52 protein-coding genes, 2 tRNA genes and 1 pseudogene (2 of these 55 cut by a window edge) are annotated in these 56,134 nt (G+C 73.1%); 31 read left to right on the forward strand and 24 right to left on the reverse strand.

The window, feature by feature from the left end:
- Positions 1-255, reverse strand: the beginning of a protein-coding gene (locus tag H5V45_RS18710) for a sugar O-acetyltransferase (protein ID WP_185254330.1). 375 nt of this gene lie to the left of the window's left edge; only the first 255 of its 630 coding nucleotides appear in the window; its start codon is at positions 253-255; its stop codon lies beyond the left edge, outside the window.
- A 44-nt stretch (positions 256-299) separates the two neighbouring features.
- Entirely contained in the window at positions 300-1,409 is a 1,110-nt protein-coding gene (locus H5V45_RS18715) for a YihY/virulence factor BrkB family protein (protein WP_221634052.1), read from the reverse strand.
- A gap of 109 nt (positions 1,410-1,518) precedes the next feature.
- Between H5V45_RS18715 and H5V45_RS18720 the strand changes: the two genes are divergently transcribed.
- From H5V45_RS18720 to H5V45_RS18730, 3 genes are read left to right on the forward strand one after another with little or no spacing between them, the layout of a single operon-like run.
- On the forward strand, positions 1,519-1,959 hold the full coding sequence (locus tag H5V45_RS18720) for a GAF domain-containing protein (RefSeq protein WP_185254331.1): 441 nt from the start codon (positions 1,519-1,521) through the stop codon (positions 1,957-1,959).
- 45 nt (positions 1,960-2,004) lie between these two features.
- Positions 2,005-2,439 (forward strand): SRPBCC family protein, encoded by a 435-nt coding sequence (locus H5V45_RS18725; protein WP_185254332.1) that lies wholly within the window; start codon positions 2,005-2,007, stop codon positions 2,437-2,439.
- A 22-nt stretch (positions 2,440-2,461) separates the two neighbouring features.
- On the forward strand, positions 2,462-4,063 hold the full coding sequence (locus tag H5V45_RS18730) for a phytoene desaturase family protein (RefSeq protein WP_185254333.1): 1,602 nt from the start codon (positions 2,462-2,464) through the stop codon (positions 4,061-4,063).
- Here the strand turns inward: H5V45_RS18730 and H5V45_RS18735 are convergent.
- Positions 4,045-5,040 (reverse strand): GNAT family N-acetyltransferase, encoded by a 996-nt coding sequence (locus tag H5V45_RS18735; protein WP_185254334.1) that lies wholly within the window; start codon positions 5,038-5,040, stop codon positions 4,045-4,047. The two genes, H5V45_RS18730 and H5V45_RS18735, sit on opposite strands and share 19 nt — an antisense overlap.
- Positions 5,041-5,222: 182 nt before the next feature.
- Between H5V45_RS18735 and leuA the strand changes: the two genes are divergently transcribed.
- Positions 5,223-6,941: a 2-isopropylmalate synthase gene (leuA, locus tag H5V45_RS18740; RefSeq protein WP_246415926.1), complete on the forward strand. Its 1,719-nt coding sequence runs from the start codon at positions 5,223-5,225 to the stop codon at positions 6,939-6,941.
- A gap of 82 nt (positions 6,942-7,023) precedes the next feature.
- Positions 7,024-7,641 carry a GDSL-type esterase/lipase family protein gene (locus H5V45_RS18745; RefSeq protein WP_185254335.1) on the forward strand — a complete coding sequence of 206 codons (618 nt, stop codon included), beginning with the start codon at positions 7,024-7,026 and terminating at the stop codon, positions 7,639-7,641.
- 136 nt (positions 7,642-7,777) lie between these two features.
- Here H5V45_RS18745 and H5V45_RS18750 read toward each other — a convergent pair whose 3' ends face one another.
- Positions 7,778-8,314: a hypothetical protein gene (locus tag H5V45_RS18750; protein WP_185254336.1), complete on the reverse strand. Its 537-nt coding sequence runs from the start codon at positions 8,312-8,314 to the stop codon at positions 7,778-7,780.
- A gap of 97 nt (positions 8,315-8,411) precedes the next feature.
- Between H5V45_RS18750 and H5V45_RS18755 the strand changes: the two genes are divergently transcribed.
- Positions 8,412-11,141, forward strand: coding sequence for a penicillin acylase family protein (locus H5V45_RS18755; RefSeq protein ID WP_185254337.1), 2,730 nt, complete (start codon positions 8,412-8,414; stop codon positions 11,139-11,141).
- A gap of 28 nt (positions 11,142-11,169) precedes the next feature.
- On the opposite strand, the gene H5V45_RS18760 is transcribed toward H5V45_RS18755, so the two are convergent.
- Together H5V45_RS18760 and H5V45_RS18765 are read right to left on the reverse strand one after the other, a co-directional pair.
- Positions 11,170-13,956, reverse strand: a complete 2,787-nt coding sequence (locus tag H5V45_RS18760; protein WP_185254338.1) for an ATP-binding protein — start codon at positions 13,954-13,956, stop codon at positions 11,170-11,172.
- 57 nt (positions 13,957-14,013) lie between these two features.
- Positions 14,014-14,784, reverse strand: a complete 771-nt coding sequence (locus H5V45_RS18765) for a GNAT family N-acetyltransferase (protein WP_185254339.1) — start codon at positions 14,782-14,784, stop codon at positions 14,014-14,016.
- A 49-nt stretch (positions 14,785-14,833) separates the two neighbouring features.
- Between H5V45_RS18765 and H5V45_RS18770 the strand changes: the two genes are divergently transcribed.
- The 3 genes from H5V45_RS18770 (at position 14,834) to H5V45_RS18780 (ending at position 17,545) form a co-directional block, all read left to right on the forward strand.
- The gene (locus H5V45_RS18770; RefSeq protein WP_185254340.1) at positions 14,834-15,694 is read left to right on the forward strand and encodes an alpha/beta fold hydrolase; all 861 of its coding nucleotides are present in this window, start codon (positions 14,834-14,836) and stop codon (positions 15,692-15,694) included.
- 183 nt (positions 15,695-15,877) lie between these two features.
- Complete coding sequence (recO, locus tag H5V45_RS18775; protein ID WP_185254341.1) at positions 15,878-16,618, forward strand: DNA repair protein RecO; 741 nt, start codon at positions 15,878-15,880, stop codon at positions 16,616-16,618.
- A 117-nt stretch (positions 16,619-16,735) separates the two neighbouring features.
- Positions 16,736-17,545: an isoprenyl transferase gene (locus tag H5V45_RS18780; RefSeq protein WP_185254342.1), complete on the forward strand. Its 810-nt coding sequence runs from the start codon at positions 16,736-16,738 to the stop codon at positions 17,543-17,545.
- Here H5V45_RS18780 and H5V45_RS18785 read toward each other — a convergent pair.
- Together H5V45_RS18785 and H5V45_RS18790 are read right to left on the reverse strand one after the other, a co-directional pair.
- Complete coding sequence (locus H5V45_RS18785) at positions 17,542-18,651, reverse strand: hypothetical protein (protein WP_185254343.1); 1,110 nt, start codon at positions 18,649-18,651, stop codon at positions 17,542-17,544. The two genes, H5V45_RS18780 and H5V45_RS18785, sit on opposite strands and share 4 nt — an antisense overlap.
- Positions 18,648-19,121: an RNA polymerase sigma factor gene (locus H5V45_RS18790; RefSeq protein WP_221634053.1), complete on the reverse strand. Its 474-nt coding sequence runs from the start codon at positions 19,119-19,121 to the stop codon at positions 18,648-18,650. Before H5V45_RS18790 ends, H5V45_RS18785 begins: the two co-directional genes overlap by 4 nt.
- Positions 19,122-19,286: 165 nt before the next feature.
- Here H5V45_RS18790 and H5V45_RS18795 point away from each other — a divergent pair, with 165 nt between their 5' ends.
- Positions 19,287-20,924, forward strand: coding sequence for a sensor histidine kinase (locus H5V45_RS18795; protein ID WP_185254345.1), 1,638 nt, complete (start codon positions 19,287-19,289; stop codon positions 20,922-20,924).
- Positions 20,925-20,956: 32 nt separating this feature from the next.
- Here the strand turns inward: H5V45_RS18795 and H5V45_RS18800 are convergent, their stop codons facing one another.
- Genes H5V45_RS18800 through H5V45_RS18815 form a run of 4 tightly spaced genes read right to left on the reverse strand, consistent with a single transcriptional unit; the run spans position 20,957 to position 24,084 of the window.
- Positions 20,957-21,367, reverse strand: a complete 411-nt coding sequence (locus tag H5V45_RS18800) for a Fur family transcriptional regulator (RefSeq protein WP_185254346.1) — start codon at positions 21,365-21,367, stop codon at positions 20,957-20,959.
- Entirely contained in the window at positions 21,354-22,361 is a 1,008-nt protein-coding gene (locus H5V45_RS18805) for a metal ABC transporter permease (RefSeq protein ID WP_185254347.1), read from the reverse strand. Before H5V45_RS18805 ends, H5V45_RS18800 begins: the two co-directional genes overlap by 14 nt.
- Positions 22,361-23,209, reverse strand: a complete 849-nt coding sequence (locus H5V45_RS18810; protein ID WP_185254348.1) for an ATP-binding cassette domain-containing protein — start codon at positions 23,207-23,209, stop codon at positions 22,361-22,363. Before H5V45_RS18810 ends, H5V45_RS18805 begins: the two co-directional genes overlap by 1 nt.
- Positions 23,206-24,084 carry a metal ABC transporter substrate-binding protein gene (locus H5V45_RS18815; RefSeq protein ID WP_185254349.1) on the reverse strand — a complete coding sequence of 293 codons (879 nt, stop codon included), beginning with the start codon at positions 24,082-24,084 and terminating at the stop codon, positions 23,206-23,208. Before H5V45_RS18815 ends, H5V45_RS18810 begins: the two co-directional genes overlap by 4 nt.
- A gap of 141 nt (positions 24,085-24,225) precedes the next feature.
- On the opposite strand from H5V45_RS18815, the gene H5V45_RS18820 reads away from it, so the two are divergent.
- The 5 genes from H5V45_RS18820 to H5V45_RS18840 all read left to right on the forward strand — a co-directional run bounded on the left by H5V45_RS18820 (position 24,226) and on the right by H5V45_RS18840 (position 28,999).
- The gene (locus tag H5V45_RS18820) at positions 24,226-24,546 is read left to right on the forward strand and encodes an antibiotic biosynthesis monooxygenase family protein (protein ID WP_185254350.1); all 321 of its coding nucleotides are present in this window, start codon (positions 24,226-24,228) and stop codon (positions 24,544-24,546) included.
- A 51-nt stretch (positions 24,547-24,597) separates the two neighbouring features.
- Positions 24,598-25,995, forward strand: a complete 1,398-nt coding sequence (locus tag H5V45_RS18825) for a glycine--tRNA ligase (protein WP_185254351.1) — start codon at positions 24,598-24,600, stop codon at positions 25,993-25,995.
- A 26-nt stretch (positions 25,996-26,021) separates the two neighbouring features.
- Positions 26,022-26,705 (forward strand): hypothetical protein, encoded by a 684-nt coding sequence (locus tag H5V45_RS18830; RefSeq protein WP_185254352.1) that lies wholly within the window; start codon positions 26,022-26,024, stop codon positions 26,703-26,705.
- A 55-nt stretch (positions 26,706-26,760) separates the two neighbouring features.
- Positions 26,761-27,897 (forward strand): tRNA dihydrouridine synthase DusB, encoded by a 1,137-nt coding sequence (gene dusB, locus H5V45_RS18835; RefSeq protein WP_185254353.1) that lies wholly within the window; start codon positions 26,761-26,763, stop codon positions 27,895-27,897.
- Positions 27,898-28,117: 220 nt separating this feature from the next.
- Positions 28,118-28,999, forward strand: a complete 882-nt coding sequence (locus tag H5V45_RS18840) for a VldE C-terminal domain-containing protein (RefSeq protein ID WP_185254354.1) — start codon at positions 28,118-28,120, stop codon at positions 28,997-28,999.
- A gap of 13 nt (positions 29,000-29,012) precedes the next feature.
- Here H5V45_RS18840 and H5V45_RS18845 read toward each other — a convergent pair whose 3' ends face one another.
- Positions 29,013-30,218: a PASTA domain-containing protein gene (locus tag H5V45_RS18845; protein WP_185254355.1), complete on the reverse strand. Its 1,206-nt coding sequence runs from the start codon at positions 30,216-30,218 to the stop codon at positions 29,013-29,015.
- A complete protein-coding gene (locus H5V45_RS18850) occupies positions 30,215-30,724 on the reverse strand; it encodes a SigE family RNA polymerase sigma factor (protein WP_185254356.1) in 510 nt (169 codons plus the stop codon). The genes H5V45_RS18845 and H5V45_RS18850 overlap by 4 nt, the downstream gene beginning before the upstream one ends.
- Positions 30,725-30,860: 136 nt before the next feature.
- On the opposite strand from H5V45_RS18850, the gene H5V45_RS18855 reads away from it, so the two are divergent.
- From H5V45_RS18855 to H5V45_RS18875, 6 genes and pseudogenes are all read left to right on the forward strand, one after another.
- Complete coding sequence (locus H5V45_RS18855) at positions 30,861-32,138, forward strand: deoxyguanosinetriphosphate triphosphohydrolase (protein ID WP_185254357.1); 1,278 nt, start codon at positions 30,861-30,863, stop codon at positions 32,136-32,138.
- The gene (locus tag H5V45_RS18860) at positions 32,135-33,049 is read left to right on the forward strand and encodes an NAD(P)-dependent oxidoreductase (protein WP_185254358.1); all 915 of its coding nucleotides are present in this window, start codon (positions 32,135-32,137) and stop codon (positions 33,047-33,049) included. The genes H5V45_RS18855 and H5V45_RS18860 overlap by 4 nt, the downstream gene beginning before the upstream one ends.
- A 227-nt stretch (positions 33,050-33,276) precedes the next feature.
- Positions 33,277-33,462, forward strand: a pseudogene (locus H5V45_RS22915) (CHC2 zinc finger domain-containing protein); the annotation flags it as partial.
- A gap of 417 nt (positions 33,463-33,879) precedes the next feature.
- A complete protein-coding gene (gene dnaG, locus H5V45_RS18865; RefSeq protein WP_246416596.1) occupies positions 33,880-36,132 on the forward strand; it encodes a DNA primase in 2,253 nt (750 codons plus the stop codon).
- Complete coding sequence (locus H5V45_RS18870; RefSeq protein ID WP_185254360.1) at positions 36,129-36,617, forward strand: hypothetical protein; 489 nt, start codon at positions 36,129-36,131, stop codon at positions 36,615-36,617. Before dnaG ends, H5V45_RS18870 begins: the two co-directional genes overlap by 4 nt.
- A gap of 88 nt (positions 36,618-36,705) precedes the next feature.
- Positions 36,706-36,781: transfer RNA gene (locus H5V45_RS18875), tRNA-Asn, on the forward strand.
- A gap of 138 nt (positions 36,782-36,919) precedes the next feature.
- Here the strand turns inward: H5V45_RS18875 and H5V45_RS18880 are convergent.
- Positions 36,920-37,492: a hypothetical protein gene (locus H5V45_RS18880; protein ID WP_185254361.1), complete on the reverse strand. Its 573-nt coding sequence runs from the start codon at positions 37,490-37,492 to the stop codon at positions 36,920-36,922.
- A gap of 19 nt (positions 37,493-37,511) precedes the next feature.
- Positions 37,512-38,915: a tannase/feruloyl esterase family alpha/beta hydrolase gene (locus tag H5V45_RS18885; protein ID WP_185254362.1), complete on the reverse strand. Its 1,404-nt coding sequence runs from the start codon at positions 38,913-38,915 to the stop codon at positions 37,512-37,514.
- 132 nt (positions 38,916-39,047) lie between these two features.
- Here H5V45_RS18885 and H5V45_RS18890 point away from each other — a divergent pair, with 132 nt between their 5' ends.
- Genes H5V45_RS18890 through H5V45_RS18900 form a run of 3 tightly spaced genes read left to right on the forward strand, consistent with a single transcriptional unit; the run spans position 39,048 to position 41,501 of the window.
- Entirely contained in the window at positions 39,048-40,067 is a 1,020-nt protein-coding gene (locus H5V45_RS18890; RefSeq protein ID WP_185254363.1) for a GNAT family N-acetyltransferase, read from the forward strand.
- Entirely contained in the window at positions 40,064-41,098 is a 1,035-nt protein-coding gene (locus H5V45_RS18895) for a protein kinase family protein (RefSeq protein ID WP_185254364.1), read from the forward strand. Before H5V45_RS18890 ends, H5V45_RS18895 begins: the two co-directional genes overlap by 4 nt.
- Before the next feature lie 34 nt (positions 41,099-41,132).
- Positions 41,133-41,501 carry a hypothetical protein gene (locus H5V45_RS18900; protein WP_185254365.1) on the forward strand — a complete coding sequence of 123 codons (369 nt, stop codon included), beginning with the start codon at positions 41,133-41,135 and terminating at the stop codon, positions 41,499-41,501.
- A 1-nt stretch (position 41,502) separates the two neighbouring features.
- On the opposite strand, the gene H5V45_RS18905 is transcribed toward H5V45_RS18900, so the two are convergent.
- Positions 41,503-42,324 carry an FAD:protein FMN transferase gene (locus H5V45_RS18905; RefSeq protein ID WP_343061625.1) on the reverse strand — a complete coding sequence of 274 codons (822 nt, stop codon included), beginning with the start codon at positions 42,322-42,324 and terminating at the stop codon, positions 41,503-41,505.
- Positions 42,321-42,587, reverse strand: coding sequence for an FMN-binding protein (locus H5V45_RS22765; protein ID WP_343061626.1), 267 nt, complete (start codon positions 42,585-42,587; stop codon positions 42,321-42,323). The genes H5V45_RS18905 and H5V45_RS22765 overlap by 4 nt, the downstream gene beginning before the upstream one ends.
- On the opposite strand from H5V45_RS22765, the gene H5V45_RS22770 reads away from it, so the two are divergent.
- Positions 42,574-42,837 carry a hypothetical protein gene (locus H5V45_RS22770; protein WP_343061627.1) on the forward strand — a complete coding sequence of 88 codons (264 nt, stop codon included), beginning with the start codon at positions 42,574-42,576 and terminating at the stop codon, positions 42,835-42,837. The two genes, H5V45_RS22765 and H5V45_RS22770, sit on opposite strands and share 14 nt — an antisense overlap.
- Positions 42,838-42,903: 66 nt before the next feature.
- Here H5V45_RS22770 and H5V45_RS18915 read toward each other — a convergent pair whose 3' ends face one another.
- On the reverse strand, positions 42,904-44,316 hold the full coding sequence (locus H5V45_RS18915; protein WP_343061628.1) for a ferredoxin reductase family protein: 1,413 nt from the start codon (positions 44,314-44,316) through the stop codon (positions 42,904-42,906).
- A gap of 155 nt (positions 44,317-44,471) precedes the next feature.
- Between H5V45_RS18915 and H5V45_RS18920 the strand changes: the two genes are divergently transcribed.
- Positions 44,472-44,545 (forward strand) — tRNA-Ile (locus H5V45_RS18920).
- Between the two features lie 13 nt (positions 44,546-44,558).
- On the opposite strand, the gene H5V45_RS22470 is transcribed toward H5V45_RS18920, so the two are convergent.
- Complete coding sequence (locus H5V45_RS22470) at positions 44,559-45,005, reverse strand: MarR family winged helix-turn-helix transcriptional regulator (protein WP_185254368.1); 447 nt, start codon at positions 45,003-45,005, stop codon at positions 44,559-44,561.
- A gap of 103 nt (positions 45,006-45,108) precedes the next feature.
- On the opposite strand from H5V45_RS22470, the gene H5V45_RS18930 reads away from it, so the two are divergent.
- A complete protein-coding gene (locus H5V45_RS18930; protein ID WP_185254369.1) occupies positions 45,109-45,687 on the forward strand; it encodes a sigma-70 family RNA polymerase sigma factor in 579 nt (192 codons plus the stop codon).
- A 90-nt stretch (positions 45,688-45,777) separates the two neighbouring features.
- On the forward strand, positions 45,778-46,074 hold the full coding sequence (locus tag H5V45_RS18935) for an SHOCT domain-containing protein (RefSeq protein WP_185254370.1): 297 nt from the start codon (positions 45,778-45,780) through the stop codon (positions 46,072-46,074).
- Positions 46,075-46,110: 36 nt separating this feature from the next.
- Here H5V45_RS18935 and H5V45_RS18940 read toward each other — a convergent pair whose 3' ends face one another.
- The 3 genes from H5V45_RS18940 to H5V45_RS18950 form a co-directional block, all read right to left on the reverse strand.
- On the reverse strand, positions 46,111-47,748 hold the full coding sequence (locus tag H5V45_RS18940) for a PKD domain-containing protein (RefSeq protein WP_185254371.1): 1,638 nt from the start codon (positions 47,746-47,748) through the stop codon (positions 46,111-46,113).
- A gap of 108 nt (positions 47,749-47,856) precedes the next feature.
- Positions 47,857-48,060 (reverse strand): hypothetical protein, encoded by a 204-nt coding sequence (locus H5V45_RS18945; RefSeq protein ID WP_185254372.1) that lies wholly within the window; start codon positions 48,058-48,060, stop codon positions 47,857-47,859.
- Positions 48,061-48,141: 81 nt separating this feature from the next.
- The gene (locus H5V45_RS18950) at positions 48,142-51,360 is read right to left on the reverse strand and encodes a response regulator (protein WP_185254373.1); all 3,219 of its coding nucleotides are present in this window, start codon (positions 51,358-51,360) and stop codon (positions 48,142-48,144) included.
- A gap of 113 nt (positions 51,361-51,473) precedes the next feature.
- Here H5V45_RS18950 and H5V45_RS18955 point away from each other — a divergent pair, with 113 nt between their 5' ends.
- Positions 51,474-52,673, forward strand: a complete 1,200-nt coding sequence (locus H5V45_RS18955) for a cytochrome P450 (protein ID WP_185254374.1) — start codon at positions 51,474-51,476, stop codon at positions 52,671-52,673.
- On the opposite strand, the gene H5V45_RS18960 is transcribed toward H5V45_RS18955, so the two are convergent.
- Positions 52,649-54,193 carry a protein kinase domain-containing protein gene (locus H5V45_RS18960; protein WP_185254375.1) on the reverse strand — a complete coding sequence of 515 codons (1,545 nt, stop codon included), beginning with the start codon at positions 54,191-54,193 and terminating at the stop codon, positions 52,649-52,651. The genes H5V45_RS18955 and H5V45_RS18960 overlap by 25 nt on opposite strands.
- 131 nt (positions 54,194-54,324) lie before the next feature.
- Between H5V45_RS18960 and tyrS the strand changes: the two genes are divergently transcribed.
- Both tyrS and H5V45_RS18970 read left to right on the forward strand, forming a co-directional pair.
- Positions 54,325-55,596 (forward strand): tyrosine--tRNA ligase, encoded by a 1,272-nt coding sequence (gene tyrS, locus H5V45_RS18965; RefSeq protein WP_185254376.1) that lies wholly within the window; start codon positions 54,325-54,327, stop codon positions 55,594-55,596.
- Positions 55,593-56,134 carry the 5' portion of an alpha-hydroxy acid oxidase gene (locus tag H5V45_RS18970; RefSeq protein WP_343061629.1) on the forward strand. It continues 514 nt past the right edge of the window, so 542 of the gene's 1,056 nt are visible here — the first part of the coding sequence; the start codon lies at positions 55,593-55,595; its stop codon lies beyond the right edge, outside the window. Before tyrS ends, H5V45_RS18970 begins: the two co-directional genes overlap by 4 nt.

Genomic DNA, 56,134 nt, shown 5'->3' on the forward strand with positions numbered 1-56,134 from the left:
GGTGTGCGCGCCGATCGTGGTCTGGTAGCCGTAGTCGCAGTGGAACGGCGCCCGGATCTCCGTGTCGTCTCCGACCGAGCCGAGCAGCTCGCGGAAGAGGTCGCGACGGGTCTGCTTGTCGCTCGGCACCAGCTGGTTGATCCGGTGGCACAGGTCCCGGGCGGCCAGGCTCTCGCGCTCGAGGTCGGGGTCGTCGGCGATGTAGGGCTCGCCGGCGAGCATCCGCTCGCGCATGGTGCGGGTGTCGTCGCTCATGGCGACGATCGTCGCACCGCGCGGTGCCCGGCCGGCACCGAGGGTCACCGGTCGGCCGGGTCCTCGCGGACCTCGTCGCCGTCCGGCCCGACGTGGCGGTGGGCGAGACGGTGGTTGCGCACCCGCAGCTCGCGCCCACGGCGTACGTCGTCGAGCTCCTTCTTCTTCGCCTTCTCGATGTTCCGGGTGTCGCGCGGCGGCAGCTGGATCGACTCCTCGGCGGCGATGCCCGACTGCAGCTCGCGGCCGCGCTCGAGCTCGGCGTCCAGCTCGGCGCCGAAGAGCAGCGCGAGGTTGGTGAGCCACAGCCACAGCAGGAAGGCGATGACCCCGCCGAGCGAGCCGTAGGTCTTGTCGTAGGAGGAGAAGTTCGCGACGTAGAAGCCGAAGGCGACCGACAGCAGGATCCAGGTGACGATCGCCAGGACCGCGCCGACGCTGACCCAGCGGAACTTCGGCTGCTTCACGTTGGGGGTCGCGTAGTAGAGGAGCGCGACGATCAGCACGACGACGCCCAGCAGCACCGGCCACTTCACGATGTTCCACACCAGGACGACGGTGGAGCCGAGGCCGATGGCGTCGCCGACCGCCGTCGCCACCGGCCCGGTGACGACCAGGGCAAGCAGTACGGCGGCGGTGAGGACGACCAGCACGAGGGTCAGCACGAGCTGGACCGGGCGCAGCTTCCACACCGGTCGGCCCTCGTCGATCTCGTAGACCCGGTTCATCGCGCGCCCGAAGGCGCCGACGTACCCGCTCGCGGACCACAGCGCGCCGGCCAGCCCGAGCACCAGCGCGAGCCCCGCCGACGGCGAGTCCGCCATCGACACGAGGGTCGGCCGGATGCTGTCGACCAGCGAGCCGCCGCCGAGCCGGTCGATGACGCGCAGCACCTCCTTGACGGCCTGCGGACCCTGCCCGACGACCCCGAGGATCGAGGTGAGCGCGATCGCGGCGGGGAACAGCGCCAGCACGGAGTAGTAGGTGAGGGCGGCGGCGAGGTCCGTGCACTGGTCCTTGGAGAACTCCCGGACCGTCTTGCGCAGGACGTAGCGGCGCGAGTGGGAGTCCAGATCGGTGGGGGAGTCCACCTTGTCCCCGGCCTCGGGGTCCGCGTGCTCGGACGGCTTCTGGTCGCTCTTCGTCGTGTCCATGCCGAGGCCGTACCCGCGTCCGATCGCCCTACGCGCTCGCGACGCCGTGACCACCTGCACGCAGGCTGACTGCCGCGCGCGGCAGTCTGGACGGATGCAGACTGGTCGGATGGAGTCCTACCGCGCCCCGATGCGTTCGCGACGCGACGACGTCGAGGCGTCCCTCGCGGTCGAACGCGCCCTGGCGCTCGGCCTCTGCGGGATCGGCGGGCGCCTCGAGCGGATCCCGCGCGACCTGCGCGACGCGCTCGACCTGACCGCCCGGGAGCACGACGAACGGACGGCCCGTCGACTGGAACGGTTCGCCGCCGTGCCCGAGGGCTCCACCGTGTGGACGCGGGACCCGGACGGGCGCTTCGTCGCCGGCACACTGAGCGGGCCGTGGCGCTACGACACCGAGCCGGCGGCGTACGCCGCAGACCTCGTCCACGTCCGCGCCTGCGCCTGGGGCGAGCCTCGTGAGGAGCACCGCACTCCGGCGGCAGTCGTCGCGACGTTTCGCCGGGGTGGACGCAACTTCCAGCGGATCACGGCGCTGGACGTCGTGTGACCGCACGAACGGCGTACTTCGTCGACCGGTGGGCACGGAGATCGCATGAGCACCAACACCCGCGTCATGCATGCCACCCCCGAGCAGGTCTGGGAGGTGCTCGCCGACGGCTGGCTCTACCCCTTGTGGGTGGTCGGGGCCTCCCGGATGCGCGAGGTCGACGAGGACTGGCCGGCCGTCGGCAGCCGGATCCACCACTCGGTCGGGGCCTGGCCGCTGCTGATCGACGACCACACCGAGGTCCTCGACGCCACCCCCGGCGCGATGCTGAAGCTCAAGGCCAAGGCGTGGCCGACGGGCGCGGCGGAGGTCACTCTCCACCTGCGCGCCCGCGGCGCCGAGACCGAGGTCGTCATCGAGGAGCAGGCCGTCGACGGCCCTGCCGCGCTCCTGCCCAAGCCCCTGCAGGACCCCCCGCTGCGCTGGCGCAATGTCGAGGCGCTGCGGCGCCTCGCCTACGTGTGCGAGCGCCGGCCTTGAGGGCACCGGTGAGACTGGCGCCATGACCACCCGCTCGTACGACGTCGTGGTGATCGGGGCCGGACCCAACGGCCTGGTCGCGGCCAACCACCTGGCCGACGCCGGCTGGTCGGTGCTGGTGCTCGAGGCCCAGCCCGACGTCGGCGGCGCGGTGCGCAGCGCCCGCGACGTCGACCCCGACTTCGTGCACGACACCTTCAGCGCGTTCTACCCGCTGTCGGCCGCCTCGCCGTTCCTGCGGGCCATGCGGCTCGAGGAGCACGGTCTCACCTGGGCGCACGCACCGGCCGTCCTCGGCCACCCGACGCCGGACGGCGGCTGGGCGCTGCTGCACCGCGACCGCGCGGTGACCGCAGCCGGCTTCGACGCCGCGCACCCGGGGGACGGCGAGGCCTGGCTGGCCCTGTGCGCCGAGTGGGACCGGATCGGCCCCGCGCTGGTCGGGGGACTGCTCACGCCGTTCCCCCCGGTGCGTGCGGGCCTGCGCGGGCTCGCGGCGCTGCCGTCGGTCGGCGGGCTGTCGTTCGTCCGCACCCTGCTCACCCCGGCTGCCGAGCTCGGCCGCTCCCGCTTCGGCGGTGTCGGACCGGCGCTGCTGCTGGCCGGCAACGCCGGGCACGCGGACATCCCGCTCGACGCCACCGGCTCCGGCCTGATGGGCCTGCTGATGACGATGCTCGGCCAGACCGTCGGCTTCCCGGTGCCGGTCGGGGGCGCCGGCCGGCTCACCGAGGCGCTCGCGTCCCGGCTGCGCTCGCTCGGCGGGGAGGTCGAGTGCTCGACCCCGGTGACCCGGGTCGACGTCGAGGGCGGGCGCGCCACCGGTGTCCGCACGGCCGACGGCGAGCGCATCACGGCGAGGCGGGCGGTCGTGGCCGACGTGGTCGCGCCGAGGTTGTACGGCGGGCTGGTGCCGACCGAGGACCTGCCCGCACGCGTCGTCAAGGGGATGCGGGCCTTCCAGCTCGACCCCTCGACGGTCAAGGTCGACTGGGCGCTGGACGGGCCGGTGCCGTGGGCCTCGGAGCCGGCGTACGCGCCCGGCACGGTGCACGTCGGCGACTCCGTGGAGAAGATGTCCGAGGCCTTCAGCCAGGTCGCCGCACGCGCGGTGCCGGCGGAGCCGATGCTGCTCGCCGGCCAGATGACCACCACGGACCCCACCCGCTCGCCCGCGGGCACGGAGTCCTTCTGGGCCTACACGCACGTCCCGCAGGACGTCCGCACGGACGCCGGGGAGGGCGGCATCCGGGGCGTCTGGGACCGCGACGACTGCGAGCGCTTCGCCGACCGGATGCAGGCGCGGCTCGAGCGGCTGGCCCCGGGCTTCGGTTCACGGGTCCGGACCCGGCGGGTGCTCGGCCCGCGCGAGCTCGAGGCCCGCAACGCCAACCTCGTCGGCGGCTCGATCGGCGGTGGGACGGCCCAGCTGCACCAGGAGCTGGTGTTCCGCCCGGTGCCCGGGCTGGGGCGCGCCGAGACCGGCATCGCCGGGCTCTACCTCGGGTCGTCGTCCGCGCACCCCGGCGGCGGCGTGCACGGGGCCCCGGGGATGAACGCCGCCCGCGCCGCGCTCGCGCACGCCCGGCTGGCGCGGCTGAACCCTCAGACCTGGCGGCGGTAGCCCACGTGCGTCGCGATCACCCGGCAGCCCAGCCGCTCGTTGACCGCGATCATGTGGTGGTTGTCGGTGGCGTTCCAGGTGTCGGTCGCGCCGACCTCGGGCCGCTCGGCGGCCAGCAAGCGGAGCATCTCGCACTTCATCAGCAGGCCGAGCCGGTGCCCGCGGTGCGCCCGCACGACGGTCGTGTCCTCCTGGAAGGCCACGGCGGGGGCGAACTCGTCGACGCACAGCAGCGACATCCCGGCCCACGCGCCGGTGGCGGTGTGGCGCGCCAGCACGCGGTACGTCGTCTGGTGGCGGCGCACCATCGAGGCGTCGTACGTCCGGACCCGCTCGGCGTCCCAGACGTCCGGCTCCATGCCCTCGTCGGCGGGCGCGTCGTTGATCGCCTCGTGCAGCGCGACGAGGTCCGGCACCATCGCCTCGTCGGCCGGCCCGACGACCCGCACGAGCTCGTAGCCCGCCGCCGCTGTCGCGGCCTCGGCGTACACCGCTTCCCAGCGGGACGGGTCGTCGTGCAGGTCGAGACGGCGTACGGCGTAGGGGTGCTGCCCGGCGGTGGTGAAGCCCTGCGCCTCGAGGAAGCCGGTGCCGTCGGTGCCCTGCCAGGCGCCGGTCGTCAGCTGGGTGCGGCCGTGCTCGCGCGCGAAGGCGGTCATCCGCTCCAGCAGCGCGGCGCCCACGCCGGTCCGGCGGTGCGCGGGCGTCACGATCGCGCGCAGCGACGCGAGGTCGCGGTTGTCGAGGAACGGCAGCTCGACCAGGCCCCAGCCCACCGGTGCGTCGAGCGTGCCGGCGACCCAGACCGCGTCCACCGGCCGACCGTTGTTGCCGTGCTGCAGGGAGAACATCCGCGAGGGTCCCGACTGCACGGGGAGCTCGAGGCCGGCGTGCTCGTGCGAGGCCCGGTCGACGGCCACCATCCGCTCGGCGAGGTCGAGCTCGAGGTCGCGGGGGTCGAGCAGCTGGAGGTCCACGGGCGCAGTCTCGCTTCCCGAACGCCGCGGGGCCACCTGATTCCGTGCGCGCTACAGTGGCGAGGTCATGATGCGCCAGCTGCTTCTTCGCTGCCGCAGCGAGGTCTGAGCCAGAGCCGGACCACCTCGCTGCGGAGTGCTCGCGTGCGACCGGCCACCAGCACCGACCAGTCGAGGACCCCATGACCATCCCCACGCAGAAGCCCAGCGGCATGCCGGTCGAGCGCTACCACGCGTTCCCCCCGATCGACCTGCCCGACCGCACCTGGCCCAGCGCCACCATCACCCAGGCGCCGCGGTGGCTCTCCACCGACCTGCGCGACGGCAACCAGGCCCTCATCGACCCGATGACGCCGGCCCGCAAGATGAAGATGTTCGACCTGCTCGTGGCCATGGGCTACAAGGAGATCGAGGTCGGCTTCCCGTCGGCCAGCGAGACCGACTTCTCGTTCGTGCGCCAGCTCATCGAGCAGGACCGGATCCCCGACGACGTCACGATCTCGGTGCTGACGCAGGCCCGCGAGGACCTGATCGAGCGCAGCGTGCAGTCGCTCGTCGGCGTACCCCGCGCCAACATCCACCTCTACAACGCGCTCGCGCCGCTGTTCCGCCGCGTGGTCTTCCACGCCGGCAAGGACGAGATCAAGGACATCGCGGTCCGCGGCACCGAGCTGGTCATGAAGTACGGCGAGAACCACCTCGACATGACCGTGATCGGCTACGAGTACAGCCCCGAGATCTTCACCTCGACCGAGCTGCCGTTCAGCCTCGAGGTCTGCGAGGCCGTCTCCGACGTGTGGCAGCCGGAGGACGGTCGCGAGATCATCCTCAACCTGCCGGCCACGGTCGAGTCCGCGACGCCCAACGTCTACGCCGACCAGATCGAGTGGTTCTCCCGCCAGCTCACCCGGCGCGAGAGCACCGTCATCTCGCTGCACCCGCACAACGACCGCGGCACCGCCGTCGCCGCCACCGAGCTGGCCATGATGGCCGGTGCCGACCGCGTCGAGGGCTGCCTCTTCGGCCACGGCGAGCGCACCGGCAACGTCTGCCTGGTGACCCTCGGCATGAACCTCTTCAGCCAGGGCGTCGACCCGATGATCGACTTCTCCCTGGGCGGGCAGGGGATCGACGAGATCCGCCGCACGGTGGAGTACTGCACGCAGCTGCCGGTCCACCCGCGCCACCCCTACGCGGGCGACCTCGTCTACACGGCCTTCTCCGGCTCCCACCAGGACGCCATCAAGAAGGGCCTCGAGGACCTGGAGCGCCAGGCCGCGGAGCAGGGCGTGCCGGTCGGGCAGCTGCCGTGGGAGGCGCCGTACCTCCCCATCGACCCGAAGGACGTCGGCCGCTCCTACGAGGCGGTCATCCGCGTCAACAGCCAGTCCGGCAAGGGCGGCGTGGCCTACATCCTCAAGGCCGAGCACAAGCTGGACCTGCCGCGCCGCGCGCAGATCGAGTTCAGCCGGGTCGTGCAGGAGCGCACCGACGCCGACGGCGGCGAGATGTCGCCGGAGACGATCTGGGACGTGTTCTCCTCGGAGTACCTCCACCGCGAGGCACCCCTCAAGCTCGACTCGGTGCACACCTCGTCGGCCGCGGGGGAGAAGGACGCGCTCACGACGCAGGTGTACGTCGACGGCGAGCTCACCACGCTCGAGGGCACCGGCAACGGCCCGATCGCGGCCTTCGTCAACGCGATCAACGAGCTGCCGAACGAGTTCGACGTGCGGGTCCTCGACTACGCCGAGCACGCCCTGTCGTCCGGCGGCGACGCCATCGCGGCGGCGTACGTCGAGTGCGCCGTCGGCGACCAGATCCTCTGGGGCGTCGGCCTCGACGCCAACATCGTGACCGCGTCGCTCAAGGCGGTCATCTCGGCGGTCAACCGCGCGTAGCAGCGCCGCTCGGCCCCGACGAAGGAGGATCTCCGGCACCTGGTGCCGGAGATCCTCCTTCGTCGCGTCCTAGAGTGCACCGGTGCCGACCGATTCCCGCGCGAGGAAGCATCCGACCGCCGTCTTCTACGGCGACTCCATCGTCACGGGCTGGCGGGGTACGACGACACCGACCGCCCGGTGGACTGGGCTCGTCTGCGCCGAGCTGGGCTGGCGCGGCGTCGACCTCGCCGTCGACGGCATGGGGTGGTTCCGCAGGCGAGGTCCGCGCGACACCGCCGGCGAGCTGACCCCCTCGGCGACGGACACGACTCTCCTGGACGCCGCTATCCACCTGGCCCCGGACGTCGTCGTCACCTGCCTGGCCGCGAACGACGCCGGCTTCGTCGACCACCACGCGGACGAGATCCGCGCCAGCATGCGCCGCGACCTCATCCGGCTGCGCAACGAGCTCCCGGGCGTGCCCGTCGTGGTGACGGCGTACGTTCCTGCCCGCGCGACATCGCAACGACTCACGACGGTCCTCGACTGGCTCGTCGCCACGGCGAAGGAGCTGGGTCTGGTCCACGCCGAGGACTCCGCGCACGCCGTCGGCGACGACCCGGACCTGCTGTGCGACGACGGGATCCATCCCAACGACGCCGGTCACGCGGCGCTCGCGGCCAGCGTCCTGCCGACTCTTCGACGCCTCGTCCTCTGACGCATGGCGGCAGAGGCTCGGCTCGCGGGCCTCTGCTTCATCACGGGATGCAGGCGGAGTCCTGCTTCCCATGGCGAATTCACCGTGGGAGGCACTGCTTCACCTGCATCCCGTGATGAAGCGAGCGTCGCTCGCCTCAGGCGTCCTCGGGCGGCTCGGTGGGGGCGACGACGGTCGGGCCGGAGCCGTCGCCGAAGCACAGCGCGCCGCCGTACGCCGTCCCGGACCCGGGCCGCACGAAGGTGACGCACGTGGTGCTGACCGAGGAGCCCTCGGCGCCGCTGGGGCCGAAGCCGGGTACGTCGACGTGCTCGCGCACCACCATCACCGCGCGCCCCTCGACACCGGCGTCACCCCCGGTCACGTCGGCCCGGCAGAGGAACGGGGCGTCGCCACCGTAGCCCGCCATCGTGCCGCGCTCGCGCGCCCGGTCCAGGTCGCGCGCGACGGGCCGGCCGACGGCGGTGACGACCACGCCCGCGCGGGAGCGGAGCAGGTCGGTGAAGCCCTCGGGGAGGTCGACCGCGGCGGCGGGGTCGGTCAGGGTCCGGCACGGTCCGGAAGCGGCGGCGGCCGGGCCCGCGGACGGCCCGACGGGGCGGTGGTCCATGCCCGCCCACGCGGTCGCGGCGAGGGCCACGGCACCCAGCGCGACGAGCGGTCGGACCAGCATGGGACGAGTCTGCCCGACACGGGGTTAACGGGTCGTAACCTCGCGGCCCCCGGGGTCGTTGTGCACGAGGTCACACCCCCCAGCACCAGGAGCCCCGATGCGCCGTACTGCCTGTGCCGCCGCCGTCCTCGCCGCCGCCACGGCGCTGGCGGGACTGACCCCGATCGCGGCCGGCAGCGCCGCGCCGGCGGCCGCGGGCGACGATCCCTACGGCCGGCTCTACAACATCCTGCCGCCGGGCTCGAACGGCACGACGACGGCGACGGACCTCCTCCAGCTCGGCGGCTCCACCACCGCGACGCCGACCACGCCGAAGAACTTCGCCGACCAGCTCGAGATGTACGACGGGTTGACGAAGGTCGACCCGTCCGCGATCACGCACGCCGACATCGAGCGGCTCTTCAAGACCGAGAACTTCACCCCCGACGAGGTCGTCAGCACCAGCACCCCGCGCGACGACGTCACCATCCAGCGCGACCGGTTCGGCGTGCCGTTCATCAACGGCACCACCTTCGAGGGCGTCGAGTTCGGCGCCGGCTACGCCTCCACCGAGGACCGGATGTTCCTCATGGACGTGCTGCGCCACACCGGCCAGGCCCGGCTCGCCGAGTTCGCCGGCGACACCCCCGGCAACGTCGCGATGGACCGCGCCCAGCTCGCGTCGGCGTACTACACGCCCGAGGAGGCGACGGCCCAGATCGACAGGGCGGCCGCCAACGCCGGACCCGCCGGGCCGAAGCTGATCGCCGCGGTCGACGCCTACCTCGAGGGCGTGAACGCCGCCCAGGACGCGATGTGCCCGACGGTGGCCGCACCGTCCTGCCCGGTCGAGTACGCCGCGCTCCAGAAGCAGCCCGAGCCGTGGACCCGCGCCGACATCGTCTACGTCGCCTCGCTGGTCGGCGGCATCTTCGGCAAGGGCGGCGGCCACGAGGTGCAGAACGCCGCCTGGCTCCAGGCGCTGACCAAGAAGTTCGGGCCGCGCAAGGCCCGCACGGTCTACGACGACCTGCGCGAGAAGAACGACCCCGAGGCGCCGTCCACCTCGGAGATCCGCACGCCGTACGAGACCGGCGGCATCAAGCCCGGCAAGCCCGGCGTCGCCCTGCCGGACGTCGGCGGGAAGACCGCCCCCGGCTCGGGCGACCCGACCTCGCGCTCGGCAGCCGTCCCGGCAGCCCCGCGGGGCGCCGGCTCCGGGGCCGGCACGATCGACCTCCCCGACGGCACCACCATCGACCTGGCGCTCGAGCGCCACGGGATGAGCAACGCCGTCCTCCTCGACGCGGCGCACAGCGCCACCGGGAAGCCGCTGGCCGTGATGGGCCCGCAGACCGGCTACTACGCGCCCCAGCTGCTGACCGAGGAGGTCCTCAACGGTCCGGGCATCCAGGCCCGGGGCGTCGCCTTCGCCGGCACCAACCTGTTCGTCCAGCTCGGCCGCGGCGTCGACTACGCGTGGTCGGCGACCAGCGCGGGCAGCGACAACGTCGACACCGTCGTCGAGCGGCTCTGCAACGAGGACGGCAGCAAGCCGACCGTCGACTCCACGTCGTACCGCGTGGGCAAGGCCTGCCGGCCGATCCAGCAGTTCACGCACAGCGAGACCACGACGCCCGGCGCCGGCTCGCAGAACCCGCCCAAGACCTACGAGTTCCAGGTCCTGCGCACCCGCCACGGCCTGGTCCAGGAGCGCACCACCGTGCACGGCAAGCCCGTCGCGATCGTGCTGCAGCGCTCGACCTACGGCCACGAGGTCGACTCGGTCCTCGGCTTCCAGGAGCTCAACGACCCCGGGTTCGTGACCGACGCCGAGAGCTTCCAGCGGGCCTCGAGCGACATCGACTACACCTTCAACTGGTTCTACGCCGACGACCAGGACATCTCCTACTACTCCTCGGGCCTGCTGCCGAAGCGCGCGAACGGCGTCGACTCCGACCTGCCCCGGTGGGGCGCGCGGAAGTACGACTGGAAGGGCTGGCTGTCGTACGCCGGTCACGCCCAGCAGACCAACCCGAAGCGTGGCTACCTGGTCAGCTGGAACAACAAGCCGGCGCCCGGCTTCGGTGCCGCCGACGACAACTTCAGCTACGGCTCGGTCTACCGCTCGCTCGCGCTCGAGAAGCGCCTGCAGGCGCAGCTCCGCAGGGGCAAGCTGACCATCGAGCAGATGGTCGGCGTGATGTCCGGCGGCGCGACCGCCGACTCGCGCGCGGCGTCCACCCTGCCCCTCCTGCTGCGCGTGATCGGCAAGGACCCCAGGACCGCCGCGGCGCGCACGCTGCTGAAGGCGTGGGTCGCCGACGGCGCCGAGCGCGTGGACCGCGACCGGGACGGCGCCTACGCCCACCAGGCCGCGATCGCGCTGTTCGACGACTGGTGGGAGCACGGCCGCAAGTCGGTCGCCTACACCGTGCTGCGCGGCGGGCTCGGCAGCAAGCTCGTGCACCAGCTGCCGCAGAAGCTCGACGACCACCCGCGCCAGGGCATCGGCTCCTCCTTCAACGGCGTCGCCTGGTACGGCTACGTCAACAAGGAGCTGCGCTCCGTGCTCGGCCAGCGCGTGGCGGCGCCGTACGACGTCTCCTACTGCGGCCGCGGCAAGCGCGCGGCGTGCCGCTCGGCGCTGCGGGCCTCGCTTGCTGCCGCGGTCACCCGGATGCTGAAGGAGCAGGGCGTGACCAAGGTCGGCGACCTGACCTACGACAAGTCCGAGGACGACATCCGCTCGGTCACGGCCGGCGTCGTCGGGGTCCGCCCGATCGACTGGCAGAACCGCCCGACCTTCCAGCAGGTCGTCGAGTTCACCGGCCACCGCCCCCGCTGACGACGGAGCGGCCCGGAGCGGCCCGGGGTCAGCGCGACCCGGGCCGCTTCAGCGGCAGCCGGACGGTGAACGTCGTGCCCTTGAGGTGCGCTGACTCCACACCGATCCGGCCGCCGTGGGCCGCGATGATCGCGGCCACGATCGACAGGCCCAGCCCGGTGCCCTGGATCGCCCGCTCCTGAGCGGTGGAGGAGCGGAAGAACTTCTGGAACAGCCCGGACTGCTCCTCCTCGGGGATCCCGATGCCGTCGTCGGCCACCACCAGCCACGCCTCGTCGGTGTGGTGCTCGATGCGGCAGCGGACCGTGCCGCCGTCGTCGGTGAACTTCACGGCGTTGCTGAGCAGGTTGATGAGGACCCGCTCGAGCTGGGCCCGGTCACCCATCACCACGACCGGCCCGTCGGGGCGCTCGATCTCGAAGGCCAGGTCCCGGGCGGTCAGCAGCGGGCGGACCGCCTCCTCGGCCGGGTCGAGGATGGTGACGAGGTCGAGGGTCTCGCGCTCCCAGTGCTGCGCGCCGGAGTCGAGGCCGCTGAGCAGGAGCAGGTCGTTGCAGATCACGATGAGCCGCTCGCCGTTGCGGGCGATCGTCCGCAGCAGTGGCAGCTGGTCGGGATCGGGGTCCACGATCGACCCGTCCGCCAGCATCTCGGTGTAGCCCACGATGCTCGTCACCGGCGTCCGCAGCTCGTGGCTCACCGTGGAGACGAACTCGTTCTTGGCCTCGTCGAGCTGGCGCAGCCGCTCCACGGCGGTCCGCTCCTTGTCGAGCGCCGCGACCAGCATCTCCTGGCTGTGCCGCTGCTCGGTGACGTCGCGCCCGACGCAGAGGAAGCCGACCTGCGCGGCGAAGGAGTCCGCCGCGACGCTCAGCGTCATCGCGACGGTGTGGTGCCGACCGCCGCTCGCGACCCAGGTCCAGTCGCGTGGCGTGGTCTCGCCGTCCGGGCCGACGCCACCGGTCAGGGCGGCGAAGGCGGTGTCCGCGCTGCGGGCGCCCGTGCGGGCGAGCAGCTGCTCGGGCTCGAGGAGCTGGGTGAAGGGCGTCCCGATCATGTCGTCGGGGTGGTAGCCCAGCAGGTGCTGGGCCCCGGAGTTGAAGACGGTGATCCGGCCGCGGGTGTCGATGCCGATGAGGGCGGTCGTGATCGCCGCCTGCAGCAGGTGGGACATCAGCCCCGCGGTGGCCCGCTCGGCCGTGACGTCGATGCCGGTCAGCACGACGTGGACGGGACGGTCCTGCTGGTCGCGCACGACGTTGTCGTTCCAGACGATGCGCAGCTTGTCGCCCCACTTGGTCGACGCGTCGGCCTCGCGCACGGCCGTCGCGTCGTCGCGTCTCGGCCCGTCGAGCAGGGAGGCGAGCTCGGTGGCGTACGCCGGGGCGATGGCGGTCTCCCACACGGGGCGGCCCAGGAGCTCGGCCTCGGTGAAGCCGGTCAGCTGGGTGGTGGCGGCGTTGACGCGGACGATCGTCCCGTCGAGGTCGGTCACCAGGATCAGGCAGGCGGTGGTGTCGAGGGTCGCGCTGGTGAGCTTCTCGGCGGCCTCGAGCTGGGTCCGCGCCTGGTGCTCCGCGGTCACGTCCTGGAGCTGGGCCGCGAAGACCGGGTCCGGCTCGCGGGACAGCAGCGACAGCGCGACGTTGATCCGGGCGCCCGGGCGCCCGACCAGGCCGGTCTGGGCCTTCCACCCCTCGAGGGTGCCGTCGAGCATCCGGCCGGCCACGACGTCGAGCTGCTCGGAGGTGTCCAGGATGTCGTCGAGGGAGCGCCCGACCAGCGGCTCGCCGTCGCCCCCGAGCAGCTGCGTGGCCGTGTCGTTGAGGTCGAAGATGTCGAGGCGGTCGCCGTCGCGCCGCATCAGCAGCATGCCGGCGAGCGACTCGGTGAAGTTGCGGCGGAAGAGCAGCTCGCTGCTGCTCACCCGGGCGAGCAGGTTGCGCCGCTGCTCGACCGCGATGGCCAGGGGCAGGGACATCAGCGCGGCGCAGAGGAGGTAACCCTGGGTCAGGGCGCCGGCCCCCGACGCATCGATCCGGCCCGTGGCGAGGCTGTCGCCGAAGGGGCCGAAGCCCCGCGCGGTCAGGAAGGTCGTCAGCGCCGCGAAGCCGGCCAGCTCCCAGGCGACGACGCGGATGTCGAAGCGGAGCGCGGCCCAGACCAGGAAGGGCAGCGCCATGAAGGTCAGGGACAGCGACTGCTGCGGCGAGAAGATCAGCAGGGTCACGACCGTCAGCGCCACTGCCTGCAGGACCAGCTCGAGGCGCTTGGTCGGAGGGTGCGCGTGGTGCAGGGTCATCGCCACCGGCACGAGCACCAGGGTCGAGGCGCCGTGCGAGGGGAAGACGGCCCGCCAGGTCTCGACGGCCGAGCCGTCGCCGACGACCAGGACGGTCAGCGTGGCGCCGGCCGCGATGGTGAGGCCGCCGAGCAGGGCGGCCTCGACCAGGCGCAGGAAGTCGTCCTGGGTGTCCAGCCGGGGGCGGCCGGTGGTGCCGCGCTGGAGGATCCACGCCGCCACGACGGCCTCGGCGGCGTTCGCGATCCCGAAGAGCAGCGAGACGTCGAGGTCGCGGCCGCCGGTCACGTTGGCGGCGCCGCTGAAGGCGACCACCCCCAGCGCCAGCGGCGGCCACCACGACCGCGGTGAGAGGGCGAGCAGGGCGACCGCGAGGCCCGCGGCGGGCCAGAACGTGGCCACCGGGTCGCCCTCGGGGGCGAAGAGGACGGCTCCGACGCCCGCGAGGTAGATCGCGAGCAGCATCCCGAGTGCCGTGCCCCACCGCGGGGGACGGACACCCGGAGTCGTCATGGGGCCCAGTCTCGACCAGCGGGGCCGACTCCGCGACTCCCCACGCGGGTGGCGCGCTCAGGAGCCCGTCGCGAGGATGCAGGCGGTGCCCACGCGCTCGAAGCCGAGGCGCTCGTAGACCCGGGCCGCGGCGTCCGAGCCGGCCGAGAGGAACGCCAGGTCGACGCCGGTGGCCCGGGCCGCGTCCACGAGCGTCGTGGTGACGGCCGAGCCGAGGCCCCGGCGGCGCGCGGACGGGACGACACCGATGCCGGTCAGCTCGGTCGTCGTGCCGCGCGGCGCGGTGGCGCCCCCGCCCACGACCCGGCCGCTCGCGTCGTACGCCGCCACGACGGCCAGCAGCCCCGCCCGGATGAGCTCCGGGCGCCGGCCGACGTCGTGCGGGCGGAGCTCGTCGCGCTCCCCGAAGCCCGCGCTCACGGCGGAGACCGTGGCCGGGAGGTCCGGGTCGTCGGCGGTCAGGACCCGGGTCCGGCCAGGACCGGTGGTCAGCGCGGTGCCGGGCGGCAGCGCCAGCAGCGGGCACAGCTCGAGGCGGTCCTCCTGGCCGGACTCCGCGAGCACCACCCGGACGGCCGGCAGCAGCGACGGCGTGACCTCGTCGACCCACTCGAGCGCCGGCGGCAGGCCGCGCTCGCGCTGCTGGTCCAGCACCCGGCGTACGTCGTCGTCTGTGAGGTCGGCGGTGCCGCCGAGCCGCGGCCGGGCGTAGAACTGCCACCCCGTGGCGGGGTCGGCGACGAACAGCGTGAAGGGCCCGACCTCCTCGACCGTCGCCGCGGCGCGCGGCACCGTGTCGTAGTAGGTCTCGATGTCGGCGAGTCTCATGTCGCCCACGCTCCCAGCCGGGAGCGGGTGGCGCGACTAGATTGCGGTCATGCTGGTCTCCGAGCGCATTGGACAGTTCTTCCTCGAGAGCGACTCCGGCCGCGACCGACTCGAGTACACCGAGTACGGCGCCGGCGACGCCTGGGTCGTGCTCCTGCACGGCCAGCTCATGCCGCGCCGCATGCAGCAGCCGCTCGCCCGGGCGCTGGCCGCCGAGGGACTGCACGTCGTCACGCTGGACCTGCTCGGGCACGGTCGTTCGGATCGGCCGGCCGACCCGCTCGTCTACTCGATGACCGCCTGGGCCGAGCAGGTCGTCGCCCTCCTCGACCATCTCGGCGCCCCCGAGGCGGTCGTCGGCGGCACCTCGCTGGGTGCCAACGTCTCGCTCGAGGTCGCGGTGCTCGCGCCCGAGCGGATCCGCGGCCTGGTCGTCGAGATGCCGGTGCTCAACAACGCGATCGAGGCGGGGATCATCGCGTTCGCGCCGCTGATGTTCGCGGCCCGCTTCCTGCCCTTCACCGTCAACGGCCTGCGGGTGCTGACCCGCCCGATCCCGCGCGGCCTGGTGCCGTTCTGGGTCGGGATCGGCCTCGACACGTGCAACCAGCGGGCCGACTCGGTCGCCGCCGTCGTGCACGGGCTCTTCTTCGGCCGGGTGGCGCCGTCCTCGAAGGAGCGCCGCCGGATCCAGGCGCCGGCGCTGGTCGTCGGCCACCCCGCCGACCCGATCCACCCGGCGGCGGACGCCGCCATGCTGGCCGAGGAGATGCCGAACGCGACCTTCGTCCGCGCCCGCAGCATCCTCGAGTGGCGGATCGCACCGGAGCGGCTGAACCGCGCGACCGCCGAGTTCGCGCTCACCTGCTGGAAGACGCCGCGTCGTTCGCGGCGGGCGGGTCGCGCCTGAGCCCGGTCCTCCGGGGTGCCGAGGCCCGGGCGACAGGAGGAAGTCGCCGGGCGGGGTGCTGCCCAGGCGTGGCGGCCGGCGGGACGCGGACTTCGTCCTGTCGGGCGGGCCGGTGCTGCTGCGGTGGGGCCGGATCGGTGTGCCGAGCCCCGATTCCGACCTACGGCGGGGGAGAATGAACCCGTGCCTCTCTACCGCGACGAGGCGATCGTGCTGCGCACCCACAAGCTGGGGGAGGCCGACCGCATCATCACCCTGCTGACCCGTCAGCACGGGCTGGTGCGCGCGGTCGCGAAGGGCGTGCGGCGTACGTCGTCGAAATTCGGCTCCCGGCTCGAGCCGTTCACCCACGTGGACCTGCAGCTCGCCGAGGGGCGCAACCTCGACATCATCACCCAGGCCGAGACGCTGTCGCCGTTCTCGTCGGGCCTCGGCGCGGACTACGAGCGCTACACCGCCGGCACCGTGATGCTGGAGACCGCCGACCGGCTGGTCGCCGAGGAGCGCGAGCCGTCGGTCCAGCAGTTCCTGCTGCTCGTCGGCGGGCTGCGCGCGATGGCCTCGGGGGAGCGGGCGCCCGGCCAGGTCCTCGACTCCTACCTGCTGCGCTCGCTCGCGGTCGCCGGCTACGCGCCGTCGTTCGACCACTGCGCCCGCTGCGGGACGCTGCCCTCGGAGGGGAACCGGCACCGCTGGTTCAACCCGTCCATGGGCGGCATCCTCTGCGCCACCTGCCGGGTCCCCGGCTCGGCCAGCCCCGCCCCCGACACCGTGGCCGTCCTCGGGGCCCTGCTCGCCGGCGACTGGCCGGTCGTCGAGGCGACCGACGCCCGCAGCCTCAAGGAGGCCAGCACCCTGGTCTCGGCGTACCTCGCCTGGCACCTCGAGCGCGCCCTGCGCTCGATGGCCTACGTCGAGCGCTGATCGCGGCCGCGGAGCGGACGCGATGATGGTGGTCGAGCGAGCCGTCGTCGCCGAGCCTGCGAGGCGGCGAACCGGCGTGTCGAGACCGGTCGAGCCGCGTGGATCTAGGCTCCTCCCGTGAAGCGCTCCGTCCGCCGCCCGACCCCGCACCCGTCCGGCGCGACCCCGCCCGCCGTGCCGAAGGACCTCGTCCCGAAGCACGTCGCGGTCGTCATGGACGGCAACGGCCGCTGGGCCAAGGACCGCGGGCTGCCCCGCACCAAGGGCCACGAGGCGGGGGAGAGCTCGCTCTTCGACGTGGTCGAGGGCGGGATCGAGATCGGGGTGAAGGCGATCTCGGCCTACGCCTTCTCGACCGAGAACTGGTCGCGCTCGCCCGACGAGGTGAAGTTCCTCATGGGCTTCAACCGCGACGTGATCCGCCGCCGCCGCGACGAGATGCACGAGCTCGGGGTGCGGGTCCGGTGGGCCGGCCGGGCGCCGCGGCTGTGGAAGTCGGTCATCCGGGAGCTCCAGGTGGCCGAGGAGCTGACGAAGGACAACGACGTCCTCACGCTCACGATGTGCGTCAACTACGGCGGGCGCGCCGAGCTGGCCGACACCGCCCGCTCGATCGCCCGCGAGGTCGCCGCCGGCCGGCTGAACCCCGAGAAGATCGACGAGAAGACCTTCGCGCGGCACCTCTACGTCCCCGAGCAGTCCGACGCCGACCTGGTCTGGCGGACCTCGGGGGAGCAGCGGCTGTCCAACTTCATGCTCTGGCAGGCGGCCTACAGCGAGTTCGTCTACTCCGACGTGCTCTGGCCCGACGTCGACCGCCGCCACCTGTGGGCCGCGATCGAGACCTACGCGCAGCGGGACCGGAGGTACGGCGGGGCGGTGCCGAACCAGACCCCCGCCGACCCTCTGGCCGAGCCCCGGTCCTAGCCGCTCGTCCGGGGGTCGTAGCCCACGACGTCCTCGGGGCGCTCGGCGACCTCGGTGCCGTCGGTGCTGCGCACCACGACCCGGTCGACGCCGTCGACCGGGCCGAGCACGACGCGCAGCACGGCGCCGTCCCACGTGGGGTCGGTGACGGTCCGGCCCTCGCGCACCGATCCGTCCTGCAGCCGCAGCGTCAGCGAGTCGACCGTGCGGTCGGGGTCGTAGACCGCCCACAGCCGCAACGTCGAGACGCGCCCGACCATGTCGTCGGGCAGGTGCAGGACACCGGTCATGTCGCGCAGCACGGGGCGGCCGGGCATCCGGCTGCTGACGATCCCGTCCGGCGTGCCGGTCGCCCAGCACAGCCGGTCCTCGCACGGGCCGACGTAGATCGAGCGGTGGTCGCGGACCAGCCCCGAGTAGTCGTAGACCGGCCGGTCGTCGAGCAGCACGGACGCGCGGCCGCGGTCGCCCGGGGTCAGCAGCCGGACGGAGGGGTACGGCGTCACCCCGTGCTCACCGAGCCGCAACGACTCGGCGGTCGGCGCGTCGGCGGTGTTGCCGAACCCGGTGCAGACCTCGGCCGACCGGAGCGCCCAGCCGTCGTCGCTGCGGACGTAGGTCGTGACGCTGCCGAGCGTGCCGTCCTCGTTGCCGAGCCGCAGGGTGGCGCGGTCGCCCGACTCGTCGAAGGCGAACGTGCCGGCGCCGTACTCCCGCGCGACCCCGGCCGGCCCGCGGAGCCGCTGCAGGTCGGGGACGAACTCGTCCTGGGAGCCGTCGAAGGCCACGGCGACCTGCTGCGGGCAGAGGAAGGTCGTGTCCACCGCCCGCCGGCTGTGGTCGGGGCCGGCGACGTCCGCGTCCTGGTTAAGAGCGGGCCAGAGCAGGGCGCCGGCGGTGACCGCGACGGCGACCCCGGCGGCCGCCGCGACCAGGACGGGGCCGTGGAGCAGTCGGGAGCGGCGGTCCGGCAGACCGCCGCCCGGGGTCAGGCCCCGCTCCCGGATCCGGGCGCGGGTCGCCCGGTGCAGCAGCGCCACGTCGACGTCGCGCTCCTCGGCGGTGGTGGCGAGGGCGTCGCGCAGGCGCGTCTCGAGGTCGTTCACAGCTCCTCCTTCAGGGCCCGGGACAGGGCGGCCAGGCCGCGCGACACGGTGGACTTGGCGGTGCCCGTGCTGACCCCCATCGCCTCGGCCACCTCGGCCAGCGGGAGGTCGAGCCAGTAGCGCAGCACCAGCGCCTCGCGCTGGCGGCGGGGCAGCCGGGCCAGCTCGTCGACGACGGCCTGGCGGTCGCCGTCCTCGCCGGGGGTCGTGGCCGGCACCGGCAGCAGGTGGGCCGAGCGGCGGGCGGTCTGGGCGCGCCGACCGCGGCTGCGGACGTCGTTCACGACGATCCGGTTGAGGTAGGCGACCACCTTGTCGGGGCCGCCGTGGAGCCGGCCGCGGTGGGCGTAGAGCCGGCAGAACGCCTCCTGCGCCACGTCCTCCGGGTCCGGGGCACCGAGCAGGGCGGCGAGGCGGGTCACGCGGCGGGCGTGGGCGTGGAACAGCGCGTCGAAGTCGGGCTCGTCCACGCGCGTTCCTGCCTCCCGGACGGTCGGGGCACGGTTCATACCCGGTCCTACGCGCGAGGCCCCGAAAGGTTGCCTCGCGCGGCTCCGTCGCGATTCTGCCCGCTTCGGGGCTCCGGGCGTGGAATCATCGAGCGCGTTGCCACGGAGCTCGGACGGGGGTGAGGGATGCTGCAGGAGGCAAGCCCCTTGCGGCGACGGCTGCTCGAGGTGGACGACCCCGACGTCCGCGCGCTGCAGATCGTCTTCACGCTCCTCTTCGTCCTCGACTTCGTGCTCCGCTTCGTCGGTGCCGCCGGGGTGGCGCTCCGGTCCTGGCCCACCGCCGGCCTGGTGCTGGCCCTGGTGCTGACCGTGTTCACGCTGGTGCGCCCGGTCCGCCCGCGCACGACGGCCCTGGTCGCGCTGCTCCCGCTGCTCGACCTCGCGGCCCTCGGCCTGGGCCGCCTCAACCAGCAGGCCACGGGCGCGGGCATCCTCGCGATCGTCCCCGCGCTGTGGCTCGGGCGTCAGCTGGGCCGTCGCGGCGCCGTCATCGCCGGCGCAGGGACGGTGCTGCTCGTCAGCGTCCCGGCGCTCGTCTACTTCGGCGTCGACGGCATCACGGTGTCGCGCTCGCTGCTCATCCCCGTCGTGACCACCTGGGCCGGGCTCGCGATCGCGTCGGCCCTGGAGAAGATGCGGGCCGCCTCCGACGTGGCCGAGGGGCGCGGGCACGAGCTGAACGCCGCCCTGGGCACGATCGACTACCAGCAGCGGTTCTCCGAGGCGATCCTCGACACCGTCGACGTCGGCCTGGTGCTGCTCGACGAGCGTGGCGCCTACCTCACGATGAACCGCCGCCACCAGGCGTTCATGGACCTCGCCTACCCGTCGGGGCACGCGGGCATGGCCGGCCAGCTCGGCCTGGTCTACGCCGAGGACGGCAAGCGGCCGCTCGTGCGCGAGGAGATGCCGACGTACCGGGCGTCCCAGGGCGAGGAGTTCGACGACTTCCGGATGTGGATCGGTGACGACCCGGTCACCAACCGGGCGGTCTCCGTCTCGGCACGCACGGTCAAGCACCGCGACGGCAGCTTCGGGGGCGCCGCGCTGGCCTACAACGACGTCACGGACTTCATGCGCGCGCTGCAGGTCAAGGACGAGTTCGTCGCGTCGGTCTCGCACGAGCTGCGGACCCCGCTCACCTCGATCGTCGGCTACGTCAACATCCTCGAGGAGCGCGACGACCTCCCCACCGACGTGCACAGCCACCTGTCGGTCGTCTCGCGCAACACCACCCGCCTGCAGCGGCTGGTCGCCGACCTCCTCCACACCGCGCAGGTCGACGAGGGCCCGATGCAGGTACGCCGGGTGCCGACCGACCTGAGCAAGATCGTGCGCGACGCCGTCGAGGCGGCCACGCCGGCCGCCGCCGCCTCCGGGATCACCATCCACGCCGAGATGCCGGAGCGCCTGGAGGTGATGGTGGACGCCCAGCGGATGGCGCAGGTGGTGGACAACCTGATCTCCAACGCCATCAAGTACAGCCCCGACGGCGGCCGGGTCGACGTCTGCCTCGCGCTCGACGGCGGCAAGGTCGAGCTGGCCGTCAAGGACACCGGGCTCGGCATCGAGTCCTCCGACCGGGACCGGCTCTTCACCCGCTTCTTCCGCTCCGCGCACGCGACCAAGCAGTCCATCCAGGGCGTCGGCCTGGGGCTCAGCATCACGAAGTCGATCGTGGAGAGCCACGGCGGCCGGATCGAGGTCGAGAGCGAGCTCGGTCGCGGCAGCGAGTTCCGCGTCCGCATCCCGCGCGACTGACGCCGTCGGCCCCAGCAACACCCGCGGGTGGGTCAGCCGCAGGCGGGGCAGGTCCCGAAGATCTCCAGCGTGTGGCTCACGTCGGAGAAGCCGTGCTCGCCGGCGATCGCGCGGGTCCAGCGCTCCACGGTCGGTCCCTCGACCTCCACGGTGGCGCCGCACGCGCGGCAGACCAGGTGGTGGTGGTGCGTGTCGGAGCAGCGGCGGTAGATCGCCTCGCCGTCCTCGGTGCGCAGCATGTCGACCTCGCCGGCCTCGGCCAGCCGCTGCAGCGTGCGGTAGACCGTGGCCAGCCCGACCGTCTCGCCGCGGCGGCCGAGCAGGTCGTGGATCTCCTGCGCCGAGCGGAAGTCCGCGAAGGACGAGAGGGCGTCCGCGACCGCGATCCGCTGGCGGGTCGGGCGCAGCGGCGGGGTGGCCGTCGGGCCGTCAGTGCTCGTCATAGTGCTTCCCGTGGGGTGCGTGGCGGTGTCCGTCGTGGACGTAGTCCACGTGGTCCCCGTGCGGGACGGCCACGTGGCCGCAGGCCGAGCCGTGCTCGTGCGGGTGCGGGTCGGTCTCGAGGTGGGCGTCCGGGTCCGCGACGTCGTGGTGGGCGGGGAACGGCGCGTGCAGGCGCTGGCGGTGCCGCAGCCAGACACCGAGCGGCCAGGTGACCACGAAGCCCGCCAGCGAGAGCAGCACGATCGTGGGGCCGGGGGACACCGAGACGCCGGCGGGCACCACGGCGGCGATGGACAGGCCGCCGACGGAGGCCAGGGTGCCGAGCAGCATGGCGGAGACCAGCGTGGTGCGGAACGAGCGCGCGAGCTGCTGGGAGGTCGCCACCGGCACGACCATCAGGGCCGAGACGAGCAGCAGCCCGACCGTGCGCATCGCGACGGTGACCGTGACGGCGGCGAGCACGGCCACGAGCAGGTTGTAGGCCCGCACGTTGAGCCCGGCGACCCGGGCGAACTCCTGGTCCTGGGCCACGGCGAACAGCTGCGGCGACAGCCCGACCGCCGTGCCGATGACCACGGCGGCCAGCACCATCGTCACGACCACGTCGGTGGAGGAGATCGTGGTGATGGCGCCGAAGAGGTACTGCTGCAGCCGCGAGGCGCTCTGCCCGGCCAGCCCGGTGACCAGCACGCCGCCGGCGAGGCCCCCGTAGAAGAGCAGCGCGAGGGCGACGTCGCCGTTCGTGTGGCCGCGCTCGCGGATCACCTCGATCAGGATCGCGCCGAGCACCGCGACGACGACGGCCGTCCACGTGGGCGACGTGCCGGTCAGCAGCCCGAGCGCCACCCCGGTCACGGCCACGTGGCCGATGCCGTCGCCCATCAGGGCGAGGCGTCGCTGGACCAGGTAGGTGCCGATCGCCGGGGCCGCGAGCCCCGTGAAGAGGGCGGCGAGCAGGGCCCGCTCCATGAAGGGGAGGGTGAAGACGTCCATCAGGCACCGGCCTCTCGTCGGACCGGGGGATCGAGCGGGGAGCCGACGTGCGGGGCGTGGTCGTGCCGCTCCGGGGGATGGTGGTGGTGGTGCGTGTGCGCCTCGCCGAAGTCGGGCGAGTGCACCTCGTGGTCGGCCAGCGGAGGACCGTCGTACGCCACGCGCCCGTCGCGCATCACCACGGCCCGGTCGACGAGGGGGGCCAGCGGCCCGAGCTCGTGGGCGACGAGCACGATCGTGGCGCCGCGCTCCTTGAGCTGGCGCAGCGCGTCGGCCAGCGCGTGCTGGTTGGGCAGGTCCACGCCCGCGGTCGGCTCGTCGAGGAAGAACAGGTCGGGCTCGCCGGCCAGCGCCCGGGCGATCAGGGCGCGCTGCTGCTGGCCGCCGGAGAGCTGGGAGACGCCGTCGCGGGCCCGGTCCTGGAGACCGACCACGCGGAGCGCCTCGTCGATCGCGCTCCGGTCCGCGCGGGAGAGGGGGCGCAGCAGCCGGCGCCGGGTCAGGCGGCCGGACGCGACCACCTCCCACACCGAGGCGGGGACGCCCGAGGTGGCGCTGGTGCGCTGGGGCACGAAGCCGACCCGGTGCCAGGCGTGGAAGTCGGCGAAGGGCGTGCCGAAGAGCTCGAGCTCGCCGACCGCGAGCGGCCGCAGGCCGGTGAGGGCGCGGACCAGCGTGGACTTGCCGGAGCCGTTGGCGCCCATCAGCGCCACGAACTCGCCGGAGCGGACGGCCAAGTCGATGCCGCGCAGCACGGGACGCCCGCCGATGGCGACGGCGCCGCCGACCAGGTGCACGGGCACCGCGTCGCCGGGCGCGCTCGGGGAGGTGCCGGGGGTGGTGGTCACGAGCAGCCGTTCGCCTTCTCCAGCGCGTGCAGGTTGTCGGTCATGATCGAGAGGTAGTCCGCGTCCTCGTCGTCGGCCGTGAGCCCCTCGAGGGGGTCGAGCACCGCGGCGGTGATGCCCATGTCGTCGGCCAGCGACTGCGTCAGCCGGGGGCTGACGAGCCGCTCGCCGAAGACCGTGGTGATCCCGTCGCTGCGGATCAGGTCCTGCAGCTTCGCCAGGTCGGCCGGGGTCGGCTCGGCGTCGGGGGAGAGGCCGGCGATCGGTGCCATGTCGAGACCGTACTTGGCGAGGTAGCCGAAGGCGTCGTGCGAGACCACGATCGTGGTGCGCTCGCAGTCGGCCAGGCCGTCGGCGTACGCCGTGTCGAGGTCCTCGAGGTCGCTGCGGAGGTCCGCGGCGTTGGTGCGGTAGGTGTCGGCGTGGTCGGGGTCGAGGTCCGCGAGGTGCTTGGCCACGGCGTCACCCAGGGCCGCCATCCGCAGCGGGTCCTGCCAGAAGTGCGGGTTCACCTGCCCGTCGGCGTAGTCCTCGAGCTCGACCACGTCGGTCGCGTCGAGCACGTCGCCGGTCGAGTTCTGGTCGACGGCAGCGTCGACCGCGGGCTGGAAGCCGGACTCGTAGACGACCAGGTCGGCCCCCGCCACCGCGGCGGTCTCGCGGATCGTGAGCTCGAGGTCGTGCGGCTCCTTGCCCGGCGCGGTGAGGTTCTGCACGGTCCCGAGGTCGCCGGCGACCCGCTGCGCGACGTACTCCAGCGGGTAGAACGCGGTCGCGACCTGGATGCCGGCGGTGTCCGACCCGGTGAAGGCGGCGCAGCCGCCGAGCACCAGCGAGCCGGACAGGCAGGCGACCGCGAGCGGTATCAGCTTCATGAGAACGATTCTCAAGAGATTGAGAATGATTGTCAACTCGTCCATCACCCGTTGGTTGAGGAGGTTGCGCAGCACCGGCCCGCCCGGTGGTTGAGGAGGTTGCGCAGCAACCGTCTCGAAACCACCCGTACCCTCGGGCCCATGCTGGTCGTGAGCAGGTTCCGGGTGTCCGAGGCCGAGGCGGGGGAGTTCCGTCCGGGCCTCCAGCGCGCGCACGAGGCGCTGGCCGAGCGCCCGGGGTACGCCGCCGGCTGGATCGGCCGCAACCTCGACGACCCGTCCCTGTGGACGCTGGTCACCACGTGGGAGAACGTCGGCGCCTACCGCCGCGCGCTGTCGGCGTACGACGTCAAGCTGCACGCGGTGCCGCTGCTGAGCCGTGCGATCGACGAGCCCAGCGCCTACGAGGTCGTCGAGCCGGGGTCCGACCTCAATATCCAGCAGACACGGTCGTTAGGCTGAGTGCTTCTCCTGACCGGCAGCCAGCCGGCCGGACCACCGAAAGGCACCCCCATGGCCAAGGCCCCCGCGACCACCGTCGACCACGTCGTCTCGCTCTGCAAGCGCCGGGGGTTCGTCTACCCGTGCGGCGAGATCTACGGCGGCACCCGGTCGGCCTGGGACTACGGCCCGCTCGGCGTCGAGCTCAAGGACAACATCAAGCGCCAGTGGTGGAAGTCCATGGTGCAGATGCGCGACGACATGGTCGGCCTCGACTCCAGCGTGATCCTGCCCAAGAAGACCTGGGAGGCCAGCGGCCACGTCGACACGTTCTCCGACCCGCTGACCGAGTGCCAGTCCTGCCACAAGCGCTTCCGCGCCGACCACCTGCAGGAGGAGTTCGCGGAGAAGAAGGGCCTCGACGACCCGGACGCCGTCGACCTCGCCACGCTCGCCTGCCCCAACTGCGGCACCCGCGGCGCCTGGACCGAGCCGCGCCAGTTCTCCGGCCTGCTCAAGACCTACCTCGGCGTGATCGAGGACGAGTCCGGCCTGCACTACCTGCGCCCCGAGACCGCGCAGGGCATCTTCCTCAACTTCGCGAACGTCGTGACCTCGAGCCGCCAGAAGCCGCCGTTCGGCATCGCGCAGATCGGCAAGTCGTTCCGCAACGAGATCACCCCCGGCAACTTCATCTTCCGCACCCGTGAGTTCGAGCAGATGGAGATGGAGTTCTTCGTCAAGCCCGGCGAGGACGAGGAGTGGCACCAGTACTGGATCGACGAGCGCACGAAGTGGTACGTCGACCTCGGCATCGACGCCGACAACCTGCGGCACTACGAGCACGCCCAGGAGAAGCTGAGCCACTACTCCAAGCGGACCGTCGACATCGAGTACCGCTTCCGCTTCGCCGGCTCCGAGTGGGGCGAGCTCGAGGGCATCGCCAACCGCACCGACTTCGACCTGAGCACGCACTCGAAGGCGTCCGGCCAGGACCTCAGCTACTTCGACCAGGCCAACAACGAGCGGTACACCCCCTACGTCATCGAGCCGGCGGCCGGCCTCTCGCGCAGCCTGATGACCTTCCTCGTCGACGCCTACACCGAGGACGAGGCCCCCAACACCAAGGGCGGCGTCGACAAGCGCGTCGTGCTCAAGCTCGACCCGCGGCTCGCGCCGGTCAAGGTCGCCGTGCTGCCGCTGAGCCGCAACGCGGACCTGTCCCCGAAGGCCAAGGCGCTCTCGGCCGAGCTGCGCCGCAACTGGAACGTCGACTTCGACGACTCCGGCGCCATCGGCCGCCGCTACCGCCGCCAGGACGAGATCGGGACGCCGTACTGCGTGACGGTGGACTTCGACACCCTCGACGACAACGCCGTCACCGTGCGCGAGCGCGACACGATGGCGCAGGAGCGGATCAGCCTCGACGGCATCACGTCGTACTTCGCCGAGCGATTCGTCGGTTGCTGAGCCGGTTGCTCGGGCACACTGACCCCATGTTCGCTCTCCCGAGCCGTCTGGCCGCGCTCGCGCTCGCCGGTGCGCTGGTCCTGACGGGCTGCTCCGGCAGCGACGACTCCCCGAAGGCCGACCCCAGCACCTCGTCCTCGACGTCCGCGTCGGGGTCGACGTCGCCGAGCGCCGAGGACTCGCCGTACCTCCCCGTCCCCGACGGCGTCGAGCTCACGCCGCAGGGCAGCGAGCTCAAGGTCGGCGAGAAGGCCACCGTCGCCTACGAGCCGCGCCAGGACACCGTCGGCGTCCTCGACATCACGATCGACCGGATCGAGGAGACGACGTTCAAGAAGTCGTTCGCCGGCTGGAAGCTCGACAAGGCGACGAAGAAGACGACCCCGTACTTCGTGCGGGCCACGATCACGAACGTCGGCGACACCGACCTCGGTGGCCGCGACGTGCCGCTCTACATCGTGGACGGCAACAACACGCTGATCGAGGCGTCGGCGTTCGCGAGCACCTTCAAGCCGTGCATGCCGGGCACCTTCCCCAAGAAGTTCAAGCAGGGGAAGACCGCCGACGTCTGCCTGGTCTACCTCTCGCCCGACCACGGCGAGCTGACCGCGGTGAGCTTCCGCCCGACGCAGGACTTCGACCCGATCACCTGGGAGGGCCAGCTCAAGGAGCCCAAGCCGGTCGGCAACGGCGGTGCCAAGGGCGGCTGAGCCGTCCGGGGCACCGGATTTGGGCGGGGTCGGGGAGTGCGCGGAGAATGAGCGCATGCCCGTGCCCTCCTCGCTGACCCTCGGGTCGCTGGTCGTCGACACCCCCGTGGTGCTCGCGCCGATGGCGGGCATCACCAACGCGGCGTACCGCCGGCTCTGCGCCGAGCAGGGCGCCGGGCTCTACGTCTGCGAGATGATCACCTCGCGCGGCCTGGTCGAGCGCGACGCGCACACGCAGGACATGCTCGTCTTCGACGAGCTGGAGACCACCCGCTCGGTGCAGCTCTACGGCACCGACCCGGTCTACGTCGGCAAGGCGACCGAGATCCTCTGCGCCGAGTACGGCGTCGCGCACATCGACCTGAACTTCGGCTGCCCCGTCCCCAAGGTGACGCGCAAGGGCGGCGGCGGCGCGCTGCCGTGGAAGCGCGGCCTGCTGGCCGAGATCCTCGAGGAGGCCGTCGCCGCGGCGACGCCGTACGACGTGCCCGTCACGATCAAGACCCGCAAGGGCCTCGACGACGACCACCTGACCTACCTCGACGCCGGCCGGATCGCCCAGGAGACCGGGGTCGCCGCGATCGCGCTGCACGGCCGCACGGTCGTGCAGGCCTACTCCGGTGCCGCCGACTGGGACGCGATCGGCGCCCTCGTCGAGCACGTCGACATCCCCGTGCTGGGCAACGGCGACATCTGGGAGGCGGCCGACGCGCTGCGAATGGTCGAGCAGACCGGGGCCGCGGGCGTGGTCGTGGGCCGCGGCTGCCTGGGCCGGCCGTGGCTGTTCCGCGACCTCGCGGCCGCGTTCGCCGGCGAGAGCGTCGCGACCCTGCCGACCCTGGGCGAGGTCCGCGACGTGATGCGCCGCCACGCCGAGCTGCTGTGCCAGCACATGGGGGAGGAGCGGGGCTGCAAGGAGTTCCGCAAGCACGTGTCGTGGTACCTCAAGGGCTTCGCCGCCGGCGGCACCCTGCGCCGCGCGCTCGCCCTGGTGACGTCGCTCGCGGAGGTCGACGCGCTCCTCGCGGAGCTGGACCCGGCCGAGCCGTTCCCCGTGCTCGAGCTGGGCACCCCGCGCGGCCGGCAGGGCTCGCCGCGGGCCCGCGTCGCGCTCCCCGACGGGTGGCTCGACGACACCGACGGCAGCGGCGCGCACCTGCAGGAGGACGCCACCGAGGTCACCGGCGGCTGAGCCGGCCGGCGTACCCCGCCGTGAAGCTGCCGTCCACCCGTCGTCCCGTCCGCGTGATCGGGGTCACCGATCGGGTGATCGGGAACACGACCGAAATCCTTGTCCACAATTGGGACAGGGGTTTCGGCGTGTGCTTCACTCGGTCCTCGTTGCGCTTTCGTTACCAACGGAAACGTGTCTCTCGGAAGTCCCCCGTCTTCTGCAGCAAAGGATCAGCGCTGTGGCGCACCAAAGCCACAAGCGGGACACCAATGCCCGCTCCAAGCCCAAGGCCGCCCTCGTGGCCGGCCCCCTCGCCTTCCTGGCGACCGCATCGGTCGTCACGATCGGCGTCCTGACCAGCGCGCCGGTCGTCCACGACGTCGTCGCCACCGAGAGCGCGACCGCCGACATCAGCGGCCGCGAGGTCGTGTCCCGCTCGACGTCCCGCCTGGACCTCCAGGACAAGCGGGCCTTCCAGAAGGCCTTCGACGCGAACATGTCCCGCACGGCCACCCTGAAGGCCGTCCGCGGGGCCGACACCCGCCTGTGGACCACCACGCTGCTCAACCTGTGGAGCGGTCCCGGCAAGGACGCCTCCAAGGTCGGCGAGATCAAGGCCTCGAAGAAGGTCCTCGTCACCGGCCGCAAGGCCGCCGAGCGCGTCGAGCTCGTCATCGACGGCAAGTCCCGCTGGGTGACCGCGGGCTACCTCGCCGAGGACAAGCCGGAGCCGGCTGCTGCCGCGACGGGCGCCACCGCCGGCCTGTCCACCGCCCCGTGCCCGGACAGCAGCACCGAGAGCGGCCTCACGTCGAGCGCCGTCATGGTCTACCGCGCCGTGTGCCACGCCTTCCCGCAGATCACGACGTACGGCGGCTACGACGCCCACGGCGAGCACGCCTCGGGCAAGGCCATCGACATCATGAACAGCGACGTCGAGCTCGGCAACGCGATCGCGGCGTTCCTGCAGGCGCACGCCTCGGAGCTGCACCTCTACGACATCATCTGGCGCCAGCACATCTGGACGCCGGAGCGGTCGAGCGAGGGCTGGCGCTACATGCCCTCGCGCGGGTCGGCCACGGCCGACCACTACGACCACGTGCACGTCTCCGTCTACTGAGTCGGACGACCGCTCAGCGGACCACCACGGTGACGGAGCCCAGCCGGACCGGCTGACCGTCGGCGACGATGCTGATCAGGAGCGTGGTGGTCCCGCGAGCCATGGCGCGCCAGATCCGGCCACGGTTGGGCCCCGGTGCGTCGTCCGGCACGAGGGAGCTTCCGGCGAGGGTGCCGGTCAGCGTGCCGATCCGGCTGCCCTGACCGAACACCCAGACCGTCGCGCCGAGGTCGACGCGCAACGTCGTGCCGGCCCGGATCTGCTGGTCGGTGCGACCCCGGTAATCCATGTTGTCGCCCGGCCCGAGCGAGTTGACCTCGATGCTGACCTCGTCGGCCGGACCTCGGGGATCCGCGACCTCGGTCATCCGCACGACGTCGCCGGGTGCGAGCACGGTGCCGGGAGCGGGCTCGACGTCCAGCACGTAGCCCGCCTTCGCTCCGGGGCGGGGCTCCGTGGTGACCTCGACCCGGAGACCGGCGTCCTCCAAGGCGGCGCGGTAGTGCGCCCCGGCGTCCGCGTCCTGGTGGTCCAGGTCGAATCCTGCGAAACCGGGCACCGCGACCCCGTTCGCGAGGACCCGGATCCACGACAGGATCTCGCGGACCCGCGGCGCCGACGTCGCTTGTGCCTGGTAGGAGGCGTCTTCCGAGGGGAGGTAGACGGTCCCGGTGCACAGCCGGCCCCGGCCAACGCCCGTCGCATCACACGAGACCTCGTCGCGTCGGGCCGTCACGCCGTCGATCTCGACGTCCTCGACGGGGACAAACAGGGATCGGTTCACGCCAGGCTCGATCCACACGCTGTCGAACAGCCGCGGGCTGCTCAGGCCACAGGCCGGTCGGACCGGCATGTCGATGACCACGGTCGGGCGCGTGGCGGCACCGCACTGGACCTGATTCGTTCCCCAGTCCTCGGGCACGGCGATCGCCGTGCGCCCGATGCCCACCAGTCGGGTGCCGGGCGGCGCCGGATCGCCGTTGCCCGCAGCGGCCGGGGGGCGTGGATCTCGCTGGCCGGGGTCCGTCGACCGCGAGGGGGCGAGCGCGGCGCCGCCGATCACCGCCGCCACGGCCGCGACGGCCACGACGCCGCCCAGCGCCGCCCGGCGACGCCGCGTGCGGCACGCTGCGTTCCTGATGTCGGCCAGTGGAGGCTGGCTCACGCTGACACGGTCGGCGGACCGCTCGAGCAGGTCGGCGAGCTCGTGATCGCTCATCGTGCACCTCGCAGGTCGGAGAGCTGGGGATCGTCGGCCAGGAGCCTCATCGCTCGCGAGAGGCGGGACTTGACCGTGCCGGGACGGATGCCGAGCACGGTGGCCATCTGCCGTTCGGTGAGGTGGGAGTAGTACCGGAGCACGACCACGGTGCGGTGCTCGGGGGTCAGCCGCTTCAAGGACCGGGAGACCGCGTCGGCGTCGTCGTACGCCGCTGTGTCGTCGACGTGCTGCCGGTCGGGCACGTCGGCGACCGGGTGCTCGCGTGTCCAGTGGCGGCGACGGGTGGAGGTGAAGGTGTTGATGAGCACCCGGTGGACGTAGGCGTCGCGGTCGTCGGCGCGGCGGACCCGGGACCAGCTCACGAGGCACCGGGTCAGGGCAACCTGGACCACGTCCTCCGCCTCGACGGGCGAGCAGCCGAGGAGCACGGCGGATCGCACGAGTCGGGGCCAGCGCGCCGCGACGTACTCGCTGAACTCGGCGTCCCGACCGTCCCCGTCCACGCCACCATCCTCGTCCGTCGTGCCTGCCCGTCGTGTCCCGCTGGTCGTCAGACGCGTCGAGGAGCCGCCGGGGTTCCCACGAGATTGCGCTGACCCGGACGGGGTCCGTCGGCGGCGCTGAGTAGGGTCGCCACCGATGGACTCCCTGGACCTGTACGACGCCTCCGCACGCGAGCGCCTCGTGGACGAGCCGCCCAAGCGGGTGGTCGCCCCCGAGCGCACGCCGTTCGAGCGTGACCGCGCCCGCGTGGTGCACGCCGCGGCGTCGCGCCGGCTGGCGGCCAAGACCCAGGTGGTCGGGCCGCAGAGCGACGACTTCGTGCGCAACCGGCTGACCCACAGCCTCGAGGTGGCGCAGGTGGCCCGCGACCTCTCGCGCGCGCTGGGCTGCCACCCGGACATCGCCGAGACGGCCGCGTTGGCCCACGACATGGGCCACCCGCCGTTCGGCCACAACGGGGAGCGGGTGCTGGCCGAGCTCAGCGAGGGCTGCGGCGGCTTCGAGGGCAACGCCCAGACGCTGCGCCTGCTGACCCGGCTCGAGGCCAAGTCGCTCGACGCGGACGGCCGCTCGGTGGGGCTCAACCTCACCCGGGCGACGCTGGATGCCTGCACGAAGTACCCCTGGCTCCGCACCCACGCCGAGGAGCCCCAGGGCGTGCACGCCGACGGCTCCCCGCGGGTGATCCGCAAGTTCGGCGTCTACGACGACGACAAGCCGGTCTTCGACTGGCTGCGGTCCGGCATCGAGGGCACCCGCCAGTGCTTCGAGGCGCAGGTGATGGACCTCGCCGACGACGTCGCCTACTCCGTCCACGACATCGAGGACGGCGTCGTCGTGGGGCGCATCGACCTCACGACCCTCGACCGCGCGGGGGTCTGGGCGACCGTGCGCGACTGGTACCTCCCCGGCGTCCCGGACGCGGCCCTCGACGCCGCGCTGGACGGCATGCAGGCGGTCGAGAGCTGGCCGACCACGCCGTACGACGGCAGCCGGCGCAGCCTGGCCGCCCTCAAGAACCTCACGAGCGACCTGATCGGCCGGTTCTGCGCCTCGGCCCAGCACGCGACGTTCGCGGCGGCCGAGGGCCCCTTCGCGCGGTACGCCGCCGACGTGGTCGTGCCCGAGCAGGCGCGGCACGAGATGGCGGTGCTCAAGGGGATCGCCGCGCACTACGTCATGCAGGCCGACGACCGCGTCGAGCTGATGGTCCGCCAGCGCGAGCTGCTCGCGGAGCTGGTCGCGCTGCTGGCCCACCGGGGGCCCGAGGCGCTCGAGCGGCCGTTCGCCGACGACTGGCACGCCTGCGCCGACGACCCCGCCCGGCTGCGGGTCGTGATCGACCAGGTCGCGTCCCTGACCGATGCCAGTGCGGTGTCGCTGCACGCCCGTCTCCTATCGTCGAGGGCGTGACCTCACCTCTCGTCTGGCTCCCGTTCGACCCCGAGCTGCTCGGGGACCCGCCGAGCGGGCTGCGCTACGAGGTGGTCGACCCCACCGAGCACGTCCCGGACTCGGTCGGCGACGTGGCGTTCTACGTGACGCCGTACCGCCTGGGCAGCGCGGTCGGCGACGTCCTCCCGCGGATGACGGGCCTGGAGGTCGTGCAGACGCTGACCGCCGGCGTCGACAGCGTCCGCGCGCACGTCCCCGACGGCGTCGCGCTCTGCAACGGGCGCGGCATCCACGACACGTCGACCGCCGAGCTCGCGCTCACCCTGGTGCTGTCGTCTCTGCGCGGCATCCCGGACTTCGTCCGTGCCCAGGGCCGCGCGTCCTGGGAGCCGGCGTGGCGCCCCGCGCTCGCCGACAAGCGGGTGCTGCTGGTCGGGTACGGCGCCATCGGCGAGGCGATCGAGGCGCGGCTGCGCCCCTTCGAGGTCGAGGTCGTCCGTGTCGCCCGGTCGGCGCGTGAGGGCGTCCACCCGATCGGCGACCTGCCCTCGCTGCTGCCCGACGCCGACGTCGTGATCCTGATCGTGCCGCTCACGGACGAGACCCGCGGGCTCGTCGACGCCGACTTCCTGGCCCGGATGAAGGACGACGCCCTGCTGGTCAACGTCGCCCGCGGCGCCGTCGTCGACACCGACGCCCTCGTGGCCGCGCTGCACGCAGGCACCGTCTTCGCAGCCCTCGACGTCTTCGACACCGAGCCCCTCCCGCCGGACAGCCCTCTGTGGCAGGCCCCCGGCGTCCTCATCTCCCCGCACGTCGGTGGCGCCAGCAGCGCCATGTGGCCCCGCGCCCACCGGCTCGTCCGCGACCAGCTGCACCGGTTCGCCGCAGGCGAGCCGCTCGCGAACGTGATGTCGGGGGAGTACTGACCCGCCGAGTCGGCGTATCTGCACGCGCTGGGAGGGTCGAGTCGGCGCATCTGCACACGGGTGGGGCGCGATCTGCTCCCCAGCGGTGAGCAGGCCACCGTCCTGTCGCCGAGATCGGTGGCTGCCCCACCGCGGGTGGCGGCGCCTGCACCGCCCACAGCGCTGCACCTGCACCCACCTGTGGAGCCCGGCCCCGGCGCCACGCGGGCGCCCGTAGACTCCGCACCGTGGTGGGCCGGATTCGCGAGGAGAGCATCGTCGAGGTGCGCGAGAAGGCGCGCATCGACGAGGTCGTGTCGCAGTACGTCACCCTGCGCAACGCCGGCGGTGGCTCCCAGAAGGGCCTGTGCCCGTTCCACGACGAGAAGTCGCCGTCGTTCCACGTCACGCCCGCGCGGGGGTTCTTCCACTGCCTGGCCGGTGAGACGCGCGTGCTGACCTGGGATGGTGTCCGACCGATCGGTGAGCTGGCGGGCGGGACGCACAAGATCCTCGGGGCCAGGGGTGACTGGATCGAGGCTCCGTTCCGTGCGTATGGCGTGCAGCCGCTGATGAAGATCACCGTCACCCGGAACCGGCAGCGCAAGGAGATCTTCGCCACCGACGAGCACCGGTGGTTCATCCGTTGCGGCGGTGGCGGACTCAAGAGCCGTGAAGTGCTGACCCGCGACCTCAAGGAGGGGGACGGCCTCGTCCCCAAGTTCCCTCGATCGCGCATCCAACGGACCACCCCGTCACCGTTCGGCATCGCACACGGGTTCACGTACGGCGACGGGACCCGAGCCGGCACCGGGAGTCGAGCGCAGCTCTGCCCGCCCAAGGACCTGGCGATGCTGAAGTGGTTCCCCAACAGCCACACCTCGTCGTCGGGACCGAACCTCCTCGTGCACGATCTGCCCCGGTTCTTCAAGGAGCTCCCGGCTGCCGACGAGTCGGTGTCGTACTTGTACGGCTGGCTCGCCGGCTACTTCGCTGCTGACGGTTGCGTCGCGGCTGACGGCACCGTGATCCTGAACTCGGCGAACCGAGCGGACCTCGAGTTCGTCCGACACGTGTGCACACGCCTGGGGATCGCGACCTACGGCATCACCACGCAGGTGCGCGAGGGGTTCCCGGGTCGAGAGCCCTCCGAGCTGCACCGGGTGCACTTCGTCAACGAGGACCTGACCGAGTCGTTCTTCCTGCTCGATGCGCACCGGGACCGGTTCGTGTCGGCGACCAAGCAGTACGCGCGACGCGGCTGGGTCGTGCAGTCCGTCGAGAGCACGGACCGAGTTGAGGAGGTGTACTGCGCGGAGGTCGAGGACGGTCACGCCTTCACGCTCGAGGACAACATCCTCACCGGGAACTGTTTCGGCTGCCAGAAGGGCGGCGACGTCATCAACTTCCTGATGGAGATCGACGCCCTCAACTTCGGTGAGGCCGTCGAGCGGCTCGCCGACAAGTACGGCGTCCAGCTCCGGCGCGAGGAGGGCGACGTCCCGGACAACCGGCCCAAGGGGCCGGCGCGCCAGCGGCTGATCGAGGCGCACCGCGAGGCGCAGGAGTTCTACGCCGGGCAGCTGGCCACCCCGGACGCGATCGTCGCGCGGCAGTTCCTCGCCGAGCGCGGCTTCGACCAGGCCGCGGCGGACACGTTCGGCATCGGCTTCGCCCCGAGGGACGGCGAGGCGCTGTTCAAGCACCTGCGCGCCAAGGCGTTCAGCCAGGAGGAGCTCGTGGTCGGCGGGCTCGTCGCGGTCGGCCGCTCGGCGTACGACCGCTTCCGCGGCCGCCTGCTCTGGCCGATCCGCGACGCGAGCGGCGACACCATCGGCTTCGGCGCGCGGCGGATCTTCGACGACGACCGCATCGACGCGAAGTACCTCAACACCTCCGAGACGCCGATCTACAAGAAGAGCCAGGTCCTCTACGGCATCGACCTGGCCCGCCGCGAGATCGCCCGCTCGTCGCAGGCGGTCATCGTCGAGGGCTACACCGACGTGATGGCCTGCCACCTCGCCGGCGTCGGCACGGCCGTCGCGACCTGCGGCACCGCCTTCGGCGACGAGCACTCGCGCGTCCTGCGCCGCTTCCTCAACGACCACGAGGAGTTCCGCGGCGAGGTGATCTTCACTTTCGACGGCGACGCCGCCGGACAGAAGGCCGCGCTGCGCGCCTTCGGCGGCGACCAGAACTTCGTGTCCCAGACGTACGTCGCCGTCGAGCCGACCGGCATGGACCCCTGCGACCTGCGCATCAAGAGCGGCGACGCGTCCGTGCGGGAGCTGGTCGCGCGCCGGGTCCCGCTCTACCGCTTCGTCCTCGCCAACATCGTGAGCAAGTACGACCTCGACCGCGCCGACGGCCGCATCGACGCCCTCCGCGAGGCCGCCCGGCTGGTCTCGAGCATCCGCGACAAGTCCAAGGTCGACGCGTTCTCCCGCGAGCTCGCCGGGATGATCGGGGTCGACATGGAGGAGGCCCGCGCGGAGGTACGCCGGGCCGCCAACCGCCCCGCGCCGCGACCCGACCAGCGCGACCAGCGCGACCACCGGCGTCAGGCCCCGGGCCAGGGCGAGCCCGAGCAGCCACCCGCCCCGTCGCGCAACCCCGTGCCGGACCTGCGCGACCCGCGCTTCAGCATGGAGCGCGAGACGCTCAAGCTGGTGCTGCAGCACCCGATGGCGATCGGGCGGACGACGGCCGAGGTGGGGGTCAACGACTTCACGCACCCGATCTACCGCGGCGTCTGGGAGCTGGTCGAGAAGGCCGGCGGCCCCGCCCGCGGCGCCGGCGACCCCGGCTGGGCGACAACGCTGCGGGCCGGTGCGACCGACCCGGCGGTCTCCTCGGCGATCAGCGCGCTCGGCGTCGAGCCGCTGCGGACCGCCAAGGAGCCGGATGCGGCGTACGTCGCGCTCCACGTCTTCAAGCTGCTCGAGCTCACCACCCTGCGCCGCATCACCGAGGTGAAGTCGCGCCTGCAGCGCACCAACCCGGTCGAGAACGCCACCGAGTACAACCGCATGTTCGGCGAGCTCGCGGCCCTTGAGCAGCACCGCCGCAAGCTGCGCGAGCGCACGATCGGGACCACGGAGTGAGGCTGCCCCGCACCCGCGACAAGGCGCCGGACGGGCTCGCCCCGGGGGAGCGCGTCCTCGCCTGGGCCGACACCGACCGCGGCCCCGTCGGCGGCAGCCGCGACGCCCTGCACCTGCCCGACGGCGCGGTGCCGTGGGAGCGGCTCCAGGCCGCCGACTGGGACCTCGACACCACCACCCTGCGCGTCAGCGAGGTGGGCACCTGGGGCGAGCCGCGGCCCGAGCACGTCTTCGTCATCGAGGAGCCCCGGCTGCTGCTGGAGCTGGTCCGCGAGCGGATCACCGCCAGCGTCGTGCTGCAGCGCCACGTGCCCGTCGACGGTCGTCGCGGGGTCCGCGTGATCGCCCGCCGCGCCCCCCGCGGGGACCAGCCGGTCGCCTGGGTCTTCGAGTACGACGAGGGCATCGACCCCGACGACCCGCTCGTCCGGACGGCCGCCGACGACGCCCTCCTCGCCGCCCGCGACGAGCTCGGCCTCACCTGACCGGGCACCGCCGCCCGCCGCGACGCCCGGAGGGCATCCCGATTTTTCCCGGTGACCCGACCTTGCTAATGTTTCCCGCGGCAACCGATCCCCTGTAGCTCAACTGGCAGAGCATTCGACTGTTAATCGGAGGGTTGTTGGTTCGAGTCCAACCGGGGGAGCCACCAGAACGGGCCCGTCTCACTGCGAGACGAGGTCCGTTCTGCATGTCCGGACCATCGCCGCGTCAGCGCGGAGTCCGAGCCGCACCCGGTGCGCCGCAGACTCCTCGCTGACGCGAGGTGTCGTACGCCGGCAACCCGTCAGCCGCGCGCGAGCTCGGAGAGCCGCCGGGCCCGGCGCCGCCAGACCAGGACGCGCAGCAGCACGAGCAGCGCCACCCCGCCGAGCACGAGCCCGGTGGTGGCGAGGGCGCCGATCGGCGGGTCGGCGCCGGTGAGCCCGCCCGCGACCGGCTCGCGGGCGTCCGCGGGGGCTGCGGCCAGCTCGGCCGGGGTGGCCTCCACGCTCGAGCAGGCGCCGGTGCCGAAGCGCGGTGCGGAGGTGCCGACGACGTACGCCGTCCCGGGCTCGAACGAGGCGTCGTCGGAGCTCCCGGACGACTGGACGAGCCACAGTGGGAACGCGCCCTGCTCCTGACCCGACAGCACCCAGACGGTCGGGGCAAGGTCCGGGCCGGACCACACCTGGTCCACGGAGAACCGCGTGAAGCCGCGCCGCTCCTCCTGGGCGACGCCCACGAAGACGATGTCCGAGCCGTCCGGCCCGACGTCCGCGGCGCAGGACGCCGACGCCGGGGCCGCCGCGCCGCCCAGCACCAGGAGGGCACCGAGCAGCACACCGAGGAGGGCACCGACGACGGGGACGCGCATCACGCCCCCAGTGTGCCCCCGGTCAGCGCAGCGAGCAGCGGTTCGTCTCGTCGTAGGGCTCCGGCGCGCGCGGGACTGTCCGGCTCGCGGGCGGCCGCACGTCGCGCTCGACCCACTTCACCATCCGCGTGAACGCGGCGCGGGCGCACGGCAGGATCGGGCGGACCCGGTCGCCGAACTCGCCGTTCAGCCCGTCGACGTGGGTGCCGCCGACGATCCGGTAGTAGCGGTGCAGCGCCCCGCGACCCTGGCGCTTGATCTTGCGGTCGTAGACGTCGGAGTCGGTCGCGATCGGCAGCAGTGCGTCGATGGTGCCGTGCACGGTCAGCATCGGCCGGCGGATGTCACCGGTCAGCGCCACCTTCGCCAGCGCCCGGTGCGCGACCGGCCGCTTCGCGTAGTGGTAGTCCGCGTCGCAGCTCGGCGTGCCGCTCGGGCAGAACGGCGTGCCGGCCTTGGTGTCGCCGTCGTACGACGGGTCGAGCTCCTCGCGGTAGACCCGCTGCGTCAGGTCCCAGTAGACGCCGTAGTGGTAGTCCCAGGTGAACTCCGAACCCTTCGCGAACCCGGCCCTGATCATCCGGTCGTGCGCGGCCTGGTCGCCGGTGGCGGCGTACGCCGGGTAGTTGCGCAGCGCGACGGGCAGGTAGGTCAGCAGGTTCGGCGACTGCTCCTGGTAGAGCGTGCCCTCCCAGTCGACCCCGCCGTCGTAGAGGCCGGGCCGGTTCTCGAGCTGCCAGCGCACGAGGTAGCCGCCGTTGGAGATCCCGAAGAGATAGGTACGACGGGGGGCGTGGCCGTAGCGCTGCGCCGCGACCTTCTTGGTCGCCCGCGTCAGCTGCGTGACGCGGTGGTTCCACTCCGCGATCGAGTCGCCCGGCTTGCCGCCGTCGTCGTAGAAGGACGTCCCGCCGTTGCCCTTGTCCGTGCTGGCGTAGGCGTAGCCCTGGGCGAGCACCCAGTCGCTGAAGATGAAGTCCCCGGCGTACTGCGAGCGGGTGCCGGGCGCGCCGCTGACGACGATCTTGCCGTTCCACTTGTCGGGCAGCCGGATCACGAACTGGCTGTCGTGGTTCCACCCGTTGCGGGTGTTGGAGGTGGAGGAGTCGGGGAAGTAGCCGTCGACCTGGATGCCCGGCACCCCGGTGGGGTTGTCGGTGCCGGGGGCGTTCAGCGAGGCCCAGTCGGACTGGTCGGTGTGCCCGTTGGTCGACGTCCCGGCCGTGGTCAGGTCGTCGAGGCAGTCGGCCTTCTGCATCGGCGCCCGGGGGACGTCGATGCGGCCCTGGCGCGCGCAGTGGCCGGCCTGCGCGGCAACAGCCACCGAGGGCGTCGCGGCGGTGGGAGCGGGTGCGGCGCCGACAGGCGTGGCCACGAGCAGCGAGCCGACGAGCAGCCCGGCGGTGGCGAGGGTCCGAGTGAGCATGCCCCCACCCTCCGGGGTGACGGGCGTCACGTCCATGTGGCCCGGCACCACATCGCCGCGGACCCTTTGTGCGGGAGGACCACCGGCCCGAATCCGGTGGCGGTGCCCGGACGGGTCGGGTTGGGTGGACGCATGACGGACCTGGTCACCATCGATCCGCACGACGAGCAGGCCCTGCTGGCCTGGTTCGAGGCCGAGCAGGCCTCGATCGACCACGACCGGCCGCGGCCGATCAGTCGCACCTGGGGCGCCCTGGCCGGGTCGGCGCGGACGCCGAGCCCGTACATCCGGCGTGAGCTGGTCGCGGCGGTCGAGGGCGACGAGGTGGTCGGCGTCGCGGAGCTCGAGCTGCCGCTGCGCGACAACCCGCACCTGGCCGAGGTGTCGGTCCACGTGGTGCCGGCTCACCGGCGCCGGGGGATCGGCCGGCTGCTCTTCGACGAGGTCGACCGCCGCCGACGCGCGGCCGGTCGGACCACGCTGCTCGGCGAGCTGCTGCTGCCGGACCCCCGAGAACGGCCGGCCGTGGAGGTCGCCGGGGAGGTGGCAGCCGGGATGGCGTTCAGCACCGCCCTCGGCTTCACCAGCGTGCACGAGGAGGAGCACCTCGCGATGCCGCTGCCGGCCGACCGGGTCCGTGCGGACGCGCTGCGCCGCGCGACGCCGGGCTACGAGATCCTCACGTGGCGCTCGCGCTGCCCGGACGAGCTCCGGGCGGCGTACTGCCGGATGCGCACGCAGATGGCGCAGGACGTCCCGCTCGGCGACGTGGCCCTCGTGCCGACCGTCATGGACGAGGAGCGGCTGCGCACCGAGGAGGAGCGGATGGCCCCGCTCTACCACCAGGTCGTCGCGGCGGCGCGACGGACGACGGACGGGGAGATGGCCGGCTACTCGCTGCTGTTCCTGCCGCGCGACAGCCTCGACGCGCTCCAGGACGACACCCTCGTGATGCCCGCGCACCGCGGGCACGGGCTGGGGATGCAGCTCAAGCTCGCCACCCTCGACGTCCTCCGCGCCGAGCACCCGGACCGGCGGCTCCTGCACACGTGGACCGACCCGACGAACACCGCGATGTACCGCACCAACGCCGCCTTCGGCTACACGACCGCCGAGATCCTGCACGAGATGCAGCGCCAGGACGCCGGGTGACGGGCGCTCCCGAGGGTTGGGTCGGGGGCTGGATCGACGTCGGTCTGCAGCTTCCGTCGGCCAGCGAGCGCTGGCGGTCGGCCGGGTACCGCGACGAGCTGCGCGCGTGGGTCGCCCGGGAGACGGGCGAGCCGACCTCGCTCGAGCCGGTCAAGGTCCGGGCGTGGGCGTCGGTGTGGCGGGCCGTGACCCCGGGCGGGGTGCACTACGCGAAGCAGAACTGCGCGACCCAGCCGTTCGAGGCGGCGCTGCTCGCCGAGCTGGTCCGGCTGGTGCCGCAGCACGTCGTGCCGCTCACCGCGGTGGACCTCGACCGCGGCCTGCTGCTGACGCCCGACCAGGGCCCCGTGCTCGGCGAGGGTGACCTCGACACCTGGCGTCGCGTCGTCGCCGCCGGCGCCGCGCTGCAGCGGGCGCTGGTGCCGCACGTCGACGGGCTGGTCGCGGCCGGGGTGTCCCGCCTGCTGCCGGCCGATGCCGAGGAGTACGTCGCGCAGCGGCTCGACGGGTTCGCCGCGCTGCCCGCCGGCGACCGTCGCGCGCTGGCACCGGACCGGCTCGCCGCGCTGCGCGCCCACCTGCCCGTCGTACGGCGCTGGGCGGAGCAGGTCGCGGCGCTCGGCCTGCCCGCGACGCTGGTGCACAACGACCTGCACGGCAACAACGTCTTCGACCGGGAGGACGGGCTGCGGTTCTTCGACTTCGGCGACGCCCTCGTGATGGAGCCCCTCGCCGTGCTGGCGATCCCGCTGGAGATGCTGGCCGCCCGGCTCGGCGCCGGCCCCGACGACCCGCGGCTGTGGCGGGTGGCCGAGGCCGCGCTCGAGGTGTGGAGCGACCGGGCGCCGCTGGCGGAGCTCCGCGCCGCGCTGCCCGCCGCCCTGCAGCTCGGCCGGCTCGGCCGGACCGAGACCTGGCTGCGCTGCACCCCGCCGATGAACGACGAGGAGCTCGACAGCTTCGCCGGTGCCGGCGCCGCGTCGCTGGCCGCGCTGCTGGACGCCCCGGTGCTCGGCCACCTGCCGGGGTGAGGGCCGGTTCGGCACCCCCGGCTAGCGTGGCGGCATGTCCTACAAGCTGAGTCGCCTCATGTCCACGGCCACCGCCGGCTACGGCGCCTTCGCGCTCGCCAGCCCGGAGCACCTCGGCAACGCGCTGGAGGCCGACAAGCGCGACATGCCCGGCCTCAACCTGCTCGCGCAGACGTACGGCGTGCGCGACCTCGCGATCAGCTCGCTCGGGATCTTCGGCAGGTCGGACCGGACGGTCAAGGCGGCCATGCTGATGCGGATCGCGATGGACCTCGGCGACGCGGCCCTGCTCTCGACCCGGACGAGCGACGCCGACGTCCGCAAGAAGGTCCTCGCCGTCACGATCGGCTGGGCCGGCCTCAACGCCCTCGCGCTGGTCGTGGACTCGGCCCGGAACGACTGAACTACCGGGACGCGGCCAGCGTCCCCGCCCGGCGCGGCACCGCGAGGCTCTCGGTCGTGCCGTCGGCCCACACCACCAGGGCCGAGCGGCCCGGCCGGGTGCGCAGCCAGTCGGCCGCGTCCCGCCCGCGGGCGTAGGCCGCCGTCGCGTCGATGTCCGCCCAGGTGAGCGACGACGCGATCACGGTCACCGAGGCGACGCCGACCGGCGCCAGCCCGGTGCGACCGTCGACCAGGTGCGCGCCGCGGTGCGCCGTGCCGGACGTCGCCACCGCGCCGGTGTGCACGGGCACGACCGCCAGCACCCGGGACGGGTCGTGCGGGTCCTCGATGCCGATCTGCCACGGCCCGGCGCCCTCGGTGGTGGTCCGGCACACCAGGTCGCCGCCGGCCGACAGCGCGAAGTCGGTGTCGGGCAGCGCGGCCAGGTGCTGCGAGGCCCGCTCGACGGCCCAGCCCTTCACGACGCCGCTCGGGTCGAGCACCACGGTGCCGTCCGGTCCGGGCAGCTCCAGGGTGAACGCGTCGCCGGACTCGTGCCGTGCCCGCCGCCCGAGCGCCAGCACCTCGGTGACCTCGACCGGGCACGACGCCAGGTCGATCTCGCCGCGACCGAGCCGCGAGACGAACGAGTCGGGCCGGTAGGTGCTGAAGACCCGGTCCGCCTCGCGCAGGCTGGCCATCACCGCGGCCCAGGCCTCGCGGCCCCGGTCGTCGTCGGCGTGCCGGCCCCGCAGGGCCAGGCTGACCGGCATCCCCATCACGTGGTCGACGTGGCGGTGGAGCGTGTCGTACGACGGCCCGCCGGTGCGCACGGCACTCACAGCGAGGCCTGGTCGAGCGCGCTCTGCAGCGACTGCAGGTAGCCGGTGCTCGTCACGGTCGCCCCGCTCACCATCGAGATGTTCGCGCTCTGGGCGTCGAGGGTGTCCTGCACGAGGATCGGCAGCGCGTAGGAGTTGATCTCCTGGTCGCGGCCGTTGCCGCTCGGGTAGACCGGCACCGAGACCTGGGTGATCGTGCCGTCCTGGATCGTGAGCTGGACCTGGACCGGTCCCCACTGCGTGTTGACGGTGTCCCCGGTCACGGTGGTGGGCGTCGAGGCCGCGGAGCCCGACCCGGACTTCGCGCCCGAGGCGGAGGACCCCGAGGACGAGGACCCGGACGAGGAGGACGAGCCCGACGACGCGTCGCCGGACCCGCCGGACCCGGACCCCGCGCCGGCATTGCCGTTGCCGGTGCTCGACGTGGCGGCCGACGAGCCGCTCGGCGCGCTCGACGTCACCGGCGTCAGCCCGGACGACGCGCTCACGGCGCCGGAGGTGGAGGTGTGGTAGCCGAAGAGGAGGACGACCGCGGAGATCGTGCTCATCAGCCACAGGACGATGCGTTTCATGTCAGGGTCACCACTGGAAGGTCTCGACGTGGAGGTGCTCGGGAGGGAGGCCCGCGGCGGCGAGCGTGCGTCGTACCGCCTCGGTCCAGGGGGCGGGTCCGCAGAGGTAGACGTCGCGCTCGGCGATGTCCGGGACCCAGTAGCGCAGGCAGGAGAGGTCGTCGGCGGTGCCGGCGTGCGGCCCCAGCCAGGAGTCGGGTGAGCGGCGCCGGCCGGGCAGGTGCAGGACGGCGAGGCCGCGGTCGCGGTGCAGCCGGTCGAGCTCGTCGGCGAAGAGCGGCTCGTCGGTGTAGCGCTGCAGCAGCACCGCGTCACCGGGCGCGTACTCGAGGCCCTCGGCCAGCGCCCGCAGCGGGGTGATGCCGACCCCGGCGCCGATCAGGGCGACCTTGTGGCGGCTGCGCGAGCGCGGGCTGAGCCGGCCGTACGGTCCCTCGACCAGCACCCGGGTGCCGGGGTGCAGGCCGGCCGCGGCGGCGCTGCCGTCGCCGGCGGCCTTGATCGTGATCCGGAGGCTGCGGCCGTCGGGTGCGGCGGACAGGGAGTACGGGTTCGCGCGGGTCCAGCCGCGACGGCCCAGGAAGCGCCAGGTGAAGAACTGTCCGGCCTCGACCCGCATCCGGTGCAGGTTGCGGCCGGCGACGTGCACGGAGACGACCCCGTCGCCCTCGGGCACCACGGCCGTGACGACGAGCAGGTGCCGGGCGCTGCGCACCAGCGGCAGGGCCACCCGCCAGACCAGGATCGCGGCGGCCGCGGCGGCCCAGGCGCTCCACCAGTAGACGGTGGCCGCGGTCGAGCCGAGGAAGGACTGGCCGGTCCAGAGCTGGTGGGGGAGCGCCAACCCCACGCCGAGGTAGGCGTAGAGGTGCATGAGGTGCCAGGACTCGTAGCGCAGCCGCTTGCGCGCCGCCCGGATGCTGGTGCCGACGACGAGGAAGAGGCACAGCGTCCCGGCGACCGCGAGCAGCATGCCCGGCGACGTCGTGGTCAGGCTCCACAGCTCACCGGGCGAGGCGAGCAGCGAGCCGGCGGCGTACCCCCACGTGATGAGCACGATGTGGACCAGCATCAGGTTGAACGACGTGAAGCCGACCAGCCGGTGCTGCTTGGCCAGGCGGTCCTGGCCGAAGGCGGCCTCGAGCCACGGTACCCGCGCCATCAGCAGCACCTGCACGAGCAGCAGGTCGGAGGCCACGAGCCCGGACAGCCGCCCGAGCGAGGTGAGGCCGGAGCCCCACCCCGCCAGGTCCTGCAGACCGCGGTCGGCGATCCACCAGTAGGTCACCACGAGCAGGCTGGCCCACGTGAGCGACAGCGCCACGAGGCGGACGACGGCGTCGCGGCGCACCCGGCGGAAGTCGGGCACGGGGGCTGGGGCCGGTCGCGGCACGACGGGCGCGTCTTGGACGGCGGTCACGGAGGTCTCCTCGGCTGGTGGTGACCCCATCCTGTGGCCCGGACCTAGGTGCGGGACCTGCCGAACCTGTGAGTTTCCTGTCCGCGGCCGAGCGCCCCGCGAGGCGCCGGCCGGGCGGCCGACTAGGCTCTCGCGTCCGAGGGTTCCACCCTCGCGGGGCGGTAGCTCAGCCGGTCAGAGCAGAGGACTCATAATCCTTGGGTCGTGGGTTCGAGCCCCACCCGCCCTACGCAGGTCGCCGGTCACGGGCTGACGCGGTCGGTCAGCACGCGCAGGGCCAGCTGGAGGGCCGAGAAGCCCTCCTCGTCGAGGCCGATGGCGTCCTTCATGTCGCAGTGGATGCCGCTCGCGTGGCTGCGCAGCGCGTCACCGGACGGCGTGAGGGCGACCTCGACGTACCGCTCGTCGCCGCTCGACCGGCGCCGGGTGATGTGCCCACCCAGCTCCATCCGGCGCAGCAGCGGGGTGAGCGTCCCGTGGTCGAGACGCAGGTGGTCGGCGAGGTCGCGCACCGTCGAGGTGCCGTGCTCCCAGAGCACGATCAGGACGAGGTACTGCGGGTAGGTCAGTCCGTGCTCGGCCAGCACCGGGCGGTAGGCCGCGGTCACGGCACGCGAGGCGGCGTACAGGTCGAAGCAGAGCTGCTCGGAGAGTCCGGGGGTCGGAAGCGTGCTCGGAGTGCTGGCCATGCTTCCCAGTGTGGCACCCGATCCGCTATCTTGTGGACAAGTTACTTGCACACAAGGGAAAAATCCTCGGGTCCCCCAGCTTCTTCGTCCAGAAGGAACCCCCATGCCCGGACACCCCGATCGGACCGACGGTCTCGATCTGCTGCTCGTCGCCGTCGGCCGCCACGACGCCGAGGCCTTCGCCGCGGTGTACGACCTGGTCTCGGCGCGGGTCCTCGGCCTCGCGCAGCGCATCCTCGGCGACACCCACCAGGCCGAGGAGGTCGCCCAGGAGGTGCTCCTCGAGGTCTGGCAGACCGCGGACCGCTACGACCCCGCGCGGGGGTCGGGGCAGTCCTGGCTGATGACGCTGGCCCACCACCGCGCGGTGGACCGGGTGCGCAGCAGCGAGGCGGGGCGCCGTCGCGACGCCTCCGACCTGCAGCTGCGGCGACACGACCCCGTGGACGACACCGCCAGGGCGGCGCACGCCTCGCTCGCCGCCCAGACCGTCCGCACCGCCCTGGCCGGGCTGTCGGCCCCGCAGCGGCAGGCGCTGGAGCTCGCCTACTTCGGCGGGTACACCCACCTCGAGGTGTCGCGGCTGATGCAGATCCCCCTCGGCACCGCGAAGGGCCGGATCCGGGACGGCCTGGTCCGCCTGCGCGACGCGCTGTCGGCCTGGGAGGCCGAGCCGGCCTGAGCCGCCGAAGGTCCCTCCGGCGCGGGACGTCCGCACCTGACCGTGCGGCCCCGGCCCCGTCAGGCTGGGGGCGAAGGGATGGTGAGGGCGATGCGCACGGACGACTGGGACCCCGACCGGATGATGGGCGGCTCCTCCGGGATGTACGGCGGGGGGCTGGTCATGCTGCTGCTCGTCCTGCTCCTGGTGGGTCTGGCCGCCGCCGTGGCGGTGTGGGCGGTGCGTGCGACGCAGCGCGACCCGCAGCAGGCGCACCCCGGTGCCACCACCGTGCCGACGCTGCTCGCCGGGGCCGCGTCGCCCCGCGACCTGCTCGACCAGCGGCTGGCCCGCGGCGAGATCACCCCGGAGGAGTACGGCACCACCCGACGGCTGCTCGACTCCTGAGCCGGTGCGTCGGCCGGCGTCCGCGGGTGCGCGGCCTCAGCGCCGCCGGACGTGCACCTTGGTGACGTGGCGCGTGCGGTTGCCGGCCGCGTCCTCGACCACGGTCCGCACCCGGTAGGTGCCGGGCTTGCGGAAGCGGTGGCGCACGGACTCTCCGGTCACGGCCGCCGTGCCGTCGCCGAAGGTCCACGTGACGGTCGGCTCCGAGATCCGGTCGGCGACGCCCATCGCGGTGAAGGTGCTGGCCCGGCCGGCCCGGCGGACGACGGTGCTCACGCCGCGCAGCGTCGGAGCGACCGGGTCGAAGATCCGCGCGGCGATGCTGGAGGCGTGGTCGTAGCACTTCTGGTCGAGGCACTCCGAGACGGTGCCGGCCAGGTAGGCGTTGCCCTCGCCGTCGACCCCGATCGAGGACCCGCCGCCGACCGGCTCCTCGACGGCGTGGCCGAACGCGGTGTCGGTGGCGCCGCGCCAGGCGCTCACCGTGGTCGAGGAGCCCTCCGCGTCGTAGGCGCGGAAGCTCACGGCGAGGGCGCCCCGGTATCCCGCGTCCAGCGAGGCCGGCCCGTAGACCTCCTGCCCCGCGGCGCTGAGCTGCTCGTGGCCGCCGAACTCCCCGCCGTCGGGGCGGCTGGCCGCCACCAGGTGCTGGGCGTCGTCGCCGTAGGTGACGACCGCGAGGTCCTGCGGGGTGAGCACCGCGGTGGGAGCGGCGCCGTTCGTCCCCTCACCCTCCCGGCTGACCCGGCCGACCTCCGACCAGGTGCCCGACGCGAAGCTGCTCGAGAGGCTGTGGGTGCGCACGGCGTACCGCACCTCGTGCGGGTCGTCGTAGCGGTGCTGGTCCCACGCGAGCAGCGTCTGGCCGTCGGGGGTCACCGACAGGGACGGGCCGGTGGCCGCGGCGCCCGGCTGGTCGCCGTCGAGGACCACGGTCGGCCCGGGCGCCTCTCCCTGCGGCAGGGTCGTGGCGAGCACGGTGTGACGGTCCCCAGCAGACACCTCCCACGCGAAGACGGCGTCGCCGACCGCGTCGACGCCGACCTGGGTGGTGAGCACCCGGCCGCTCGCGACCGCGAGGGGGAAGGGGGCCGAGAAGCCGTGGGTGATCGTCCCCGTGGCGGCCTGGACCTCGTCGTGCGCCTCGTCGTACCAGACGGCCGCGAGGTCGCCCGACATCCCCACCGCGACCTCGAGCCCGCTCACGGTCGCGCCGTCGCGGGTGGCGATCTCGTGCAGCTGCGGCCGGCCTCCCGTCACGTCCGCCTCGGCCCCGCGGGCGAAGAGCGTGTACTCGACGTACGGCGAGCTCGCGCGGCTGCCGTCGGACGCGACCCAGGCGACGATCGAGCGACCGGACCCGTCCACCGCGACGTGCGGGCCACCGACGTTGCGGGATCCGTCCGGCTGCAGCGCCGCGGGGTGCCAGGTGCCTCCGGCGCCGCGCGCGAAGGCGACGACGCGCGACGGCCCCACGAAGGACGACTGGACGGCGGCGAGCACCGCGTCCCCCGCCGCGTTCACGTCCAGGACGGGGGGTCCGACGCGGTCGGGGGTGAGATCGGCCAGGGGCTCGGACGGTGTCCACGAGGGCCCGGCGAGGGCCGGTGCGGCACCGGACGCCACCAGTGCCGCGGTGGCGACGGGGAGCAGGAGGGCGGTGCGCAGGCTCATGCCGCCCGACCGTACGTGGCCGATCGGGCACCGACGCAGACCCGTTCGGGCCATGTCGGGATGGCCCGAACGGGTCAGGTCACCCCAGGTGAGGCGCCGCCACGTCGATCACTTGGACGGCTGGGGCACCTTGCAGTCGACCTTGGGGTTCAGGCCGAGGTAGTTGAGCGGACCCGCGACCACGGTCAGGGCGGTGTCGCCGGTGGTCTTGCAGGTGACGTCGCGGCCGTCGCCGAAGTAGCCGCGCTGGAAGGCCGCCGCGGCGCCGATGACCAGCCACACGACCACGATGATCCCGATCAAGCCCTTCATGGTGCCTCCTGTCCCTGGGCGCCGGGTGGCGCGTCCACTCCGGTTCTTACCCGAATTCGCGACGCGTAGTGCCCGCCGCGCTCAGGCGCGGTCGCCATTCGTGGAGTACGACGCCTGGTAGGCGAGCACGGCCGAGCGACCCTGCTCGAGGGCGGTGTCGAGGTCCTCGAGCAGCGAGCCGGCTGCGTCGACGTCCCCGCCCTCGGCGGCGATCTCGAGCTGCTGCGCGATCCGGCCCGCCGGGGTCACGCCGAGGTTGAGCGCGCCGCCGGCGAGCTTGTGGGCGACGTACTTCAGCTGCTCGGCGTCGCCGGCGCCGTGCAGCTCGCGGAGGGTGGCCATGGTGGTGACCGAGTTGGCCACGAAGTTGCCGATCGCGCGGTCGAGGTAGGTCGTGTCCCCGGGATCGAGGTCCCTCAGCTCGTCGATACGGGGGAGGTCGAGGCCCTCGAACAAGGGTCGGGGCTCGGTCGGTTCGGGGGACGCGTCCGGGGGAACGGTCATGGTGGGCTCCTTCTGCAGCCAACGGTCCAGCACATGGGTGAGGGCGGAGGGATCGACGGGCTTGGTGAGGAAATCATCCATCCCCGCAGCCAGGCAGCGCTCGCGTTCACCCTCGACGGCCGCGGCCGTCATGGCGATCACGGGCATCCGCTGCGCGGGGGTTTCGTGCGCGCGGATCTCCCGGGTGGCGTCGTACCCGTCCATCCGCGGCATCTGCACGTCCATGAGCACGAGGTCGAAGGGCTGCTCGGCCAGCAGGTCGAGGGCGACCAGGCCGTCGTCGGCGGTGACCGCGACGTAGCCCAGCGCCTCCAGGAGGCCGACGGCGACCATCTGGTTGACCGGGTTGTCCTCGACGACGAGCACCCGGTGCTGCTCGTGCGCGGGCCCGGGCGCGGCGGCCGCGGTGGAGGCCCGCGGCCCGACGCCGGCCAGCTCGCCCAGGAGCGTGCCGCGCAGCACGCCGGACAGCACCGGCTTCGTGAGGCAGGCGGCGATCCGGTGCTGCGCCACCCGCTCGGGGTCGGGCGCGGTGATCGACGTCAGCATGACGAGCACGAGGTCGTCGTACGCCGGCACCGAGCGGATCTGGCCGGCCAGGTCCAGCCCGTCGCGGAACGGCATCGCCAGGTCGAGCAGCACGGCCTCGAAGGGGTCGCCGGACGAGTGCGCCGCGTGCAGCGCCTCCATCGCGGTGTCGGCCGAGCCCACGCCGATGGAGCGGACCTGCCACCACTCGAGCTGCTCGGCCAGGATCTGCCGGTTGTGGTCGTGGTCGTCGACGACGAGCACCCGCTTGCCCTGGAGCCAGGCGCGGGCGTACTCGTCGTCGGGGTCCGTCGCCGCGCCGGTCGGGGCCTCGAAGCGCGCGGTGAACCAGAAGACGCTGCCCCCGACGGGGTTCGGCCGCAGCCCGATCTCGCCGCCGAGGGCGTCCACGATCTCGCGGGCGATCGCCAGGCCGAGCCCGGTGCCGCCGTACACCCGCGTCGTGGACGCGTCGGCCTGGGTGAAGGGGTCGAACAGCGCATCCACGTCGACGTCGTCCAGGCCCACACCGGTGTCGGTGACCTCGACGTGCAGCTCGGTGCCGCCGCCGTCGGTGGGGGAGGCGGTCGCGCGCACGAAGACCTCGCCGTGCTCGGTGAACTTCACGGCGTTCGAGCCCAGGTTGGTCAGCACCTGCGCCAGCCGGGTCGGGTCCCCGGACAGCACCTCGGGGACGTCGGGGTGGCAGGAGATCACCAGCTCCAGGCCCTTGGCGCGGGCGCTCTCCGACAGCACGCTCGCGACCTGGTCGAAGACCGGCCGCACCTCGAAGTCGAGGCGCTCCAGCTCGAGCTTCCCGGCCTCGATCTTGGAGAAGTCGAGGACGTCGTTGATGACGCTGAGCAGCGCCCGGCTGGCGACCTGCACCCCGGACGCGAGCCGGGCCTGGTCCGGGTCGAGCCCGGTGCGGAGCAGCAGGTCGTTGAGCCCGATCACGCCGTTGAGCGGCGTGCGGATCTCGTGGCTCATCGTGGCGAGGAACTCCGACTTCTGCCGGGAGGCCTCCATCGCGTCGTCGCGGGCGCTCGCCAGCGCCCGCTCGGCCCGCTCGCGCTCGGCCACCCGCCCCAGTTGCACGGCGACCTGCTCCACCATCGTCTGGATCATCTCGTGGCGGTAGAGCGGCGGTGCGGAGGTGATCGTGACGACGGCGCAGATCTCGTCGTCGAAGAGCACCGGGAAGGCGATCGTCAGTCGGGAGTCGTCCCACACCGAGCCCCGGACCTCGACGGCGCGGTTCGCCAGCGCGATCTCCATCGCCGTGGCCTCGGGGGTGGCCTCGTCCGCCTCGCGGTCCGCGTCGGAGAGGTAGAGCGGCACCACGGCGCGGCCGTCCGGGGTCGGGACGAAGCCGCGGGCGCGCTCCCAGTCGTCGTGCAGCAGCACCAGCGAGCGGGCGTGCCCGAGCACGTCGGTGAGGGTCCGGGCCTCGTTGGCCGCCACGGCCACGGCCTGCATGAGGGCGTTCTGCGTGAAGGAGTCCTCGAGCGCCTCCTCGGCCTGCTTGGCCTCGGTGATGTCCTGGTGGGTCCCGGACATCCCGACGACCTTGCCGCTCTCGTCGCGGAAGGCGACGCCCCGGCCGCGGGTCCAGACCCAGTCGTCCTCGCCCTGCACCCGGGCCACGAAGATGAAGGTCTCGGCGCCGTCGAGCGCCGAGCGGACGGCCGCGTCGACCTCCGCACGGTCGTTGGGGTGCACGATGCCGAGGAAGTCGTCGTACGCCGCCGGGAACGACGCCGGGTCGAGCCCGTAGAGCGCGAAGAGCTCGGGGGAGCCGGAGATCTCGTCGCGCTCGACGTCCCACTCCCAGCTGCCGATCCGCGCGATGCGCTGGGCCTCCTCGAGCCGCCGCTGGCTGGTGCGCACCTCGTCGAGGAGCTGGCGCCGGCCCTGGTAGTCGCTGATCCGGTGGACCACCGCGGTGATCTCGCCGTCGGGGCCGTGCAGGGCGCTCTCGCTGACCAGCACCCAGAAGACACTGCCGTCGCGCCGGACGAACTGGCTCTCGACGTCGGTCTCGTTGGTCCGCCCGGCACGCACGTTCTCGAGGTGCGCGGCGAACTGGCCGCGGCCGACCTCGTCGAGCGAGTCGAAGTAGGTCAGGCCCGTGAGCTCGGAGGCCTCGACGCCGAACATGCGGGCGAGCTCGGGGTTCGCGTAGAGGGTGCGCCCCTCGAGGTCGAACACCCAGATGCCGTCGGGTGACGTCTCGACGATGTCCCGGTACAGCGTCGTCAGGTCCATGGCACCTCCCGCGGCACACGATAGGGGGCCGGTGGCACCCCGGTCCGCTCAACGCGGCAATGGCGGCCCACGACCCCTGCCCACCGGACGCCGCCCGTGCTAGAACGTGTTCCATGTCTGCGGCCGAGCCCCTGTTCTCGCCGCGTTCGGGGGAGTCCTGGCGCGATCCGTGGGCGTCGTACGCCGCCCTGCGCGAGCGGGATCCCGTGCACCGTGTCGGGGACGGTGACCTCTGGGTCCTGAGCCGCTTCACCGACGTGTACGACGCCGCGCGCGACACCACGACGTACTCCTCGGCCCGGGGCCTCACGATGACCGACGGCGAGGCCGAGCTCGCGCTCGTGAGCGACTTCCGGCCCATGGTGATGCTCGACCCGCCCGACCACACGGCGTTCCGCCGGCTGGTGGCGCGCGGCTTCACGCCCCGGCAGGTGGGCGAGCTCGAGCCGCAGGTGCGCGCGTTCGTCGTGGAGCGGCTCGAGCAGGTGCGCCGGCAGGGTGCCGCCGACATCGTCGCCGCGCTGCTCAAGCCGCTGCCGAGCATGGTGGTGGCGCACTACCTCGGTGTCCCCTCCGCGGACCGGCCGCGCTTCGACGGCTGGACCGACGCGATCGTCGCGGCCACGAGCGCCGGCAGCCCCGGCGACAGCGCGGACGCCGCCGCCGAGATGCTCGACTACTTCGCCCGGCTGGTCGAGCGGCGCCGGGCCGACCCGGGCGAGGACACGATCTCGCAGCTGACCCGCGCGGGCGACGACGTCAGCGTGCTGCGCGTCCTCGGGTTCGCCTTCACGATGGTGGCCGGGGGCAACGACACGACGACGGGGCTGCTCGGCGTGAGCCTCCAGCTCCTGGCGGAGCACCCCGGGCAACGACGGCTCCTCGTGGAGCACCCGGACCTCGTGCCCGACGCCGTGGAGGAGCTGCTGCGCCTCGCCAGCCCCGTGCAGGGGCTGGCCCGGACGACGACGCGCGCGGTCGACCTCGACGGCGGCTGCCTGCCCGCCGGCGCTCGCGTGCTCCTGCTGTACGCCGCCGCCAACCGCGACCCGCGCGAGTACGGCGCCGACGCCGACGAGCTCGACGTCCGGCGCCGGCCGCGCCGGATCCTCACGTTCAGCCACGGCGCGCACCACTGCCTCGGCGCGGCCGCGGCCCGGCTGTCCGCGCGGGTGGTGCTCGAGGAGCTGCTGGCCCGGATGCCCGACTTCAGCGTCGACGCGGCCGCCGGGACGTTCGCCGAGGGGCACTACGTCCGGCGCTACGCGTCGCTGCCGTTCGAGGCCGGTCAGCCCTCGCCGTCGATGAGGTAGGTCCCGGTGTCCGCGTCGTAGGTCAGCTGCAGGCTGACCTGGTCCTCGGTCGTGGAGCCGTCCGTCTTCGTGTAGGTCACGCCGTAGCTGACCGTGAGCGTCTTCGGGTTGGCCTGCACCGTGCCGACCGAGGCGCTGGCGATGGTGCTCCAGAAGCCGTCGTAGCCCGCGTAGCCCCTGCTGGCGGCCTGGAAGGACGGCGTCAGCATCTCGAAGGCGGTGCGCCGGTCGGTGGGCGCCGTCGCCAGGTAGTTCGTGATGAACTCCTGCATCCCGGCGCGCGTCGGCCCGGCCGGCTCCGCGCTGGTCGACTCGGACGGCGACCCGGACCCGGAGCCCGAGCTGGTCGGCTCGGGGGCGACGTCGTCGCTGGGGTCGTTGCCGCCGTTCCCGCCCGTGAGCAGGGCGAAGGCGACCAGCAGGGCGAAGACGACCAGGGCGACGACGACCACGATCGTCGCGGCACCGGGGCGACGCCGACCGGTGCCGGTCGGAGCCGGAGCGGGCGCGACGGTGGTCGGCGCGGGCGCAGGAGCCGGCGCGGGGCTCGCCGCCGCGGTCGCGGCGACCGTCGGCTCCGGGCGCGGGGCCCGGGGGACCGTCGGCTCCACCGGGGCGGACGTAGCCGCGCGCACCGGTGGGACGGCAACGGGGAGCACCTGGGTGCCGGCCGCGTCACCGGCAGCGCTGCCGGCCGCGACCGTGGTGGTCGGCTCCGGGTGCAGCACGGTGCCGCTGGGGCCGGCCGCGAGGAACCGCTGCACCTCGGCCATCGTCCAGCGGTCGGCGGGGTCACGGGTCATCGTCGCCTCGAGCAGCGGGGCCAGCCAGGCGGCCCCGTCGAGACGCGGCGGCTCCTCGTGCACGATCCGGTAGAGCGCCCCCATGAGGTTGTCGCCCACCTCGTACGGCGGGTGGCCGGCCAGCGCGTGGAAGAGCGTGGCGCCCAGCGACCAGACGTCGCTGGCGTCCGTGGCGCTCTGCCCGGAGGCGACCTCGGGGGCCAGGTAGGCGGGGGAGCCGGTGACGAGCCCGGTCTGGGTCAGGGACGCGTCCGCCTCGGCGCGGGCGATCCCGAAGTCCGACAGCTTCACCTGGCCGCGCGGGGTGACGAGGATGTTCGACGGCTTCACGTCGCGGTGCACGATGCCGGCCGCGTGCGCGGCGGCCAGCGCGTCGGCGGCCTGGGCCACCAGCGGCGAAGCCTCGTCCGGGGACAGCGCCCCGTCGCGCTTGACGAGCTCGGAGAGCGTGACGCCCTCGACGTACTCCATCACCAGCCACTGCTGGTCGTCCTCGAGCACCAGGTCGAAGACCGCGACCACGTGGGGGTGGTTGAGCCGGGCGGCGAGGCGGGCCTCGCGCTCGGCACGCTCGAGGTCGGGCTCGCTGCCACCGGGCATCATGCCGATGCGCTTGAGCGCGACCTCGCGCCCGAGCACCTCGTCCTGCCCGAGCCACACGGCGCCCATGCCGCCGCGGCCGATCTCCCGGTCGAGCGTGTACCTGCCAGCGATCACGTGTCTGCGTCCTCCTCAGGGCCGCCGCCCAGACTAGGCGACCGCGCCCGGGAACCCGGTGGGCGTCTGGTCGCGCGATGGGGCAGGCTTGTCCCCGACCGCCCGTACCCACCTGAACCGGAAGGCACCCCGTGCCCCTCGACCCGACGCTCCTCGACGACCTCGCGTGGCGCGGACTGCTCGCCCACACGACGGACCTCGACGCCCTGCGCACCGCGCTGGGTGAGGGGAGTGTCCGGTTCTACGTGGGGTTCGACCCGACCGCGCCGAGCCTGCACATGGGCAACCTCGTCCAGATCCTCACCGCGCGACGGCTCCAGCAGGCCGGGCACACGCCGTACGCCCTCGTCGGCGGCGCCACCGGCATGATCGGCGACCCGCGCGACTCCGGCGAGCGCACCCTGAACTCCGCCGAGACCGTGCAGGACTGGGTGGGGCGGGTCCGCCGCCAGATCGAGCCGTTCCTCGACTTCGACGGTGACAACGCCGCGACCATGGTCAACAACCTGGACTGGACCGCGGGCCTCTCGACGATCGACTTCCTGCGGGACATCGGCAAGCACTTCCCGGTCAACCGGATGCTCGCCCGCGAGACCGTGAAGCGGCGGCTCGAGTCCGGCATCAGCTACACCGAGTTCAGCTACGTCCTGCTGCAGTCCATGGACTTCCTCAACCTCTTCCGCACCCACGGCGTGACGCTGCAGTTCGGCGGCTCCGACCAGTGGGGCAACATCACCGGCGGCGTGGAGCTGATCCGGCGCTCGGACGGGGGACAGGCCCACGCGTTCGCGACGCCGCTGATCACCAAGGCCGACGGGACGAAGTACGGCAAGACCGAGGGCGGCGCCCTGTGGCTCGACCCCGAGATGATGTCGCCGTACGCCTTCTACCAGTTCTGGCTCAACGTCGAGGACGAGAAGGTCTCGGAGCTGCTGCGCATCTTCACGTTCCTCGCGCGTGCCGAGATCGAGGACGTCGAGGCCCAGCACGCCGAGAAGCCGTTCCTGCGGCTGGGGCAGAAGACGCTGGCCGAGCACGTCACGTCACTGGTGCACGGGGAGTCCGAGACCGAGCAGGTCAAGGCGGCCTCGGCCGCCCTCTTCGGGAGTGGGGACCTGTCGGGCCTGAGCGCCTCCACGCTGGGGGCGGCGCTGCGTGAGGCCGGGAGCGTCGAGGTGAGCGCCGCGGGCGGGCTCCCGTCCGTGGTCGACCTCCTCGTCGACTCCGGGCTGGCCAAGAGCAAGGGGGAGGCCCGCCGGACCATCGGTGAGGGCGGCGCCTACCTCAACAACGTGCGCGTCGAGGACCCGGAGGCGGCCCCGACGCCCGACGACCTGATCGGCGGCGCCTGGCTGGTGCTGCGCCGCGGCAAGAAGAAGTTCGCGGGCGTCGAGGTCCGGTGACCGTGACGGGCGGGCGGTGGCGCGAGGCGCTGGAGCAGCGCGCCCGAGACGTCCTGCCCGCCCCGGTGCTGGAGTACGTCCTCCAGGGAGCCCGGGAGTCGGTGACGACCGCCGAGTCGACCCGCACCTGGGCGTCCGCACGCTTCCGCCCGTACGTGCTGCGCGACGTGACCGAGCCGGACCTGTCCGTCACCGTCCTCGGCCACCGCCTCGAGGTGCCCTGGGGGGTCGCGCCCACCACCCTGCAGCGTGCGGTCCACCCCGAGGGCGAGGTCGCCATGGCCCGCGCCACGGCGGCGGCCGGATCGATGATGGTGGTCTCCAGCAACGCGGGCACGCCGTTCACCGCGATCGCCGAGAGCGGCGTGCACTGGTGGCTGCAGGCCTACCTGCCGGCGGACCGCACCCTGGCCGAGCCGATGCTGGCCCGTGCGGTCGAGGCGGGCGCGCGCGCCGTCGTGCTCACCGTGGACACCCCGGTCGTCGGCACGAAGTACTCCGCGGGGCCCTCGGTCTGGGAGACCGTCGACCCCGGCAT

The sequence above is a fragment of the Nocardioides luti genome, assembly GCF_014212315.1.
In the GTDB taxonomy this organism is placed as follows: Bacteria; Actinomycetota; Actinomycetes; order Propionibacteriales; family Nocardioidaceae; genus Nocardioides; species Nocardioides luti.

Excerpts from the sequence above, each read along its gene's own strand:
- H5V45_RS18715 (WP_221634052.1), bottom strand. The coding sequence starts at position 1,409 with ATGGACACGACGAAGAGCGACCAGAAGCCGTCCGAGCACGCGGACCCC.
- H5V45_RS18720 (WP_185254331.1), top strand. The coding sequence starts at position 1,519 with ATGGAGTCCTACCGCGCCCCGATGCGTTCGCGACGCGACGACGTCGAG.
- H5V45_RS18725 (WP_185254332.1), top strand. The coding sequence starts at position 2,005 with ATGAGCACCAACACCCGCGTCATGCATGCCACCCCCGAGCAGGTCTGG.
- H5V45_RS18730 (WP_185254333.1), top strand. The coding sequence starts at position 2,462 with ATGACCACCCGCTCGTACGACGTCGTGGTGATCGGGGCCGGACCCAAC.
- leuA (WP_246415926.1), top strand. The coding sequence starts at position 5,223 with ATGACCATCCCCACGCAGAAGCCCAGCGGCATGCCGGTCGAGCGCTAC.
- H5V45_RS18750 (WP_185254336.1), bottom strand. The coding sequence starts at position 8,314 with ATGCTGGTCCGACCGCTCGTCGCGCTGGGTGCCGTGGCCCTCGCCGCG.
- H5V45_RS18755 (WP_185254337.1), top strand. The coding sequence starts at position 8,412 with ATGCGCCGTACTGCCTGTGCCGCCGCCGTCCTCGCCGCCGCCACGGCG.
- H5V45_RS18760 (WP_185254338.1), bottom strand. The coding sequence starts at position 13,956 with ATGACGACTCCGGGTGTCCGTCCCCCGCGGTGGGGCACGGCACTCGGG.
- H5V45_RS18765 (WP_185254339.1), bottom strand. The coding sequence starts at position 14,784 with ATGAGACTCGCCGACATCGAGACCTACTACGACACGGTGCCGCGCGCC.
- H5V45_RS18770 (WP_185254340.1), top strand. The coding sequence starts at position 14,834 with ATGCTGGTCTCCGAGCGCATTGGACAGTTCTTCCTCGAGAGCGACTCC.
- H5V45_RS18795 (WP_185254345.1), top strand. The coding sequence starts at position 19,287 with ATGCTGCAGGAGGCAAGCCCCTTGCGGCGACGGCTGCTCGAGGTGGAC.
- H5V45_RS18800 (WP_185254346.1), bottom strand. The coding sequence starts at position 21,367 with ATGACGAGCACTGACGGCCCGACGGCCACCCCGCCGCTGCGCCCGACC.
- H5V45_RS18805 (WP_185254347.1), bottom strand. The coding sequence starts at position 22,361 with ATGGACGTCTTCACCCTCCCCTTCATGGAGCGGGCCCTGCTCGCCGCC.
- H5V45_RS18815 (WP_185254349.1), bottom strand. The coding sequence starts at position 24,084 with ATGAAGCTGATACCGCTCGCGGTCGCCTGCCTGTCCGGCTCGCTGGTG.
- H5V45_RS18820 (WP_185254350.1), top strand. The coding sequence starts at position 24,226 with ATGCTGGTCGTGAGCAGGTTCCGGGTGTCCGAGGCCGAGGCGGGGGAG.
- H5V45_RS18825 (WP_185254351.1), top strand. The coding sequence starts at position 24,598 with ATGGCCAAGGCCCCCGCGACCACCGTCGACCACGTCGTCTCGCTCTGC.
- H5V45_RS18830 (WP_185254352.1), top strand. The coding sequence starts at position 26,022 with ATGTTCGCTCTCCCGAGCCGTCTGGCCGCGCTCGCGCTCGCCGGTGCG.
- dusB (WP_185254353.1), top strand. The coding sequence starts at position 26,761 with ATGCCCGTGCCCTCCTCGCTGACCCTCGGGTCGCTGGTCGTCGACACC.
- H5V45_RS18845 (WP_185254355.1), bottom strand. The coding sequence starts at position 30,218 with ATGAGCGATCACGAGCTCGCCGACCTGCTCGAGCGGTCCGCCGACCGT.
- H5V45_RS18855 (WP_185254357.1), top strand. The coding sequence starts at position 30,861 with ATGGACTCCCTGGACCTGTACGACGCCTCCGCACGCGAGCGCCTCGTG.
- dnaG (WP_246416596.1), top strand. The coding sequence starts at position 33,880 with ATGCTGAAGTGGTTCCCCAACAGCCACACCTCGTCGTCGGGACCGAAC.
- H5V45_RS18885 (WP_185254362.1), bottom strand. The coding sequence starts at position 38,915 with ATGCTCACTCGGACCCTCGCCACCGCCGGGCTGCTCGTCGGCTCGCTG.
- H5V45_RS18890 (WP_185254363.1), top strand. The coding sequence starts at position 39,048 with ATGACGGACCTGGTCACCATCGATCCGCACGACGAGCAGGCCCTGCTG.
- H5V45_RS18900 (WP_185254365.1), top strand. The coding sequence starts at position 41,133 with ATGTCCTACAAGCTGAGTCGCCTCATGTCCACGGCCACCGCCGGCTAC.
- H5V45_RS22470 (WP_185254368.1), bottom strand. The coding sequence starts at position 45,005 with ATGGCCAGCACTCCGAGCACGCTTCCGACCCCCGGACTCTCCGAGCAG.
- H5V45_RS18930 (WP_185254369.1), top strand. The coding sequence starts at position 45,109 with ATGCCCGGACACCCCGATCGGACCGACGGTCTCGATCTGCTGCTCGTC.
- H5V45_RS18935 (WP_185254370.1), top strand. The coding sequence starts at position 45,778 with ATGCGCACGGACGACTGGGACCCCGACCGGATGATGGGCGGCTCCTCC.
- H5V45_RS18940 (WP_185254371.1), bottom strand. The coding sequence starts at position 47,748 with ATGAGCCTGCGCACCGCCCTCCTGCTCCCCGTCGCCACCGCGGCACTG.
- H5V45_RS18945 (WP_185254372.1), bottom strand. The coding sequence starts at position 48,060 with ATGAAGGGCTTGATCGGGATCATCGTGGTCGTGTGGCTGGTCATCGGC.
- H5V45_RS18950 (WP_185254373.1), bottom strand. The coding sequence starts at position 51,360 with ATGGACCTGACGACGCTGTACCGGGACATCGTCGAGACGTCACCCGAC.
- H5V45_RS18955 (WP_185254374.1), top strand. The coding sequence starts at position 51,474 with ATGTCTGCGGCCGAGCCCCTGTTCTCGCCGCGTTCGGGGGAGTCCTGG.